The sequence below is a fragment of the Exiguobacterium sp. s5 genome (genome assembly GCF_018618075.1).
GTDB lineage: Bacteria > Bacillota > Bacilli > Exiguobacteriales > Exiguobacteriaceae > Exiguobacterium > Exiguobacterium mexicanum_A.
Window position 1 is genome coordinate 56,164 of sequence record NZ_JACSLK010000008.1, and the last position, 56,448, is coordinate 112,611.

61 protein-coding genes, 1 pseudogene and 1 riboswitch (2 of these 63 cut by a window edge) are annotated in these 56,448 nt (G+C 50.9%); of the genes and pseudogenes, 42 read left to right on the forward strand and 20 right to left on the reverse strand.

The genetic code is table 11. The features are described from left to right. The 5 genes and pseudogenes from KNP60_RS14370 to KNP60_RS14385 form a co-directional block, all read left to right on the forward strand. Positions 1 to 740, forward strand: partial view of a DMT family transporter gene (locus KNP60_RS14370; protein WP_034781490.1) — the 3' portion only. 199 nt of this gene lie to the left of the window's left edge; the window shows 740 of its 939 coding nt (coding positions 200-939); its start codon lies off the left edge, out of view; its stop codon occupies positions 738 to 740. 15 nt (positions 741 to 755) lie between these two features. After that, complete coding sequence (locus KNP60_RS14375) at positions 756 to 1,181, forward strand: DMT family transporter (RefSeq protein ID WP_034781493.1); 426 nt, start codon at positions 756 to 758, stop codon at positions 1,179 to 1,181. An 81-nt stretch (positions 1,182 to 1,262) separates the two neighbouring features. Then, positions 1,263 to 1,337, forward strand: a pseudogene (locus KNP60_RS15535) (Crp/Fnr family transcriptional regulator); the annotation flags it as partial. Positions 1,338 to 1,452: 115 nt separating this feature from the next. After that, positions 1,453 to 1,857: a Crp/Fnr family transcriptional regulator gene (locus KNP60_RS15540; RefSeq protein WP_235420263.1), complete on the forward strand. Its 405-nt coding sequence runs from the start codon at positions 1,453 to 1,455 to the stop codon at positions 1,855 to 1,857. Positions 1,858 to 1,869: 12 nt separating this feature from the next. Further along, positions 1,870 to 2,343 carry a DMT family transporter gene (locus KNP60_RS14385; protein ID WP_034781495.1) on the forward strand — a complete coding sequence of 158 codons (474 nt, stop codon included), beginning with the start codon at positions 1,870 to 1,872 and terminating at the stop codon, positions 2,341 to 2,343. On the opposite strand, the gene KNP60_RS14390 is transcribed toward KNP60_RS14385, so the two are convergent. Beyond that, positions 2,340 to 2,543, reverse strand: coding sequence for a hypothetical protein (locus KNP60_RS14390; protein ID WP_034781499.1), 204 nt, complete (start codon positions 2,541 to 2,543; stop codon positions 2,340 to 2,342). The two genes, KNP60_RS14385 and KNP60_RS14390, sit on opposite strands and share 4 nt — an antisense overlap. 79 nt (positions 2,544 to 2,622) lie before the next feature. Between KNP60_RS14390 and KNP60_RS14395 the strand changes: the two genes are divergently transcribed. From KNP60_RS14395 to KNP60_RS14415, 5 genes are read left to right on the forward strand one after another with little or no spacing between them, the layout of a single operon-like run. Beyond that, positions 2,623 to 3,114, forward strand: a complete 492-nt coding sequence (locus KNP60_RS14395; RefSeq protein ID WP_034781502.1) for a hypothetical protein — start codon at positions 2,623 to 2,625, stop codon at positions 3,112 to 3,114. After that, entirely contained in the window at positions 3,114 to 3,596 is a 483-nt protein-coding gene (locus KNP60_RS14400) for a hypothetical protein (protein ID WP_034781505.1), read from the forward strand. Before KNP60_RS14395 ends, KNP60_RS14400 begins: the two co-directional genes overlap by 1 nt. Beyond that, complete coding sequence (locus KNP60_RS14405; protein ID WP_034781508.1) at positions 3,593 to 4,411, forward strand: SMI1/KNR4 family protein; 819 nt, start codon at positions 3,593 to 3,595, stop codon at positions 4,409 to 4,411. Before KNP60_RS14400 ends, KNP60_RS14405 begins: the two co-directional genes overlap by 4 nt. Positions 4,412 to 4,469: 58 nt before the next feature. Continuing rightward, a complete protein-coding gene (locus tag KNP60_RS14410; protein WP_034781511.1) occupies positions 4,470 to 4,949 on the forward strand; it encodes a hypothetical protein in 480 nt (159 codons plus the stop codon). 15 nt (positions 4,950 to 4,964) lie between these two features. Further along, positions 4,965 to 5,450 (forward strand): hypothetical protein, encoded by a 486-nt coding sequence (locus KNP60_RS14415; RefSeq protein WP_034781514.1) that lies wholly within the window; start codon positions 4,965 to 4,967, stop codon positions 5,448 to 5,450. 245 nt (positions 5,451 to 5,695) lie between these two features. Here KNP60_RS14415 and KNP60_RS14420 read toward each other — a convergent pair whose 3' ends face one another. The 4 genes from KNP60_RS14420 to KNP60_RS14435 all read right to left on the reverse strand — a co-directional run bounded on the left by KNP60_RS14420 (position 5,696) and on the right by KNP60_RS14435 (position 9,491). Further along, positions 5,696 to 6,424 carry an ATP-binding cassette domain-containing protein gene (locus KNP60_RS14420; protein WP_034781516.1) on the reverse strand — a complete coding sequence of 243 codons (729 nt, stop codon included), beginning with the start codon at positions 6,422 to 6,424 and terminating at the stop codon, positions 5,696 to 5,698. A gap of 9 nt (positions 6,425 to 6,433) precedes the next feature. Then, a complete protein-coding gene (locus KNP60_RS14425) occupies positions 6,434 to 7,159 on the reverse strand; it encodes a hypothetical protein (protein WP_034781519.1) in 726 nt (241 codons plus the stop codon). A 109-nt stretch (positions 7,160 to 7,268) separates the two neighbouring features. Further along, positions 7,269 to 8,765, reverse strand: coding sequence for a phytoene desaturase family protein (locus KNP60_RS14430; protein WP_214797780.1), 1,497 nt, complete (start codon positions 8,763 to 8,765; stop codon positions 7,269 to 7,271). Between the two features lie 123 nt (positions 8,766 to 8,888). Then, entirely contained in the window at positions 8,889 to 9,491 is a 603-nt protein-coding gene (locus KNP60_RS14435; protein ID WP_052090288.1) for a TetR/AcrR family transcriptional regulator, read from the reverse strand. Positions 9,492 to 9,662: 171 nt separating this feature from the next. Between KNP60_RS14435 and KNP60_RS14440 the strand changes: the two genes are divergently transcribed. Together KNP60_RS14440 and KNP60_RS14445 are read left to right on the forward strand one after the other, a co-directional pair. Beyond that, entirely contained in the window at positions 9,663 to 10,391 is a 729-nt protein-coding gene (locus KNP60_RS14440; RefSeq protein WP_052090289.1) for an ABC transporter ATP-binding protein, read from the forward strand. Then, positions 10,384 to 11,397 carry an ABC transporter permease gene (locus KNP60_RS14445; protein WP_034781526.1) on the forward strand — a complete coding sequence of 338 codons (1,014 nt, stop codon included), beginning with the start codon at positions 10,384 to 10,386 and terminating at the stop codon, positions 11,395 to 11,397. Before KNP60_RS14440 ends, KNP60_RS14445 begins: the two co-directional genes overlap by 8 nt. A 50-nt stretch (positions 11,398 to 11,447) precedes the next feature. Here the strand turns inward: KNP60_RS14445 and KNP60_RS14450 are convergent, their stop codons facing one another. Next, positions 11,448 to 12,053 (reverse strand): SAM-dependent methyltransferase, encoded by a 606-nt coding sequence (locus KNP60_RS14450; RefSeq protein WP_034781529.1) that lies wholly within the window; start codon positions 12,051 to 12,053, stop codon positions 11,448 to 11,450. 288 nt (positions 12,054 to 12,341) lie between these two features. Here KNP60_RS14450 and KNP60_RS14455 point away from each other — a divergent pair, with 288 nt between their 5' ends. After that, the gene (locus tag KNP60_RS14455; protein ID WP_034781530.1) at positions 12,342 to 12,800 is read left to right on the forward strand and encodes a hypothetical protein; all 459 of its coding nucleotides are present in this window, start codon (positions 12,342 to 12,344) and stop codon (positions 12,798 to 12,800) included. A 48-nt stretch (positions 12,801 to 12,848) separates the two neighbouring features. On the opposite strand, the gene KNP60_RS14460 is transcribed toward KNP60_RS14455, so the two are convergent. Beyond that, positions 12,849 to 14,342 (reverse strand): MDR family MFS transporter, encoded by a 1,494-nt coding sequence (locus KNP60_RS14460; RefSeq protein ID WP_034781533.1) that lies wholly within the window; start codon positions 14,340 to 14,342, stop codon positions 12,849 to 12,851. A gap of 154 nt (positions 14,343 to 14,496) precedes the next feature. Between KNP60_RS14460 and KNP60_RS14465 the strand changes: the two genes are divergently transcribed. From KNP60_RS14465 to KNP60_RS14500, 8 genes are all read left to right on the forward strand, one after another. Continuing rightward, positions 14,497 to 15,369 (forward strand): TetR/AcrR family transcriptional regulator, encoded by an 873-nt coding sequence (locus KNP60_RS14465; protein WP_034781534.1) that lies wholly within the window; start codon positions 14,497 to 14,499, stop codon positions 15,367 to 15,369. Between the two features lie 146 nt (positions 15,370 to 15,515). Further along, the gene (locus KNP60_RS14470) at positions 15,516 to 16,529 is read left to right on the forward strand and encodes a LacI family DNA-binding transcriptional regulator (protein ID WP_034781538.1); all 1,014 of its coding nucleotides are present in this window, start codon (positions 15,516 to 15,518) and stop codon (positions 16,527 to 16,529) included. Between the two features lie 196 nt (positions 16,530 to 16,725). Beyond that, positions 16,726 to 18,039, forward strand: coding sequence for an ABC transporter substrate-binding protein (locus KNP60_RS14475; protein ID WP_034781540.1), 1,314 nt, complete (start codon positions 16,726 to 16,728; stop codon positions 18,037 to 18,039). A gap of 62 nt (positions 18,040 to 18,101) precedes the next feature. Next, entirely contained in the window at positions 18,102 to 19,001 is a 900-nt protein-coding gene (locus KNP60_RS14480; protein WP_034781543.1) for a carbohydrate ABC transporter permease, read from the forward strand. A 3-nt stretch (positions 19,002 to 19,004) separates the two neighbouring features. Further along, on the forward strand, positions 19,005 to 19,931 hold the full coding sequence (locus KNP60_RS14485) for a carbohydrate ABC transporter permease (protein ID WP_200881514.1): 927 nt from the start codon (positions 19,005 to 19,007) through the stop codon (positions 19,929 to 19,931). Between the two features lie 21 nt (positions 19,932 to 19,952). Continuing rightward, positions 19,953 to 21,305, forward strand: a complete 1,353-nt coding sequence (locus KNP60_RS14490; protein WP_034781545.1) for a GH1 family beta-glucosidase — start codon at positions 19,953 to 19,955, stop codon at positions 21,303 to 21,305. A 92-nt stretch (positions 21,306 to 21,397) separates the two neighbouring features. Continuing rightward, complete coding sequence (locus tag KNP60_RS14495; RefSeq protein WP_034781547.1) at positions 21,398 to 21,898, forward strand: hypothetical protein; 501 nt, start codon at positions 21,398 to 21,400, stop codon at positions 21,896 to 21,898. A 2-nt stretch (positions 21,899 to 21,900) separates the two neighbouring features. Further along, positions 21,901 to 22,356 carry a WapI family immunity protein gene (locus KNP60_RS14500; RefSeq protein ID WP_034781549.1) on the forward strand — a complete coding sequence of 152 codons (456 nt, stop codon included), beginning with the start codon at positions 21,901 to 21,903 and terminating at the stop codon, positions 22,354 to 22,356. A 48-nt stretch (positions 22,357 to 22,404) separates the two neighbouring features. Here KNP60_RS14500 and KNP60_RS14505 read toward each other — a convergent pair whose 3' ends face one another. The 6 genes from KNP60_RS14505 to KNP60_RS14530 all read right to left on the reverse strand — a co-directional run bounded on the left by KNP60_RS14505 (position 22,405) and on the right by KNP60_RS14530 (position 27,204). Continuing rightward, complete coding sequence (locus KNP60_RS14505) at positions 22,405 to 22,587, reverse strand: hypothetical protein (protein ID WP_034781551.1); 183 nt, start codon at positions 22,585 to 22,587, stop codon at positions 22,405 to 22,407. Between the two features lie 339 nt (positions 22,588 to 22,926). Next, complete coding sequence (locus KNP60_RS14510; protein ID WP_034781555.1) at positions 22,927 to 24,255, reverse strand: PTS sugar transporter subunit IIC; 1,329 nt, start codon at positions 24,253 to 24,255, stop codon at positions 22,927 to 22,929. Positions 24,256 to 24,266: 11 nt separating this feature from the next. Beyond that, the gene (locus KNP60_RS14515) at positions 24,267 to 25,673 is read right to left on the reverse strand and encodes a GH1 family beta-glucosidase (protein ID WP_034781558.1); all 1,407 of its coding nucleotides are present in this window, start codon (positions 25,671 to 25,673) and stop codon (positions 24,267 to 24,269) included. 15 nt (positions 25,674 to 25,688) lie between these two features. After that, positions 25,689 to 25,997 (reverse strand): PTS sugar transporter subunit IIB, encoded by a 309-nt coding sequence (locus KNP60_RS14520; protein WP_034781560.1) that lies wholly within the window; start codon positions 25,995 to 25,997, stop codon positions 25,689 to 25,691. Further along, entirely contained in the window at positions 25,994 to 26,341 is a 348-nt protein-coding gene (locus KNP60_RS14525; RefSeq protein ID WP_034781561.1) for a PTS lactose/cellobiose transporter subunit IIA, read from the reverse strand. The genes KNP60_RS14520 and KNP60_RS14525 overlap by 4 nt, the downstream gene beginning before the upstream one ends. A 152-nt stretch (positions 26,342 to 26,493) precedes the next feature. Then, on the reverse strand, positions 26,494 to 27,204 hold the full coding sequence (locus tag KNP60_RS14530; protein ID WP_214797781.1) for a GntR family transcriptional regulator: 711 nt from the start codon (positions 27,202 to 27,204) through the stop codon (positions 26,494 to 26,496). A 198-nt stretch (positions 27,205 to 27,402) separates the two neighbouring features. On the opposite strand from KNP60_RS14530, the gene KNP60_RS14535 reads away from it, so the two are divergent. From KNP60_RS14535 to KNP60_RS14560, 6 genes are all read left to right on the forward strand, one after another. Beyond that, entirely contained in the window at positions 27,403 to 27,843 is a 441-nt protein-coding gene (locus tag KNP60_RS14535) for a hypothetical protein (RefSeq protein ID WP_034781565.1), read from the forward strand. Between the two features lie 66 nt (positions 27,844 to 27,909). Beyond that, complete coding sequence (locus KNP60_RS14540) at positions 27,910 to 28,353, forward strand: hypothetical protein (RefSeq protein WP_034781567.1); 444 nt, start codon at positions 27,910 to 27,912, stop codon at positions 28,351 to 28,353. Beyond that, on the forward strand, positions 28,354 to 28,863 hold the full coding sequence (locus KNP60_RS14545; RefSeq protein ID WP_034781570.1) for a hypothetical protein: 510 nt from the start codon (positions 28,354 to 28,356) through the stop codon (positions 28,861 to 28,863). Beyond that, positions 28,856 to 29,326, forward strand: a complete 471-nt coding sequence (locus tag KNP60_RS14550; protein ID WP_034781572.1) for a hypothetical protein — start codon at positions 28,856 to 28,858, stop codon at positions 29,324 to 29,326. The genes KNP60_RS14545 and KNP60_RS14550 overlap by 8 nt, the downstream gene beginning before the upstream one ends. A gap of 35 nt (positions 29,327 to 29,361) precedes the next feature. Beyond that, the gene (locus KNP60_RS14555; RefSeq protein WP_034781574.1) at positions 29,362 to 29,907 is read left to right on the forward strand and encodes a P-loop nucleotide/nucleoside kinase family protein; all 546 of its coding nucleotides are present in this window, start codon (positions 29,362 to 29,364) and stop codon (positions 29,905 to 29,907) included. Next, a complete protein-coding gene (locus KNP60_RS14560) occupies positions 29,904 to 30,662 on the forward strand; it encodes an endonuclease/exonuclease/phosphatase family protein (protein WP_034781577.1) in 759 nt (252 codons plus the stop codon). The genes KNP60_RS14555 and KNP60_RS14560 overlap by 4 nt, the downstream gene beginning before the upstream one ends. Before the next feature lie 32 nt (positions 30,663 to 30,694). Here the strand turns inward: KNP60_RS14560 and KNP60_RS14565 are convergent, their stop codons facing one another. Next, positions 30,695 to 31,030, reverse strand: coding sequence for a hypothetical protein (locus KNP60_RS14565; RefSeq protein ID WP_034781578.1), 336 nt, complete (start codon positions 31,028 to 31,030; stop codon positions 30,695 to 30,697). Positions 31,031 to 31,441: 411 nt separating this feature from the next. Here KNP60_RS14565 and glmS point away from each other — a divergent pair, with 411 nt between their 5' ends. The 7 genes from glmS (at position 31,442) to KNP60_RS14600 (ending at position 39,511) form a co-directional block, all read left to right on the forward strand. Further along, positions 31,442 to 33,238, forward strand: coding sequence for a glutamine--fructose-6-phosphate transaminase (isomerizing) (gene glmS / locus KNP60_RS14570; protein ID WP_214797782.1), 1,797 nt, complete (start codon positions 31,442 to 31,444; stop codon positions 33,236 to 33,238). 144 nt (positions 33,239 to 33,382) lie between these two features. Beyond that, positions 33,383 to 33,874, forward strand: a complete 492-nt coding sequence (locus KNP60_RS14575) for a DUF2798 domain-containing protein (RefSeq protein ID WP_034781583.1) — start codon at positions 33,383 to 33,385, stop codon at positions 33,872 to 33,874. A 141-nt stretch (positions 33,875 to 34,015) separates the two neighbouring features. Further along, positions 34,016 to 34,285 carry a PTS sugar transporter subunit IIB gene (locus KNP60_RS14580; protein ID WP_034781585.1) on the forward strand — a complete coding sequence of 90 codons (270 nt, stop codon included), beginning with the start codon at positions 34,016 to 34,018 and terminating at the stop codon, positions 34,283 to 34,285. Beyond that, positions 34,269 to 36,302: a BglG family transcription antiterminator gene (locus tag KNP60_RS14585; protein WP_084592994.1), complete on the forward strand. Its 2,034-nt coding sequence runs from the start codon at positions 34,269 to 34,271 to the stop codon at positions 36,300 to 36,302. The genes KNP60_RS14580 and KNP60_RS14585 overlap by 17 nt, the downstream gene beginning before the upstream one ends. A 166-nt stretch (positions 36,303 to 36,468) precedes the next feature. Further along, a complete protein-coding gene (locus KNP60_RS14590; protein WP_034781590.1) occupies positions 36,469 to 37,890 on the forward strand; it encodes a PTS mannitol transporter subunit IIBC in 1,422 nt (473 codons plus the stop codon). A gap of 44 nt (positions 37,891 to 37,934) precedes the next feature. Continuing rightward, complete coding sequence (locus KNP60_RS14595; RefSeq protein ID WP_052090290.1) at positions 37,935 to 38,366, forward strand: PTS mannitol transporter subunit IIA; 432 nt, start codon at positions 37,935 to 37,937, stop codon at positions 38,364 to 38,366. Beyond that, the gene (locus tag KNP60_RS14600; protein ID WP_034781593.1) at positions 38,366 to 39,511 is read left to right on the forward strand and encodes a mannitol-1-phosphate 5-dehydrogenase; all 1,146 of its coding nucleotides are present in this window, start codon (positions 38,366 to 38,368) and stop codon (positions 39,509 to 39,511) included. Before KNP60_RS14595 ends, KNP60_RS14600 begins: the two co-directional genes overlap by 1 nt. Positions 39,512 to 39,587: 76 nt before the next feature. On the opposite strand, the gene KNP60_RS14605 is transcribed toward KNP60_RS14600, so the two are convergent. Further along, positions 39,588 to 41,945, reverse strand: a complete 2,358-nt coding sequence (locus KNP60_RS14605; RefSeq protein WP_052090291.1) for a bifunctional diguanylate cyclase/phosphodiesterase — start codon at positions 41,943 to 41,945, stop codon at positions 39,588 to 39,590. A gap of 163 nt (positions 41,946 to 42,108) precedes the next feature. Between KNP60_RS14605 and KNP60_RS14610 the strand changes: the two genes are divergently transcribed. Together KNP60_RS14610 and KNP60_RS14615 are read left to right on the forward strand one after the other, a co-directional pair. Then, complete coding sequence (locus KNP60_RS14610; protein ID WP_034781596.1) at positions 42,109 to 42,951, forward strand: CPBP family intramembrane glutamic endopeptidase; 843 nt, start codon at positions 42,109 to 42,111, stop codon at positions 42,949 to 42,951. 35 nt (positions 42,952 to 42,986) lie between these two features. Further along, entirely contained in the window at positions 42,987 to 43,511 is a 525-nt protein-coding gene (locus KNP60_RS14615; protein ID WP_034781599.1) for a GNAT family N-acetyltransferase, read from the forward strand. A gap of 26 nt (positions 43,512 to 43,537) precedes the next feature. Here KNP60_RS14615 and KNP60_RS14620 read toward each other — a convergent pair whose 3' ends face one another. The 3 genes from KNP60_RS14620 to KNP60_RS14630 form a co-directional block, all read right to left on the reverse strand. Beyond that, positions 43,538 to 44,866 carry an N-acetylmuramoyl-L-alanine amidase family protein gene (locus KNP60_RS14620; RefSeq protein ID WP_034781602.1) on the reverse strand — a complete coding sequence of 443 codons (1,329 nt, stop codon included), beginning with the start codon at positions 44,864 to 44,866 and terminating at the stop codon, positions 43,538 to 43,540. Between the two features lie 196 nt (positions 44,867 to 45,062). Beyond that, complete coding sequence (locus KNP60_RS14625) at positions 45,063 to 45,581, reverse strand: hypothetical protein (protein ID WP_034781604.1); 519 nt, start codon at positions 45,579 to 45,581, stop codon at positions 45,063 to 45,065. An 82-nt stretch (positions 45,582 to 45,663) separates the two neighbouring features. After that, a complete protein-coding gene (locus KNP60_RS14630; RefSeq protein ID WP_034781607.1) occupies positions 45,664 to 46,344 on the reverse strand; it encodes a hypothetical protein in 681 nt (226 codons plus the stop codon). A gap of 281 nt (positions 46,345 to 46,625) precedes the next feature. Between KNP60_RS14630 and KNP60_RS14635 the strand changes: the two genes are divergently transcribed. Further along, positions 46,626 to 47,909 (forward strand): tetratricopeptide repeat protein, encoded by a 1,284-nt coding sequence (locus tag KNP60_RS14635; RefSeq protein WP_034781610.1) that lies wholly within the window; start codon positions 46,626 to 46,628, stop codon positions 47,907 to 47,909. Positions 47,910 to 47,972: 63 nt separating this feature from the next. On the opposite strand, the gene KNP60_RS14640 is transcribed toward KNP60_RS14635, so the two are convergent. Together KNP60_RS14640 and KNP60_RS14645 are read right to left on the reverse strand one after the other, a co-directional pair. Further along, entirely contained in the window at positions 47,973 to 48,290 is a 318-nt protein-coding gene (locus tag KNP60_RS14640) for a hypothetical protein (protein WP_131490827.1), read from the reverse strand. A 202-nt stretch (positions 48,291 to 48,492) separates the two neighbouring features. Beyond that, complete coding sequence (locus KNP60_RS14645) at positions 48,493 to 50,331, reverse strand: ATP-binding protein (protein WP_235420266.1); 1,839 nt, start codon at positions 50,329 to 50,331, stop codon at positions 48,493 to 48,495. A 258-nt stretch (positions 50,332 to 50,589) separates the two neighbouring features. Between KNP60_RS14645 and KNP60_RS14650 the strand changes: the two genes are divergently transcribed. The 5 genes from KNP60_RS14650 to guaA form a co-directional block, all read left to right on the forward strand. Further along, positions 50,590 to 51,195 carry a flavin reductase family protein gene (locus tag KNP60_RS14650; protein WP_214793828.1) on the forward strand — a complete coding sequence of 202 codons (606 nt, stop codon included), beginning with the start codon at positions 50,590 to 50,592 and terminating at the stop codon, positions 51,193 to 51,195. A 172-nt stretch (positions 51,196 to 51,367) separates the two neighbouring features. After that, a complete protein-coding gene (locus tag KNP60_RS14655; RefSeq protein WP_214709525.1) occupies positions 51,368 to 52,321 on the forward strand; it encodes an AAA family ATPase in 954 nt (317 codons plus the stop codon). Next, complete coding sequence (locus KNP60_RS14660) at positions 52,318 to 53,385, forward strand: DUF58 domain-containing protein (RefSeq protein WP_214797783.1); 1,068 nt, start codon at positions 52,318 to 52,320, stop codon at positions 53,383 to 53,385. Before KNP60_RS14655 ends, KNP60_RS14660 begins: the two co-directional genes overlap by 4 nt. After that, positions 53,382 to 55,478 (forward strand): transglutaminase domain-containing protein, encoded by a 2,097-nt coding sequence (locus KNP60_RS14665; protein ID WP_214797784.1) that lies wholly within the window; start codon positions 53,382 to 53,384, stop codon positions 55,476 to 55,478. Before KNP60_RS14660 ends, KNP60_RS14665 begins: the two co-directional genes overlap by 4 nt. 39 nt (positions 55,479 to 55,517) lie before the next feature. Beyond that, positions 55,518 to 55,618, forward strand: a riboswitch (purine riboswitch). A gap of 111 nt (positions 55,619 to 55,729) precedes the next feature. Next, a protein-coding gene (guaA, locus tag KNP60_RS14670; protein WP_251131414.1) for a glutamine-hydrolyzing GMP synthase crosses the window boundary here: on the forward strand, positions 55,730 to 56,448 show its start. 805 nt of this gene lie beyond the right edge of the window; 719 of the gene's 1,524 nt are visible here — the first part of the coding sequence; the start codon lies at positions 55,730 to 55,732; its stop codon lies off the right edge, out of view.

Here is a 56,448-nt window from a genome sequence, read left to right on the forward strand (position 1 = left end):
AACCGCTTTGGATGTGGTCGGGCGGTTTGTTGGGGGTCATCTTTTTAACGGGGAACATCCTCTTGTTCCCGAGACTCGGCAGCGTTCAGACCGTCATCATGCCGATCTTTGGACAGATATTGATGGGGCTGTTGATTGACCACTTCGGCTGGTTCCATTCAGCCGTCAACGTCCTCACGCCGTGGCGCGTGTTCGGCGCCTTGCTCGTCTTGCTCGGTGTCGTCGGCACGGTCGCGCTAACGGACTGGATCAATCGTCGCCGCGGTAAACTCGTCGCCACATCGCAGACGGGAACCGGCAATTTGAACGTCTGGCGCCTCGTCGGAATCGGGACCGGGATGATGAGCGCGACACAGACGGCCATCAACGGTTATTTAGGAACGGTGCTCGAATCAGCTTTGAAAGGGGCGCTCGTCTCGTTCGTCGTCGGGACGGTCACGTTACTGCTCATCTTACTCGTCTTGCGGCCGAGCGTCGAATGGCGCGGGCTACGCGGTCAGCCGTGGTGGATTTGGCTCGGCGGGATCATCGGGGCACTGTTCATCGGCGGGAACGTCTTGATCGTACCGATGGTCGGGACCGGCATCGCCGTCGTCATCGTCATTGTCGGCTTGCTGTGTGGGAGTCTGCTCATCGACCGCTTCGGTTGGTTCGGGGCCGCGAAGAACCCGGTCACCGGGATTCAACTCGTCAGTTTACTCGTCATGGTCATCGGGATCATGCTGATTCGTTTGTCGTAAGGGAGGAAAGACATCATGCGCGGAGTACTGTTCGCCATCAGCGGCGGCTTCTTTTTAACGCTACAGAGTGTCGCCAACGCTCGCATCAGTTCGAGTATCGGGACGTGGCAAGCTGCGACGTTGACGCAATTGACGGGCTTCGTCGTTGCGCTCGTCATCATGCTTCTCGTCCGCGACCGGACGTACATCCATATGCGTCGCGTCGAGCCGCTCTATTTGTCAGGCGGCGCGTTCGCCGCGTTCATCTTGTTCAGCAATATGACGGCCGTGCATGAGCTCGGCGTCACCCTCACCATCTCGTTGTTCTTGATTGCCCAGCTTGCCCTCGCGCTCGTAATCGACTGGCGCGGCTGGTTCGGGATGTTGCGCCGTGACTTGAACCGGACGCAACTGCTCGGGGTCGTCATGATGATTGTCGGGATTCTCGTATTGAAAGGATGACGCCTGATGGAACAGATTGACCGTTACATGAAGCGGTATGGGTTGGATGGGGTGCTCCCTTCATCCGTCCGTCCTCATCTCATGCTCGTCCGTTACGCACCGGGGGAGGCGATTTGCATCCAAGGCGCTGAGGCCGAGCAGCTCCACTTTCTCGTCAGTGGAAAGATTCGGGTGGCCCACACGTCGGCGGCCGGGAAACGGCTCGTCTTGTCGTTCAAATATCCGCTTGACTTAATCCGGCGACATCGAATACGTCCGCCGCACGCCGTTCTTGAACACGGTCGAGGCGGTCACGCCGGTCGAGATGCTCGTCGTCCGCTTCGAGGATCTCGCGCGTCACGCCCAAGACGATGTCACGTGGCTGCATTATTTGCTCGAAGGGATCACGAAGAAGTTCGAGATGAAGTCGCAGTCGCTGAGTTTCAACTTGTTTTATCCGGTCGACGTGCGGCTCGCGAGCTATCTGTTGTCGATGACACCGGAAGAGACGACGCTCGGGTCGACCGTCGATGAGTTGACCGATATCGCCGATTTGATTGGGACGAGCTATCGCCACGTCAACCGGACGCTCAAACGGTTCGTCGAACAAGGATTGATTGAACGGGATCGTCGATCGATTGCCATCATTGATCGCGCCGGGCTGATTGCCGTTGCTGGGGAGAGTATTTATGAATGAGGAGGACACGTCATGGCACTTGGGATGATGCTCGCGGTCATGGGCGGCATGCTCGTCTGTGTGCAGAATACGTTTAACGCCAAAGTAAAAGAACGGGTCGGGGCGTGGGCGACGACGACGCTCGTGCTCGCCCTCGGCTTCCTGGCGTCACTGCTCGTCGGATTGATCAGTGAAGGAGCGGGTCTGTTCGCCGTCACGGGTATGGAGACGTGGTATTGGTTCAGCGGCATCATCGGGGTCGGTGTCGTCATGAGTGTGACGCAAGGCGTCCAACAGCTCGGGCCGAGCCATGCCATCTCGATCGTCATGGTGTCACAAATTCTATTCGCACTCCTCTGGGACACGCTCGGCTGGTTCGGGCTAGAAGCCATCCCGTTCACATGGAAGACGTTTGTCGGCATCGTGTTGATTGTCGGCGGGGTGCTGTTGTTCCAGTTGAGTGGGAAAAAAGAGATGGTTCACCAAAAAGCAAAGCAAGTCGTCTAAAACGATTTCCGACAAGTTGAACAAGTCTGCCCGTGTTCCTGCCGTTTGACGACGGTTTGGCAATGCGGGCATTTTGTCGTGATCGAGGCGCGTGGTTGGACGGGTGAACGGTCTCCAAACGATGATGGGTAGATGGTATAGGAGCGGGTCACAATGAAGCCGACGATGCCGAGCAGGATGGCTAAAATGAGAATATCCATCGAAATACCTCCTAATTATTGGTATGCTATTCGTATATACGGTGAACGGTCCGAATTGGTTTCAAGGAGGAATACATTTATGGTGACACGAGAAGAACGAATCGAGCAGTTATATATGCTTCCCAAAAAAGGTGCGTTTAACTTGTTATGGGCCGCCGCGGCAGGGCTAGGACTGGGGTGGTGGATCTATACCAATGCATCATTGCCAATGCTTGCGATGTTCGTCTTTTTGATGATGACGGCTGTCCCGCTCAGTCGCGTAGCGTGGCAGAAGACGCGTGTATCCGTGACGTTCAATGAAAATCGCTCCTACAAACGGTTAATCCGGGCGAAAGGCGTCATCGCGATTGCGATGTTATGGGTCATGCTCGGTTTGATGGGCGGGTATGTATCCGGATACTTCGCATTGCCGGTATTCAGTGGACTGTCGGCGACGTTGATTGCAGGCATGTTGGTGGTTGAGACATGGCTCGATACCCGCTTGCTTCGGATCGATCACGAGCATGTCTCGGATAGCTTGATTGGATTTACGAAACGGGAACGGATGAAACGGAAATGGGAGAAGGAATGATGGTCGAGCATAAAGATCGCTTGCTTCAATTGATGCGGTTTGAACAAGTCTCGATTCGTTTATTTGGTCTACTGGTCGCCATCATCATCTTGACCTCGTTTTATCTCCATAGTCGTTACACCTTAACGAACATGCAGGTGTTCGCAGCCTTTTTAGTCATTTACGCATCACTGATTTTATGGGGCTGGTTACGGATGAAGCTATTGCTCCGTTTTAGTTCGGATGAGCTGTATCGCCGATATGTTCGACTCAACTTTTTATTCATCTTCATGACGGTCATCGGGCTCGCGGTATTTATTTGGGGTACAGTCATTCAAAATTTTCAACACGTCACGTATTCATTGCTTGGTACGCTCATCGTTGTACCTTTCCTATATTTCGAATGGTGGGTGAATGAGCGACTCAAAAAGATTGACCCAGAGCATGTGACGAATCAAGACATTCGCCAATACAGACGATTGAAGAAAGCAGGGGAACAATGATCATTTGGAATGACATACCGGACGATCCGAATCGGTTGCCCGCATTAACGGACGACGTATTAACTGAAGTGGAAGGGCGCCTCGGGGTGAAACTGCCGGACGATTATCTCGAGGCGATTCGTATCCAGAACGGGGGATATGTCGAACAGCGCGACTTACCGATTACATGGAATGGGCAAGATGACATCGCCCTCGTCGATTCGATTGCTGGAGTTGGTTTAAATAAAGGGTTGATTGAATCCAAGGCGTTATTAAAAGAGTGGGGTGTCGAGGATGAACAATTGATTGCGTTCGCCGGTGACGGGCACTTTTTCCTCGCATTCGACTACCGTGAAGGCGCGACGCCGAAGATTGCCTATATCGATACGGATACGGAAGAGATTGATGTCTTGTTCGACTCATTCCGTCAATTCACGGAAGCGCTCACGACGGTGGATATGGGAGTATATGAAGAAATGACTCCAGAATCAGGTACTGAAATGAAACAAGGGGAGACGCTCCTGAAAGATGCGCGACGCCTACTCTATAGCGATCATCTAGAAGACAAAAGGATTGGTGCGGTTCTTTGGTTCAATAGCTTGGATTTACTTGAAGCGGACGAACTCGTTCGTGAGCTATTGACATGGATGGATGACGAGACGTTGCGAGAGACGGCAACAAGCGTCATTCAAGAAGTCATTATTCGACGGAAGCCTTTAGATCAACAACTGTTCGAAGCATTTTTTGAGACGCTCCACAGGCAAGACGACGCCTATAGTAAACAACGCTACGAAGAGACGATGTACATTCTCGATAACGATATTCGAGTCGAGTGAAACGATTTGCCGTTTCTTTTCGTAAAAGAAGGTAACGAGATTTGATTAGGGGGATTGGATGGTTGACCATAACATAAGACTTGAACGCATGATGGAGAACGATCGAAAGCGACAAAAACAAATGTTGTACCCGACGATAGGAATCATCGCACTGTTCATCATCTATTTTTGGGCGACGGACGTCCTCTTACTGTTGCCGATCATCTTGGTTGGACAGTTGCCCGTGCTGTATAAAGGGTGGCATCGGATGAAGTTGCTGCTCACCTTCAACGACGACGCTCGCTACCAACAGAAAGTACGGTCCGAGTTCGGCTTGGCCGTCGGGAACATCGTGTTTCTTTTATTGTTGATTGCTAGCTCGATGCTCGGGTGGATCACGCTACTCACGCTCGTCATCGTCGTTATCGTCGGTCTGATCACGTTCTTGGCGCTTGGGATTCGCATCGACCGTGAGTTGAAAACGATTGACCCGGAGCATGTGACCGCGACGGAGCTCGGCAAGGCGCAACTCGAGCGCGAAAAACGAAAGTCATCATGATGGGAGTACCTAACTATGGTTAATAAAAATGAACGGCTGAAACAAATGGTCGAGAACGACCGAAAGGTGAACCGGACGGCGCTCTTGCTCACGTTCGCAATTTTAGGGATCGCCTTTTACTTCATCTTTACGCAAGACATCACCCTCGCGACATTCGCCATCATCATCATGGCGACGCAATTGCCGAGCCTCTATCGGGCGTGGCACCGCATGAAGTTGCTGCTCACATTCAATGACGACGCGCGCTATCAAAAGTTCGTGCGACTCGAGTTCGGCATCGTGCTCGCGAACGTCATCTTGCTTGGGGTCTTCATCGCCATCGCTTGGGCGATTGAAGGGTCACTCGTCATCTTCGCCATTATGCTGCTCGCCTTGTTTATCCCATTCATCTTCTTATCGGTATGGGTGAACCGGAAAATCGAGTTGATTGACCCGGAGCACGTGACGAATCATGAGCTGCGGACGGCGCATCGCGATGAAGCGAAACGTCAGCTCAAATAAGGAGGAAGACGATGGATCTACGAGTGTTTGACATGCTCTGGTCGCTTGGTACCTTTGCTGTCATGTTAGGCGGAGTCATTCTTGTATTGAAGCTGATTATCGGAAAATCGAGTTCAGGCAACTAAAAGAAGCATCTGACGTCGTGTCAGATGCTTTTTCTTATGAAAACATGCCCACCAATATCCCGCAGATGACCATGCCGATCGTATAGAACTTGAAGCGGTGTCGTTCCCAAAATGAATCGGTCATCGTGTCACCGCCACATCATTCGTCGTTCCTTCGACCATCGCGACGAACGCCTCGTCCGGGTCGGTCGTCCCGGAGGCGCGCAACCAGTCTTGGAAGTCGCCTTCGTATAACACACGTCCCGCGTGGAGGAAGATGACATGTGCCTCAAATTGTGAGAGGTCATGTAGCTGATGCGTCGAGATGAGGCACGTCCGTCCCTCTTGGACGAGACGGTGCAACCGCCGCATGATGTGGATCCGCGATGCCGGGTCAACCCCGCTCGTCGGTTCATCGAACAGATAGAGGGAGCGCTTGACCGAGGCGAGCAACGTCACGAACAACCATTTCCGCTCCCCGACAGACATTTTCCCGAGTTTCATCTTCCATAAGTGTTCGAACAGTTCTTGCTCTCGAGCGGTCGAGAGTCCGTTCACATACGACTCGAGTTTTTTGAAATCGGGACGTTTGGATAACCGTCCGATAAAGTAGGCGAGGTCTTTTCCGGTCAACTCATGATGGTTATACATGAGTTGTGTCAAATACAACATGTCCGCCGTCGGGACGAGTTCGAGTGATTCTTTGTCGACTGAAAGTGTCCCGGTCATACAATCAAAGAGTGTCGTCTTCCCGGCACCGTTTTGTCCGATCAAGACATTCAGCTTATTCGGTTGCAGTGTGAACGAGACACCGTCGAGCACAGGACGCGTCGCTTTCGGATAGTGATAAGTAAGTTGGTGTACGTGCATAAGAACCTCCTAGCGTGTGATGAGTGAGACGAGACTGAAGCGTTTCAACGCAATCGCACCGATGATGAAGTAACCGAGTACGGAAAGGAATGTCGCCCATACTCCAAACGAGAGTTCGACTTGAGTAGTCAGGTGCAGCAATCCGAGCGCGAATTCATGGAGCGCGTAGAACGGGTTGAGGAAGCTGAACCATTGATCAGGTGAGTTGATTGCCAATAAAAAGAGCGGAAACATCAGAATGTTCGCGAACGTCCCGAGACTCGATACTTTCACTGGAAGTGCCGTGATGGCGACACTAGCAACCGCGAACGGGATACTCCCGATCAATACGAGTAGAGACGTTGCAATCAACTTGAACGAGAAGAACCCGTGTACGAGTGTGACGACCGTTGTGAATAAAAGCAGGCTGATGGAGGCGAATAATAGCTGTGCTAAGATGACGGCGATGACATACGTCAGTTTGTTCCCGGAAATCATCACGTACGTTTTCATCAGTCCATATTCGCGCATTCGAGCGAGTTCTATACCGACACCGTTCACATATGTAGCAAGAATAATATACACCCAGAAATAAGAGAGCCCTGGGTAGTATTCCGCTGTCGTCGCTTGGCGGATATCTGAAAACGACTGCGTCAAGGCGATAATGAGTGGGATCCCGAGCGTCCAGATGAATGGAATCTTATCGGTGACGACAACTTTGGCATACATAAAGAAATAACTTGTGATTTGATGCATCCTGTTCCTCCGCTTGGTTTGATTGTTGTATCGTAGCACAATATACGGAAAATGATTGGAAAAAGTTTCAAAAAATAATCCCTCACATAGAATGAGGGATTGAAGAAAATCATTTCACTTTGTCACGTTTCGCAATCTTATCACTCACTTGCTGGCCGCTCAGTGTCACCATCGGCATGCCGCCACCGGGATTGACCGTGCCGCCGACGAAGTAGAGGTTGTCGTACAGCTCGCTCTGCTTCTTGTGCTTGAAGCCGCCGTTCTGCTTCTTATCGGCGACGGTCCCATAAATCGCGCCCCGATCCGAGCCGTACGTCCGCTCGATATCATGCGGCGTCCAGACGTCGCGCGTCACTGTGTGTTCGCGCAACCCGTCCAAGCCCATCCGCTCGAGCTTATCGAGGACACGCTCTTCAAAGGCGGCGTAATCCTCTGGCGTGAACGGGTTGTCTTGGATGTACGGGATGTGCGGCAAAATTTTGATGTTCTCGTGCCCGTCCGGTGCCTGGGTCGGATCGGTCTTATTGACGTTCACCAAGTAAATCGTCGGGTCGTCCGGCAACTCGTGCTGCTCGAAAATCTTGTCCATCTGTTCATGCAAGTTCTCCGAGAAGAAGAAGTTGTGGTGGCCGAGGGCCGGGTACTCTTTGTTCACCCCGAGGTGGAGCACGAAGCCGGAGCTGGCCGGTTCATACTTTTCGACAAGCTTGTCGACGAATTGTTCATCCGCCTCGACCATCTTTTGATAGAACGGGATGACTTCCATGTTGGAGACGAAATAGTCAGCTGAACGAAGCCGTCCATCCTCGAGCTCGATGGCCGTCAGTTGACCGTTCAACGTATGGGCCCGGACGACGCCCTGCCCGGTATGGAGCTTCACACCAATCTCTTCAGCGAGTTTCGTCAATCCTTCCGCTAGTTTATGCGTCCCGCCTTCGACGTACCAGCAGCCTTGCGCGTGCTGCATGTAAATCATCATGTTGAGGACGGCCGGTGCGCTGTACGGGGATGAGCCGACATATTTCACATAATACGACAGCATCGTCCGCAAATGCGGGTTGCTGATTCGTTTGGCAATCCCGTCGTACATCGTCGACGTCAAATCGAAGCCGAACAACGTCGAGAAGAGTCCGGTCTGTGCCACTGCTTCGCGCGGAGACTCGAACCCTTCCTTCAAATAACTCTTCTCTGTCGTCTTATAGATGCGCTCGGCATATTTCAACAGTTCGCGATACTCACGCATGTCTTTCCGCGACAGCGACGGGTTGGCGCGCTTCATCACGGCCAAGTCGTGATACAAGTCGAGTACCGTGCCGTCCGGGAAGAACGAGCGCCACTCGAGGTCGAGCCGTTTTGTCGGTATATAGTCTTCCATCCGCTTACCGCTGCCTGCGAACAGTTTCTCAAAAATCTGCGGCATCGTTAAAATTGAGGGGCCGAGATCGAAGCCGAACCCGTCCTGTTCAAGCCGATTCACTTTCCCGCCGATGTGGTCGTTCTTTTCGTACAAGGAGACGTCATACCCTTTTTGAGCGAGCGAGATGGCCGCTGATATCCCTCCGAGACCTCCACCGATCACAATCACAGACTTGTTCACGTTTTGCATAGACGAGCCGCCCTTCTTTCGCCAGTTAATTTTTATGAACCAAAGACATTCTTCTCCGTATACATACCCATTTGAGAAGTATTTTATCCAAATATTAACGTACAGGAGGGAACGGTAAAAGTTTCAATGTGCACGGAGACCACCCGCGACGAGCGGCCCTTCGAACGTGATTGTATAGATGATGCGGGCAATGTCCTCGGCCGTGTCGGGCCGATCGCTATAGAGCCATTCGTAAATGACACCCATATGGGCCGATGAGATGTAAGACACTAAATAATCGGCCGGCACGAGCGCCTTCGTCTCGTCGAATAAGACCGTCGGGGAACGATGGAACAGCGCCGCATGCATGTACGACCGGAGCCGGGCCTGGAACTGCGGGTCCCCGTTCGGTCTGAGGAGCGGTTTCATCAAGATTTTATTGTCTTCGATGAAACGGATGAACGGGACGAGCAGTTGATAGGAAGATTCGCCGCGCTCTTCATCGAAGACGTGAGGGAGGTTTTTGACGAGTTTAAGTTCGGCCTCATGGAAAATCGCTTCAATCGACTTCTCCATCAAGTCGAACTTATCCACATAGTGACTGTAGAACGTCCCGCGATTGATGCCGGCCCGTTCGGTGATCGCTTTCACGGTGACCGCCTCGAATCCATGCTCGTCAATCAACTCGAGGAAGGCGCTTTTAATCAATTGTTTCGTTCGTGTGATGCGTAAATCTTCATGTCCCATCTGAATATTCTCCTTTATCCAACACTTGAGTGAAAACTGTCTGATAACCGACACGATGGCCGATATTGCCGATTGTTGGGCTGTCGACTGAGGTCTATACTGAACCTATAAACCAACACGGTGTCTATTAATTCAGTGTACTCGAACAAGGCATCGAAAAGGAGAATGAATATGGATATTCAACTGAACGACATCAGTAAATCGTTCGGTGACCAATTGGCCATCGACCATGTCGGCTTTACCATCAACTCAGGCGACATTTGTTGCTTGCTCGGCCCGTCCGGTTCGGGGAAGACGACGCTCATTCGGCTGATGATCGGTGCCTTGGCCGCGGACAAAGGTTCGATTCGCATCGGCGAAACAAAGATGCCGAACATGGGCATGCTCCACAATATCGGCTTCATGCCCCAGAACGACGGATTGTATGACGACTTGTCGGCCGAGGCGAACTTGGAGTTTTTTGGCTCAATCTATAAACTCGGTAAAACGAAGCTCCAACAACGCATCCCGGAAGTGCTCACGCTCGTCGATTTGACGGATGACCGCAAAAAGCTCGTCCGTAACTTCTCGGGCGGGATGAAAAAACGGCTCTCGCTTGCGATTGCCATCCTCCATCAACCCGACGTCTTATTTTTAGACGAGCCGACGGTCGGAATCGACCCGATCTTGCGCCGGCAGATTTGGGATCAGTTTCAAGCGATTCGGGCGAACGGGACGACGATCATCGTCTCGACGCACGTCATGGACGAGGTACTCGAGTGTGACCGGGCCGCGCTCATCTATAACGGCCGTTTGATCGCTTACGATACCGTCCCGCACCTGTTGGACCAGACGGAGAACGGTCGCGTCGAGGAATTGTTCCTCATCGCCGGTCGAGAAGGAGGGATGGATCATGCGTAACTTGGCGAAACGCGTCATTTTTCAGACGCTCAACGATAAACGGAGTGTCGCCTTGATTTTGATCGCACCGCTCCTCATTTTGACGCTCGTTTACTTCCTCCTCGGTGACTCGGATTACGTGCCGGTCGTCGTGCTTGATGAGAACGCACAAACGCAACTCGTCGAGGCGTTCGAAGCCGAGACGCTCGACGTCCGGTTGGACACGGTCGACGACCCGTTCGGATACTTGGAAGACAATAAGGACGTCGATGCGATCTTTGAAGCGACGCAGGAAGGGACGACAATCACGCTCCGAGAACCGTCGACGAAGTCGTCGAAGGCGGTGCGGGAGATTCAAACGGCGCTGTCGGTGTTGAATCCGGCGGCTGATATCGAGATGAACTATGTATACGGGGAAGAAGGCCAATCGACGTTCGACTCGTTCGGCTACGTGTTCTTGTCACTGTTCTCGTTCTTCTTCGTCTTCATCCTGTCCGCGATGGCGCTCGTCAAAGAACGGAGCGGCGGCACGCTCGAACGTCTGCTCATGACACCCATCAAACGTGGCCAGGTCATTCTAGGGTATACGCTCGGCTACGGCGTGTTCGCGGTCGTCCAGTCCGTCTTCATCGTCCTCTATACGATTTACGTGCTCGGGCTGACATCGCTCGGCAATATCGGCTGGGTGTTTCTCGTGATGATTCTAATGGCCGGGACGGCCGTCTTGTTCGGCGCGACGATTTCGGTGTTCGCCCGATCAGAACTCCAGGTCGTCCAGATGATCCCGTTCACGATCATCCCGCAAGTGTTTTTCTCAGGGTTAATCCCGCTCGACTTGATTCCATACGGCCTCGGCAACTTGAGCTATGTCATGCCAATCTTTTACGGGGCGACGGCGATTAAAGAAGTGATGGTGTACGGTAGTGGATTTGCCGGCATTTGGGGCTACGTGCTCGGTTTGATCGTTTATGCCGGTGTGCTCTACTTGTTGAATATGCGTGCGCTTGGAAAGTATCGGGGGCATTGATGTCACAACGACAAAACCGACTCGTGGTTAGCGAGTCGGTTTTCGTTTATTTATAGGGTGCTTGCTTTTTGACCGATGTATTGCAAGACCGCCGATTCGCCGTTATGGAGCGCGCCTTCATACCGTTCCACGGTCCCGTCGAAAAAGTGAATCGTCTTGAATGAGTTCATTAGTGTGGAGAAGTCAGCGGGCGTATAAAGCAGTTCTTTTTGTTTCGGACCGCCCGTCCCGTAATCAAGTTGCGCCTCACTGTAGACTTCCGTCACAAAATAACCATCTGGTTTTAAGGCCCGCTTGACGCCTTCCAAGACGGATTTTTTCACGTTGTCGGGGAAATGTCCGTAAATACAGACGATCGCGTCATAGGTGTCTATCGGCCAATCCGCAACGGCCAAATCGACGAGACGAGTATGAAGAGTGACCTCGCGACGTTCTGCTAACCGGTTTGCTTTGTCGAGACCGACTTGCGAATAGTCCCACATGTCCACATTGACTCCTTGTTCCGCGAGCCAAACCGCGTTTCGACCTTCCCCTTCGGCAATCGCGAGCACGCGCATCCCTCGTTTGAACAGATGTGCCTGTTGCTTCACAAAAGCATTCGGGGCTTCCCCATATACATACTCATCCGTATTGAACCGTTTGTCCCAAGTTGACATTCTCTGTTCCTCCTTAACGGACGTAGAGCTTATACGTCCTCAAGTTTGTTCTTTCAGTTTACATGAAAAAAGCATCCGGGCAGATGCCCCGAATGCTTGTTAACGTTTAAGTAGTAAAGCGACGCCCGTCACGAGAAGTGCGAGTCCGCTAAACAATCGTATTTGGTTGCAAGTCACTATCCTTCACCCCTACATTCAATATCTTCCTCTAATCAGAATAATCTAAATCCTTAAAAAAGGGAACAAAAACCAGTTTCCTTACGTAAGATAGAAGTGAGGTGATTACGAATGGAGAAACAAGCACGGATCCGGACGATTCAACTGTATCAAAAAAGATGGATGCCCTTGCACGTATCGGTCGTCATCGCGGTCGGTCTCTCATTTGCGCTATTGGTCATGAATGAGTTTCAAACAGGTTATGGAATCGCCTTCTTAGCGGCGCTCGTTGTGTTGATCTATCTGGAATGGCGCGAGAGCCGATTCATGCAACGGTTGACGGACGAACGGACCGTTCAGAAGTTCATTCGCCGCACGTATGTCGGTCGCAACGCCGTCTCGTTGTTCGGGGCGATTGGATTCTACTTCTTATTTAAGAACGACATGCAGTCAAACTTGCTCTTATGGCTCGTCATTTTCTTTGGTGCGATTGCTGCCCAGGCAGCCACGACGATACACTACGAGCGGAAGATTCGACAGATTGACCCGGAGCATCCGAGTCGGAATGATTTGAGTTTTACAAAAGGATAACCGAGAAAATAAGCCGCCCTGTTCGCACAGGACGGCTTGTTGTATTCATTAATTCGCTTTTTTGAGTTCTGATTTTTCTTCCTTGAAGTCGAGCTTGCGTACATCGACCCGTTTCACGAAGAAGGCGAGAACGAGCGCGAGTAGGTTCATTCCGAGTGCCACATAGAACGAATACTGGATGCCTGACAGAAGCGCTTGTTGTGTCAACGCGCCCATCGCACTCTCGGTGAGTGTCGCTGGGTCGACGCCGGTCATGAGCGACTCGGCTTCTGTTTTCGTCACCGAGTTCATGATTGTGACGAGGACTGCTGTCCCAATCGCACCGGATACTTGTTGGGCCGTGTTGTTGATGGCCGTTCCGTGCGGGTTGAGGCTTGTCGGCAACTGGTTGAGACCGTTAGTCATGATCGGCATCATGACCATTGACATCCCGAACATGCGAAGCGTGTACGTCGTCACGATGTACGTGTACGTCGAATCGAGTTGGACGTTGGCGAGCATGTACGTTGAGATCGCTGTAATCGTGAGACCCGTGATCGAGAGCAACTTCGGTCCGAATTTATCGAACAGTTTCCCTGTGATTGGGGACATGATCCCCATGATGATCGCACCCGGTAACAACATGAGCCCAGAGTCGAGCGGCGAGATGCCACGGACACTCTGTACGTAGGCCGGTGTCAAAATCATTCCGGAGAACATGGCGACGGCGTTGACAATCGCGATGATTGAAGCGAGCGCGAACATCGGGTATTTGTATGCTCGTAAGTCGAGGAGCGGCTTCTCCATGTTGAGCTGACGGATGACGAAGGCAATCAAAGCGACGAACCCGACAATCATCGTCGTCAAGACGATTGGGTTATCCCAGCCATCTGAACTCGCTGAGCTGACACCGTACAAGACGCCACCGAACCCGAGCGTCGATAAGACGAGTGACAAGTAATCGAGCGATTGCTCTTTATTTTGGACCATGACGTTCTCGGCTTTCCAGACGGCGAGACCGAGACCGATGATGGCGAGCGGGAGAATCATCTCGAACAAGACGCGCCAGTCGTAGTATTCGACGATGTAGCCCGAGAGTGTCGGACCGATCGCTGGTGCTGAAATCATGACGAGACCGAAAATGCCCATCGCCGTTCCGCGTTTTTCACGCGGGAAACTGACGAGCATGACGTTCATCAAGAGCGGTCCCATCGTCGACGCCCCGACCGCTTGAATCATCCGACCGGCGAGTAAGACACCGAAGTTCGGAGAGAAAGCGGCGATGGCCGTCCCGAGAGCGAAAATCGCCATCGACGTGATGAAGAGACCACGGTTCGAGAACCGGGTGATCAAGTAGGCCGATGCCGGGACGAGCACGCCTGTGACGAGCATAAATCCTGTCGCGAGCCATTGGACGGTCGAGTAGTCAGCAATCTCCAAATCGACCATGATCGATGGGAGCGCGACGTTAAGTAAAGAGTTGTTGAGGAAGGCGATGAACGCCCCGACAAAGAGGACCGCGAGCATGAGATACGGCGGTTTCTTTTGGAATTCTGGTTTCATACGAGTTGCTCCTTTATGTTCTGAATAGTTATATACTAGTAAGTGTTGATGTAGTGATTTTATACCCGCCGTACAAATAAATCAACCATTTTGTACTGTCGGTTCAAAATGGTATACTTAAGCCAGAAACCACACAGAACGGAGCAATCAATATATGAAGGATAAGAAACGAAAAGTTGCTGACGTCGCAATGGCTTTGTTCATTGAGAACGGAGTGCAGCAGACGTCGGTCCAAGAAATCATCGAACGGGCCAACATCTCAAAAGGCACGTTCTATAACTACTTCGCCTCGAAGACGGACTGTGTCGCCAACATTCTCGAGAACTTGCGCTATGACGCTGGACAACGCCGGATTGAGATGCAGATGGGACGTGACATGCGCGACAAGGACGTCTTTATCGAGCAGATTTCGATTCTCATTCAATTGAACGAGGAGCGGAACCTCCACGCCTTGTTCGAGTCGATTATGTCAGCGAATGAGCCTGAATTGAAAAAGCTCGTCCTACAACACCGCGTCTATGAGATCGAGTGGCTCGCCATGCGCCTGACGGAAATTATCGGGGAAGAGATTCGCCCGTATTCGGTCGAGTTAACAGTGCTCTTCAACGGGATGTTGCAACATATCCTGTTCACACTCCGCATCACGAACACAGCCTACTCGATTCAGCGATTGATTCGTAATTTGTACGCCTACGTCGAGTTGATGGCGGCGCGTATGGTCGACACCGGAGAACATATCTTGAACCCGGTCACTGTCGATCAAATGCGGGGGACGACGGATAAGAACCTCGTCACGAAAGATGAGTTGATTGGGATGGCAGCGCGCATCCATGAGCACGTGAAGATGACCGAGGAACAAGCCGATTTGTTCGAAGCAATCACGTACGAGCTCCATCAAGACCGGCTCCGGAAAATCGTCCTTGAACAGTTGCTGAAACCGTTCCAACGTTTGTTCAAAGGTGAGACGGGAGAGACGGAAGTTCAAAAGTTCACGAACCTCGTTTGGTTATACACGCGGACACACTAACGACAAAAAGTGATTTTATCCGTTAATATAGAAGAAACACGGTACGAAAATAAATCTCAAAATATTCCACGAAAAAGAATTGATTCCTACAAATTCATGCGCTACAATCAAATTACCGAAAGCGCTTTCGGGAAGAGGAGAATGACATGGGCACGATTTATGATTTAGCTAAAAAAACCGGCTTTTCGATTACGACGGTCTCCAAAGCGTTGAACAACTATAAGGACGTCAGCGAAAAGACGAGAGCCAAAATATTACAAGCAGCGGCTGAGATGGACTATCTGCCGAACGCACACGCCCAGTCGTTATCGACGAAAAAATCGTGGGCGATCGGGGTCATGTTCTCAGAAGCGAACGAAGTCGGAATGAAACATCCATTTTTTAACGGCATCATTGAAAGTTTCCGTCACGCGACCGAGGAACACGGCTACGATTTAATCTTCGCCTCTCGAAACCTCCGCAACCGTGACATGAGTTATCTCGAACATTTCAAACATCGAGCAGTCGACGGTATCGTCGTTATTTGTTCGGACCGGATGGACGAGCAAGTGCAAGAGCTCATGCAAAGCGATATCCCAATCGTCGTGGTCGATATGGACAGCGCCAACTGTAGCGTCGTCTATTCGGACAACACGGAAGGTGCCCGCATGGCTGTGAACCACTTGTACGAGTTAGGACATCGCCATATCGCGCATATCGCCGGAGATTCGTCGATTGACGCTGGTGCGGCCCGGGTGAAAGGGTATGAGCTTGCGATGCACGCACTCGACTTACCGATTCAACCAGGTTACTTGGTCAACGCCGGGTTCTTCTCGGTCGAAGAAGGCAAGCAGGCGATGGAGAAGTTATTACAACTGCCGGCACCGCCGACAGCAGTCTTCGTCGCAGGCGATCAAATGGCCATCGGGGCAATCGAAGCCGTCCATGAACACGGTCTCCGGGTCCCGGAAGACATCTCGATTATCGGCTATGACGACATCGAGATGATCAAATACATCACACCGAAGCTGACGACGATTCGTCAAGATACGGACGAAATCGGAGAAGCGGCGGCCGAGCTGCTCATCGAGCAGATGACAGCCAAAGAACGACGGACTGAACGTCGTGTCATCCCAGTTCGGTTGATTGAACGTGCGTCTTGCGCACCGGTCAAAAAGTAAACAAGTCACGATGATCTTTCGAAGTCGCTCTGTTCGCTTCAGCGGAATGGAGAGAAGAGAGCGATTTCGAAAATCATTCACCCTAAATCGAAACCGCTTTCGATATTTTATTTCAATATTTTCGAAAGCGCTTTCGACAAATTATTACCTCTTCTTGTAAACGCTTTCTAAAACACTTAAAAGGATGGGTTCACACATGCGTAAAAAATTAGTCAGCTTACTCTCAATCGGAGCATTATCAGTCGGCGTCTTGGGCGCTTGCTCAAACGATGAAGGAACTTCAGGTTCTGAGTCTGGTTCAAAAGATGACGTCCTCAAAGTTTGGTCGTTCACGGACGAATTGAAAGAGCCAATCAAAACATACGAAGAGAAGAACGGCGTCAAAGTTGAATTGACAATCGTTCCAATCGCCGACTATCCGACAAAACTCAAGCCAGCACTCGAAAGCGGCGTTGGGGCACCGGACGTCTTCACAGGCGAGATCGCGTTCCTCAAGCAATGGGTTGACGCAGGCTACTGGGAAAACCTTTCTGATGAGCCGTACAACGTCAATGAAATCTCAGACGACTACATCCCGTACGTCTTCGACCTCGGGAAAGACCAAGACGGCAACGTGCGCGCCCTCTCGTGGCAAACGACACCAGGTGGCGTCTACTACAAACGTAGCTTAGCGAAAGAAGTCCTCGGCACAGACGATCCGACTGAAATCGGCAACATGATGAGCTCGATGGATGGCGTCTTCGAAGTCGCTGAGAAGATGAAGCAAAAAGGTTACAAGATGTTCCCAGACGAAGGCGCGATCCGTTGGTTCTCACAAGGCGCGAACCCAGAAGCATGGGTAAACGACAAGAACGAACTCGTGTTGACAGAAGACAAGATCAACTACATGGACTACGCGAAAGAACTTCGTGAGAAACAATACACGGCACTCGCTCCAGAATGGTCACCATCTTGGTTCGAAGGCATGTCGAAGCCGATTAAAGTTAAAGAAGGCGGCAAAGAAACGGAAACGGAAGTGTTCTCTTACGTCCTTCCAACATGGGGTCTTCACAGCGTCTTGAAAGACAGCGCGAAAGACACAGCTGGTGACTGGGCAGTCACGAACGGTCCAAGCCCGTACTTCTGGGGCGGCACATGGCTCGGTGTTTACGAAGGATCGAAAAACAAAGAAGCTGCTTACGATTTCGTGAAGCTCATGACACAAGACGAAGAGTTCTTGACTGGCTGGGCTGAAGAGACAGGCGACGTCCTCGCTTACAAACCAGTTACCGACAAAATCAAAGACGACTTCAGCGATGAGTTCCTCGGCGGACAGAACAACTACGAGTTCTTCCTTGACCAAGCGGATGAAATCACACCAGGGATCGTCACGAAATATGACCAACAGCTCGACACGCTCTACGGCGCTTCAGTCCTTCAATATGTAGAAGGTAAGAAGTCGAAAGAAGAAGCGATCGAAGAGTTCAAGAAACAAGCGAAAAACGCTTACCCAGACATTACAGTTGACTGAGGCCAGCTAACCCGTGGGGGGACTTCCCCCCTTAAGGGTTGCTAGGGAAGGAGTAACACGACGTGAAAAAACTAGACCGCTATGGCTATGCCTTTATTGCCCCGTTTTGGGTCGTCTTTTTGACATTCAGTATTTATCCGGTCTTCTTGACCCTGTACTACAGTTTCACCAACTATACCGGCAGCCAAGGAGAAGAGGTCGTCGGCTTTGCGAACTACGCGCGCCTGTTGACTGACACATACTTCATCGAGGCGTTCGTCAATACGATCAAGATTTGGGGAGTAAACTTTGCCTTACAGATCGGTCTTGCACTGCTTTTGGCACTCCTGTTCTCAGATCTTCGTCTAAAACTGAAGGGCCTCGCGTTCTTCCGCTCGTTCTTCTATCTGCCTAACTTGATCACGATCAGTTCGGTCGCGCTCTTGTTCGGAATCTTGCTCGACTGGCAGCACGGTTCACTCAACATGATCCTCTTGAAACTTGGGATCATCTCTGACCCGATCAACTGGTTATCGCAACCGGTGACGGCACAACTGTCCGTCTCACTCATTTTGACATGGATGTGGTTCGGTCACTCGTTCATCATCGTCATGGCCGGCGTGTCGGGAATTTCAAAAGACTTTTTCGAAGCAGCCCATATCGATGGCGCGAACCGTTGGCAAATGTTCACGTATGTCACACTGCCACTACTCAAACCGATTCTCTTGTACATCATGATCACGTCACTCATCGGTGGACTCCAATTGTTCGATCTTCCGCTCCTCTTGACGGACGGAATTGGTGCACCGGATGGATCACTGAACACGATGGTCCTTTACTTGTACAACCAAGCATTCAAGTATAACAACTACGGCTATGCGTCAGCGGTCGCTTACGGCTTGTTCTTGATCACGCTCGTCTTCTCGGCGGTCGTCTTCAAAGGCATGTTCCGCAAAGAACGCGCTGCGCAGAAGGGAGCATAAGCAATGGAACAAAATGCAGAATCACGGCGTATGCTCGCCGACAGCGAAGTACAGCCGCCACGCGAGGAAACACCCCGCCAAGTGGATCCACCGAAGCAAAAGCAAAAGAAAAAATGGCTCAGCCGTGGTGTTATCTACACGGGTTTGATCGTCTTGACGATCGTCTGTTTCATCCCGTTCCTCATGATGCTCGTCAACGCGACACGGACGAACGGAGAAATCATGTCTGGTTTCTCCCTTCTCCCGGGGACGGCACTTGTCGAGAACTATGCGATTTTGAGTGACTACATCAACATCTGGAACGGCTTCAAGAACAGCTTGATCATCGCTGTGCTCGTCACATTGCTCTCTGGTTACTTCTCGGCGATGACGGCGTTCGGTTTCGCCTTCTACGATTTCAAAGGGAAAAATGCGATGTTCATCTTCATGCTTGTCATGATGATGGTACCGGGACAACTCGGACTCATCGGTTTCTACGAGATTTCGAAAACGCTCGGCATTCTCGACTCGTTCATCCCGCTCATCATCCCGTCGATCGCGAGTCCGTTCGTCGTCTTCTTCATCCGGCAGTACACCCAGGCCACGCTGCACGTCAGTATGATCGAAGCGGCCCGGATCGATGGCGCGAGCGAGCTTCGCATCTTCCATACGATTGCACTCCCGATGATGATGCCGGCCGTCGCCACGATGTCGATCTTCACGTTCATCGGCTCATGGAACAACTACTTGATGCCGCTCGTGCTCTTGTTCTCACCAGAGAAGTACACGTTGCCGGTCCTCATGGGCTTCTTGAAAGGTTCGCAAGTCGCCGAGAACCTCGGTGCCCTTTACCTCGGTATCGCCATCTCGGTCGTGCCGATCATGATCGCCTTCTTGTTCATGTCGAAATACATCGTCAGCAGTATCTCGGCTGGTGCGGTCAAAGAATAATAGAGAAAAGAGGAACACACTATGCAATTCAATAAAGACTTCGTCTTCGGGACCGCGACTTCGTCGTATCAGATTGAAGGCGCGCATAACGAAGACGGGCGCACCCCGTCGATTTGGGACATGTTCTGCGACATCGACGGACGCGTGTTCGAGAAGCATAACGGTGACGTCGCTTGCGATCACTACCACCGCTTCGAGGAAGACATCCAGCACATCAAACGGCTCGGTGTCGACACGTACCGCTTCTCAATCGCATGGCCGCGCATCTTCCCGGCGAAAGGTGAGTTCAACCCGGCTGGGATGGCGTTCTACAAGACGCTCGCGACACGCCTCCGTGAGGAAGGCATCAAGCCGGCCGTCACGCTCTACCACTGGGATCTCCCGATGTGGGCACATGAAGAAGGTGGCTGGGTGAACCGCGACTCGGTCGACTGGTTCCTCGACTACGCCAAAGTATGTTTCGATGAGCTCGACGGCATCGTCGACTCATGGATCACGCACAACGAGCCATGGTGTGCCGGCTTCCTCGGCTATCACGTCGGTGTCCACGCTCCAGGACATCGCGACATGAACGAAGCGGTTCGCGCCGTGCACCATATGCTCCTCTCGCACGGAAAAGCGGTCGAACTGTTGAAACAAGAGTTGAAGTCGACGACACCAATCGGCATCACGCTCAACTTGTCACCGGTTTACGCCAAGACGGACTCGGTGAACGACCGACTCGCACAAAACAACTCGGACGGTTACTCGAATCGCTGGTTCCTCGATCCAGTGTTCAAAGGTCAGTATCCGGTCGACATGATGAACTTGTTCGCGAAATATGTTCATACGTACGACTTCATCAAACCAGGTGACATGGAGACAATCTCGACAGAGTGCGACTTCTTCGGCATCAACTTCTACAGCCGCGGACTCGTTGAGTTCAGCGCGGCGAACGACTTCATGACGGTGGCTGCGTACTCCGATTACGACAAGACGGGCATGGGCTGGGATATCGCCCCGAACGAATTCAAAGACCTGATCCGTCGCTTACGTAACGAGTACACAGACCTTCCAATCATCATCACAGAGAACGGCGCGGCTTACGACGACGTGCTTGAGAACGGCGAAGTCCATGACGATAAACGCATCGATTACGTCAAAAAGCACCTCACAGCCGTATCCGACTTGAACGACGAAGGCATGAACATCGCCGGATATTATCTCTGGTCGCTCATGGACAACTTCGAATGGAGCTTCGGTTATGAGAAACGCTTCGGCATCCTCTACATCGACTTCGACACGCAAGAGCGCGTCTGGAAAGACAGCGCGAAATGGTACGCCGGCGTCATCGGCGACCATAAAGCCAAACACGCGGATAGCGTCGAGGCGTAAGATGGATCCATCCCTGCCGCTACAGGGGTGGATTTTTTGTGTGGAACCGATTCATGCGGGGAACGTATGAAGTAGGGAGAGGAGGACGGACGATGGCGTCACACCATAGAACGAATCAAGAGCGGGAACAGGGTAAGACGACCATGCTTATGATGATGTCGTTGCTGTGCTGGTTTATGTACGGGTTGTTCTATGGGTTGGTCTATTCAAATGTCCTCGTGATCTTTTTTGTGTTGTTCTCTTCCTTTTTAGGGGTGAGAGGACTGATGGAACGGAATAAACGGATTGAACGGGAACGGGAGATTCGTGATCTCGGTGTGGAGATTGATTCGGAAGAAGGGGAGATGTTGATGAAACGCGAGTATGCGACGTATGAAGTGACAGGTTATGACGACAAAGGAAAGATCAAGTTCATCCATTTGAAGGAAGGCGAGTTCGTCTTGCCGGTCGAAATCAAAGGGGACGACTTGACGAAAATCAAGAAGATGATGGAACTCAATCCAGGCGTGACGGTCATCGTCCACGCAGCGGTGGATCAGAAACGGATGCGCCTCTTGGAGATTGACGGCTATTCGCTCAGGAAGGACGGTTGACGATGGCGCTCACGAAGTTGGCGTCGCGCGACGAAACGATTGATGTGACGATCGAGAGCTATGCGTATGCCTATCCTGACGCCGATGACATCCATGATGCGGCGTGGCATCGGAATTGGGTCGGGCTCCATACGCCGGACCATCGCATCACGTTCGATGACATCATGCTCGACAGTTTGCTCGTCGCACACTACATACCGGTATTCGAGTCGTTCGTTGCCGGTGACATGCAAAAAGTCGAGTTCGAACCGACAGAACCGTATATCCGCTTGACGGTGACGAGGAGAGACGGCGATGGGGACGAAGTGGACGTGCGAGGCCATCTGGAGCACCCGCTCGGGGACGAGGTGGAAGAACTTGATATTAACTTTGAAACCTCTGTAGCGAACGTGGAACGCTTCCTAAAAGGCTTGCGGGACATCGCAGCTGAATTTCCGATCCGGGAGCGTGATTTGTAATAAGACGAAACAGATGAAAAAAACGCCGTGACAGTAAGTGTCATGGCGTTACGAATCGAGTTGTGATTTATTGGCCCGGTACTTGCCTAACGAGTAGGCGGCACATAGAAGAAAAATCATATGTAGCCCGATGCCGATCAACATCGCGTACGGGACGATGGATTTGAACCCAAGCCCGAAAGCGAGCGCTGCGCTCGATAAGATCATGAAGCTAGGGGTGTAATTTTTCATATCCAGTTACTCCTTATCTATTTGTTAGTAACTATCTTAGGTAGAAGAAGAGAAATCAAGAGTAGGGCCACCGATAGCCCGTAAGCTATAGACAAGATAGTTCTCGTGTCTTCTCTTGATAACTGAAATCCGACAATCATAGCCATCGCTAGAGCGAACGTAGGCAATATAGCGATAGCAGACGCAATCCATTGCAGGTTCTTTCTCGTCATAGAAATTCTTCCTCATTCCTAAGTCGTGTCGACTGAGCAGACAATGTTTGAGGACCATCCACATTATTACTTGTTTCCCTAAATATAACAGCCCTTCTCATCGCTGAGAAGGGCTGTCGTTTTTTGCTTAGGCTGACGCTTTGTCTGCGTCTTCTTGTGCTTTCAACTCTTCACCATACGACACGCGATCTTGCATGCGGACGAACGGGAGGTAGACGGCTACGGCCATGGCGATCGTGACGATCTGTAAGAGCGCTGCACGCCATCCGCCGATCAAGAAACCAGAGATGACCGGTGGTGTCGTCCAAGGCACTTGAAGCGCGTTGAACGGGTCGACCCAGCCCCAAAGGATTGAGAAGTACACCATGAACGAAGCAATCGCTGGAACGATGACGAATGGTACGAACATGATCGGGTTGAACACGATTGGCATCCCGAAGATGACTGGCTCGTTGATGTTGAAGAGACTTGGTGCGAGTGAGAGCTTACCGAGTTGCTTCAAGTGAGCCGAACGGGCGACGATGAGTGTCGCGATGATGAAACCGATTGTGATTCCTGATCCACCGAGCTTCGTGAAGACGTCGAGGAACTGGATTGTAACGATTTTCGCGTTCTCACCGGCAACGAGTGTTTCACCCGAATCAAGGATTGCTTGGTTTTGAAGCGCGTTCGCTGTAAGGAGTGGTCCCATGATACCCATGATGATCGCAGCTCCGTGAATTCCACACCACCACATGACTGACATGAGCACCATGATGATAACGGCTCCGGCAAGTGTGTCGGTCAAGTTTTGAAGTGGTGCTTGAAGCACGTCATAGACGACTTCAGTGAACGTACGATCTGCAACCGCTTGGAAAGTCGCGAATGTCGCAACCGCAAGTGTGATAATCGCAAGACCAGGGACAAGTGCTGAGAATGAGTTCGATACGCCCGGTGGAACACCGTCAGGCATTTTGATGCTGATGCCGCGTTTGATGAACTGCGAATAAATAAATCCAACGACCAATCCGACGACGATGGCAGCGAGGACACCTTGTCCGCCTGTCCATACTTTCGGGATGACTCCGCCGACTGTTTCTCCACCTTCAGAGAGGACAGACGCTTGCGTGATGATCAAGAACGAGATGATTCCGAGAATACCAGCTGGTACGCCTTCGATCTTTTCATTTTTCACGTACGAGTAAGCGATTCCGAATACACCGATCAAGGCGAGAATGTCAAACGTCGCACCGACGACTTGCGTGAGCGGGAGCGTCCAATCGGCTCCGAACAGACCTGACATGAATTCGGCCCAGCCTGGAATCGGGAGCGCGAGGATGAGCAAGAACAATGACCCGATGATCGTCATCGGCATCGTCAGGATGAACCCGTCCTTAATTGCAAGGACGGGCTTGGCGTTCGCGAAACGAACGAACCCTGGCGTGAATTTTTCAAATACGGTTTCTAAGCGGCTCATGGGGAACCTCCTTATAGGTTTTCAGCGCGAGTAGCGATAATGTCTTTGTACCAGTAGAACGATTTTTTCTTTTTACGAGCAAGTCCGTTGGCGTGGTCCACGTAGATGAAGCCATATTGCTTCTTATATCCGTTGAGCCAGCTGAGGAGATCGATGGCCGACCAAGCGTAGTAACCTGCGACGTTGACACCTTGTTCGACAGCGTGTTTCACGGCGCGGATATGACCTTCGATGTATTCGATGCGAGCGTCGTCGACGATTTCTCCGTCCACGATCGGGTCGACATCACCGAGACCGTTCTCTGTGATGTAGATTTTCACATCGCCGTAACGATCTTTGAGCATGTGCATGCCGTCAAGGAACGCTTCCGGTGAAATTTCCCAAGCCCATTTCGTGTAGACCTTGTCATCCATCATGACCGTCTTATAGACGCCATCGAATGAAGGGTTACCCGGACGGCCTGTCGAGTTCTCGCGGCCACCGGCCATGACGAGCGCCGAGTCATTTTTCATGACGCGTTGCGGGCTGTAGTAGTTGAGGCCGATGAAGTCGTTCATCGAAGCCGTGCGTTTCAAGAGGTCGAGCTCTTCGTCTGTCATTTCAGGGAGAAGGCCTTGCTCTTCGAGTCCTTTCACGACGTACGCTGGGTATTCACCTTTCAAAATCGGATCATAGAACCAGTGCGTCGAGTAGGCGTTCGCGTGCATTTCAGCGAATTTGTTCTCTTCAGCGTCATCGATGCTGAAAGCCGGGTTGAACACGTGTGTGATTCCGATTTCACCTTCGTAACCGTTTTGTTTGAACAACTCGACGGCACGAGCGTGAGCGACGAAGACATGGTGTGTCGTTTGGAAGTATCCTTTGACGTCGCCTTCGATGCCTGGCGGGTGTGCCCCAGTCAAGTAGCCGAGCGAGCAGAAGATGACCGCTTCGTTGAACGTGATCCAGTGACGGACACGGTCGCCGAACGATTGGAAGCAAGTATCGGCGAAACGGACGAATGCGTCAACCGTCTCTGGATTTTTCCAGCCGCCTTTTTCTTCAAGCGCTTGCGGGAGGTCCCAGTGGTAAAGTGTCACGAATGGGACGATGTTGTGCTTCAAGCACTCGTCAATCAAGTTGTTGTAGAACTCGAGTCCTTTTTCGTTCACTTCACCTGTGCCGTTCGGGAAGACACGCGGCCATGAGATTGAGAAGCGATATGATTCGAGTCCCATCTCTGCCATGAGCGCGATGTCTTCTTTATAACGGTGGTAATGGTCGACTGCGACGTCGCCGTTTGTATCTTCAAATGTTTTCCCAGGAATTTTCGAGAAGACGTCCCAGTTCGAGAGTCCTTTCCCGTCCTCGTTCCATGCGCCCTCGACTTGGTAAGAAGCCGATGCGGCGCCGAACAAGAAATTGTTTGGCATTTTCAAAGTGGTCACCTCAGTTTATTTATTCGCGAGTTTCAATGCGTGGTCTAATACTTTCGTTCCGTTCATCATGCCGTAGTCGACAGTGTTGATGACATCGATTGGAACGCCCTTCGGCTCACAGATTTGTTTGCCTTTCGAGAGCAAGTATTTGACTTGTGGTCCGAGAAGCGCGACGTCGAGGTTATCCACGTACGTTTCCATTTCTGATTCTGGGTAAGCAGCGATTTCAGCATCGATGCCTCGCTCAGCGGCAACCGCTTTCATTTTTTCTACTAACATACTTGTTGACATACCTGCTGCACAGAAGAGTCCGATTTTCATCATTTTTGATCCATTCCTTTCAATTGGTTGATTTCGTTTTGCATGTTCATCATATAGCCGAGCATCTCTTTTACGAGGATCGTGTTCATCAAGTGATCTTGTGCGTGCACCATGAGAACGCCGACCGTAGCCGTTTTCCCTTGTGCCTCGAGTGTGACGAATTTCGTCTGGATGGCGTGTGCTTCTTTCAATGTCGCGTCACCAGCTTTAACTGCTTCAGCCGCTTCATCTGCTTTGCCTTCTTGCATCAACAGCATCGCGTGATGGTAGCTCGCTTTGGCGTCGCCTGAGAGGGCGATTAAACCGAAGATATCTTCGGGAGTAATTTCGATTGTTTCAGAAACCATAGTATCTCTCCTTTTTGTATGGATAACCAAAATTCATAGGTACAAATTCTACAAGTTGATAGTAGCACGATACCGCTTACATGTAAACCCTTTCTTTTCGTCCGAAATGTGAACATAAAAAAACGCACACGAGAACAATCTCTCGAGCGCGTTTAGGACTTGATGTTAGAGACTTTGAGCATCTTCACATGGCGGAAATGATGTGTTGAGCGCGATACGTCGAAGATTTGACCGTTCGTCAAATAGACGGTGTTGTCGACGAGAAGGGCCGGGTCGTTCTCTTTCAGTCCGAGCAGTGCCGCGTCTTCCGCGTTCAAAAAGTCGGCGTAAATGACACGGTCGGCAAAACCGATGGCGAGCTTTTGGTCGTTGCGGAAGTAGTTGTAGATCGACTTCTCGGTGATGTTCCGGTCGAGATAGACGACGAGGTCTTTTCGGAAATACGAGTCCTCGACCGAGAACGGATGGTCATCGACGAGCCGGAGACGTTTGACGTAGTAGACGGGCGTCCCGACGTTGCACTTCATCCGTTCGGCGACTTCCTCGTTCGCTGTCGTCAATTCGAAATCAAGGACTTGCGTCTCGACTTTCCGTCCACTGAAGTCGCTCGTGAGACCTTGCAACTTCTCGAGGTTCACGTAATCGCTCATGTAATGGTCACGGACGAAGACGCCGCTCCCTTGGACCTGATAGACATACCCTTTGTTGACGAGAATCTCAATCGCTTTTCGAATCGTATTGCGGCTGACGCCGTATTTCGTAGCATATTCGTCCTCGGTGAGGAGCTTGTTCGTATGTTGATAGACATGATTCATAATGTCTGTCTCAATCTGTTCAGCGACTTGTTTATACTTTGGAGCCATCAGGGTCTGCACCTTTCACATGAAAATTTGTAGGTATGAATACGCTATCAGTATATCAGAAATTGAATCAGGGTGGCGGACAATCCTTCGGAAATTGTTGAAAAACGTCGAACGATTGTACAGAGAATCATTGAAATCTGCGAAACGAATTCAAAAGGGTTTCGTATAAAAATAGAGAAGAGTGAGGAGGAGAAGACAATGGCACAATCAGTTCGGATGGAACGGGAACGAGAATGTAAGCAACGACATACACGTATCGGTTACGCCCTATTGGCGGTGATCATTCTGGCGTTCGCTTTAATGTTTTTTGGACGGGCAACGTGGGTCACCGTCCCGCTCGGCCTTGTCGGCATTGCCCTGCTCATCTCGGACGGGGAAAAATATCGGATGAGACGGTCGTTTTTGTGCGAGTCAGCCGCACAAAAAATGCTCCGTTGGCAGTTGGTATACGACGTCGTAAATACGAGCGTACTCATCATCATGGTCGGTGGGCTATTGATTTTTAGTCAAGACAACATCTATTGGGCGTTCGCGGTCGTCATCTGGGGAATCATTACCGAAGTCGTGTCGCGTCGCTTACACCGGGCGCTAAAAGCCCATGATCCAATCTTACGAGCCCTTGAACTGGAGGAAGCATGATGAGGGAACGAGTTAAGTAGGAGCGGGTGTTGCTTTCTATAAATGAACACACTAGGAGGTGAGCGGATGGAACAACAATTACAACAAGAGATACGTTGGGTGCAACGGATGCAAAAGCTCGCGGTACCAATATGGGTCACTTACGTGATTGCACTGATTGCCGCGTTGATTGTGAACAAGGACTGGCTGATTCCGCTCATGTTTTTTGTAGCCGTCTTGACCATGTATATGAGTTATCGCCAATACCGCATCATGCGTCACATTTCGAACCGCGTTGACGTCCACCGTTTATTGAAATTAAAAATGGGCGTCGATTGGATCGGGTCCATCCTCTTGTTCACCTTTTTCGCGACGTTGTTAACGGTAGAGTCGGTGGGATTGTTACTCGGCGGCGTCTTCGCTATTTGGTCGATGACCGATTCGGCAAGGAGTCGGTTCATTCAGCAAAAAATCACCGCGTGCGATCCGACGATGCCGACTTATGATGAAGTAATCGAAAGGATGAGCTAAATGGAACTGTCACCACAATCAAAACAACAAATTGATACGATTCTTCGATTTGAAAAGTGGACCGGTTGGGGTTTTGGTATCCTGGCTGTTTCTGCAATCGTTGGGATGCTCGTTTACGCATCGTACTGGGAGATGCCCGATTCGTTCTTTCTATTGTTCTTAGTAGCGATTTTCGCTATGTTGATTAGCATTGAAACGACTCGATTCCTCATGTGGCTCCGGTTCGTGAAAAACGAAAAAGCACGGAAGCTGCTCACGCTGCGGTACACGGTTTATTCGATTGGGTTTAGCGCGATCGGATACTACGGGGTCGTCGTATTTTATGAGACGACACAGCCACAAACGTTCCAGGCATTTTTGTTGTCGCAAGCCTTTTTCTGGGGAGCAGCCTTTTTCGGGAGATGGCTCGACCGCATCATCCAAAAGCATGACGGTCATTATTTGACGGGAGAGGATTTGAAACTGATTCGGGAAGCGCGCGACATCGAGAAGGAACGAAAGCATGGATAAACGGAGCCAAATGCGAGAATTGACGGCGTTCGATCAGAGAAAGCATTCCACACACGTGTTCTTGTCAGCGGTGTTGGCCGCGCTTCTATTTTTCTCATTAGAGTATAATTGGCTCTCACCAATGACAGTCATATTTCTCAGCATCGCAGCGGGTCTTCCTGACTTTCGTAAGATGTGGCAACGTGAGAATATTAAAAAACAATTTTTGAAGTCGGATGCAGCAAAGCGCCTCATCCATCTTAACTCGATCTTCGGGCTCGTGACACTACCCTTCTTCCTAGTGTGGGTTTATGCATTGCTCACGGATTTGATTACACTCCAAACGTTCGCTTTGATTGGGCTAGGAGCATACGTGCTCGCTATTCTCGAGCATCGTTTGTACGAGCGTCACATGGCTCAGCTCGACGATCACTACGTCACGGAAGCCGAATTGAGAGAAGAGCAAAAGTGGGGGAGCGCTTAGGCGCTTCCTTTTACATGTTGAAGGGGGAACAATTGATGAAGCAGAAGGTATGGATTATCTCGGGCCCGGCTGGTGTCGGGAAGTCGACGACGGCGAGACGGTTCGCTCAAGACATGGAGAAGAGTGCATATGTGTCTGGTGACGACATCAGTCATATGACGGTGTCCGGTCGTGAAAGGCCATGGGAATCGGAGCGGGCGAACGACCTGGTATGGAAGAACATCGTATCTTTAACCGATAATTTTCTTGAAGCGGGATATGATGTCGTCGTGGACTGGGTCGCCTTTTGGCAAGACGTGAAGCGCTACACGGTTCACTGGATTGAACAAGGTATTGAAGTACGCTACGTCATCTTATGGGCGGAGCAAGACGTTCACGTCCAACGTGATCAACACCGGCCGAGCGATGCGCAGATGGGGGAGCGGGTTATCCTATTGCGGAACGAGTTTCTAAGCTCGGGTGCACCGGACCGTTACTATTTAGACAACACGGTCGGTGAGTTGAGCGAAACGATTCAACAGCTTCAAGAAAGCGAACAATTCGTGCTGACAGATTTGCAACAAAGTGGAGCCAGTACATGAGGATTGCGACGTTCAACCTCTGGAACAATCCGACATTATGGTCCGAACGGATCGAGTCCATCTGTGCCACAGTGAAGATGATTGACGCCGATGTGCTGGCGTTTCAAGAAGTCAAAACGCATGTGGAAGGGGAGCAAGGCATCAGTGTGGCCGAGCAGATCGCCAACGAAACGGGCTATCCGTTTTGCGTATTTCTCGCCTATCCGGACTCACCCGATGAAGGGCTCGCTATCTTAAGTCATATTCCGCTCGATACGAATGATGCGATTTGGCACCACGAGGTAGAAGAAGCGAACTACTGTGCGATGCGGGTGACGTTTCAAGCAGGAGGTCACGCGTTCGGATTGACGAACGTCCATTTGAATTGGAGGTCGCCGGTCATTCGGGAAGCACAAGTGCAGGCGGTCCGCGAGTGGATCGGTGAGGGAGAACGTTACGAGCTGCTATGTGGTGACTTCAATGACAATCCACAGTCGGAGATTTATCGTGATTTGACCGCAAATCGTTGGATCGATGTCGCCACATGTCATCGTGGTGGGGATGAGCCGACGCTGGATTATGTACACAACCCGTATTTGAAGCAGGATTCTTTGCAGAAACAACCAACACGCTACGATTGGATGTTATTGCGTCACGACGAAGGGAACGTCCCGCTCATCTCGAGCGTGGACGTGTTTGGGAAGACTCCTGTCACGAATGCTGGAGTGTTGCCGAGTGATCATTATGGGGTCCTACTCGACCTCGACACAATTTAAAAACGGGGGAGCGCTTGAGCGCTGCCCCGTTTTCATTTGAACGTTCGGATGATGAAGTAGAGGCAGATGAGGAACGGAATCAAGAAGAAACTCCCAATCCACTCGCCTTGTCCGAATAGAAGCCAAGCGAAGAGCTGAAACGATAAGACACCGCCGGCAGCAAGTCCGGCAAAGCGATACGCTTTCGGACGAAGCGACGGGTCGTCCCACCATTCTTTAAAGAACGGGAAGCTGAACAAGAGTGCGAGCGCCAAGAAAAAGGCGGCTGGAAACACGAGAAAATCGCCAAGTTCACTCTGTCCTTCAATTTGCAGCCATTTGGATGCGGTTGATAAGATGATGCCGATGACGAGAAAGACGATATTCATGGCCATTCCTCCACTTCATCTAATAGATACCTTTATCATGCCCGAACGAGGTCGATGGGACAAGCCTGTAAAAGAAGTGGCTTTTTAGTGAAAGTGGTGACTTTTGCATGAACAGTAAAAAAGTATTGAAGCGCGTTGTGACAAAATCGCTATTCGTTTACATCTAGAACCGCTAGCATGAAAGGGTATCTGGAGAAACGGCCAGCTATGAAGGAAAAGCGCCAGAACTCTATGGAGTTGACGAGGTGGGGGTAATCGATGTTTCGGCGGATGCCTCCTAGTCGCCTGTCACGACTAAAAGTGTTCTTTTAAAACGTTCGGGTGACCGGACGGACAATGAGGAACACGTTGACAGCACTCTAAAAAGCCCGTTTCCTTTTTCGAGAAATCGAATATAGAGGAGATTTTTGTATGTGTGGAATTGTAGGAATGATTGGTCAAGTCGGAACGAAAGAGATTTTATTAAAAGGGTTGGAGAAGCTCGAGTATCGAGGTTATGACTCAGCTGGAATCGCGCTCGTCGGTGATGATGTCCATGTGTTCAAAGAAGTCGGTCGCATCGCCGCACTTCGTGACATCGTACCGGTCGAAGCGGAAGGCGCCATCGGCATCGGTCACACACGTTGGGCGACACACGGGGTGCCGAGCGTGCCGAACGCCCACCCGCACCAGAGCACGACGGGCCGCTTCACGCTCGTCCACAACGGTGTCATCGAGAACGACGAACAGATCAAGGCGACACTCGACGTGCCGTTCCTCTCGGAGACGGACACGGAAGTTATCGTCCAGTTGATGGAGAAGAACTTCGTCGTGCTAAATGACGTCGAGGCGGCGTTCCGCAAGACGTTGTCTGAGCTCCACGGCTCGTATGCGATCGCGATGATCGACTCGGAAGATCAAGAACGCCTCTATATCGGCAAAAACAAGTCACCACTCCTCGTCGGACTCGGAGACGGCACGTTCAACGTCGTGGCGTCTGACGCGATGGCGATGCTCCAGGTGACGGACCAGTACCTCGAGCTCCACGACGGCGAGATCGTCATCTTGACGCGCGAATCGGCGACGATCAAGACACTCGACGGCGACGTCCTCGAGCGTGCGCCGTACACGGCCGAGATCGATGCGTCAGACATCGAGAAAGGCACGTACGCGCACTACATGTTGAAAGAGATGGACGAGCAACCGGCCGTCATCCGCAACATCATCCAGCACTACCAGAACGACGCCGGTGACATCGAGCTCACGGAAGGCGTGCGCTCGCTCGTCTCGGAAGCGGACCGCATCTATATCGTCGCCTGTGGCACGAGCTATAACGCTGGGCTCGTCGGAAAAGACATCCTTGAGCGAATTGCCGGCATCCCGACCGAGGTCCACGTCTCGTCAGAGTTTGGCTACAATATGCCGCTCTTAAGTTCACGTCCGCTCTTCGTCTTCTTGTCACAGTCTGGAGAGACGGCCGACAGCCGGGCCGTCCTCGTCGAAGTGAAGAAGCGCGGCTACAAGGCACTCACGATGACGAACGTGCCAGGATCGACGCTCTCGCGTGAAGCGAACGAGACGATGCTCCTCCACGCCGGCCCGGAGATTGCGGTCGCGTCGACGAAAGCGTACACGGCCCAAATCGCCGTGCTCGCGATTCTCGCCTACGACATCGCTCGCGCGAACGGGAAAGAGTTGCCGTTCGAGTTGATGCCGGAACTCGCGCGTGTCGCGACGATCATGGACTCGATCATGTCGCAAAAAGAACTGTTTGAAGATTTGTCGGACCGTTACTTGAAGACGACTCCGAACACGTTCTTCATCGGACGCGGACTCGATGCGTCGGTCTGTCTCGAAGGCGCGCTCAAAGTAAAAGAGATCTCGTATATCCAAGCGGAAGGGTATCCGGGTGGCGAACTCAAGCACGGTTCAATCGCCTTGATTGAAGATGGCACACCGGTCATCGCACTCATCTCGCAACCGAAGACGAACTTGAACATCCGCGGCAACGTCAAAGAAGTCGTCGCCCGTGGTGCGAACGCGTGTATCATCTCGATGCAAGGCGTCGAGCATGAGAACGATGAGTTCATCTTGCCGCACGTCGAACCGATTCTCGCCCCGCTCATCACGGTGTTACCGGTTCAACTAATGGCGTATTACGCCGCGCTCGCACGTGGCTGTGACGTCGATAAACCGCGTAACTTGGCGAAATCGGTGACGGTTGAATAATTTCAAAAAATAATGCTTACGAAGCAGGCCTCCAACTTGCTACACTATGACAATCAGTTTGTAGAGATATTGGTCATAGACCGAAAATATATGTCACAAGATACGTCTACCCTCTGAAATCATATGTTGTATGGAGGCTTACTTATGTACCAAGAAGACCGATTACCTCAAAGTCCAAAAGAAGGCGTCTTGTTCATGCTGATCATTTCGATTTTGTCCGTGAACACGATCGCGCCGATCATCGTCGGGATGGAACGCGGCTTTAGTGTCGCCCATTATATCGACACGCTCAAAATCATCCCGTTCGCCTGGATCGCGCTCATGATCTTGATTCGCTTCATCGTCAAACCGGCAGCCGGGATGCTATTCAAACGATTTGACGGAGAAATGGATGGCTTTAACGCCCGAATCTTATTGAACATCGTGTTGAACGTCTCGCTAATCTCATTGTTCATGACAATCATCGGACCGTGGATCGGGATGGGGGAAATCGATTTTGATACGTTGCAACACTTCTTCCCGACGTGGTTCCGCAATTTCGGTATCGCGTTCTGGGTCGAGTTGTTGTTCGCCCAACCGATTGCCCGTGCCGTCATGAAGTCGATTCATGCACGGAATCGCTTGAAGACCGCCTAACTTTAGACACAGCATCTTTCCGATTGAGGAAAGGTGCTTTTTACTGCTTGCCGATATCTTTGCCAACAAGCAAAATAGTAGGTGGAGTAAGCGATTGCATCGTATGGTTAGATAAAGATAAGCGATGAAAGAAGGTCTGACATGAACGTATATATTGCCTGTCCATGCGGGTTCGTCACGAGCGCGATGGCGGCGAAGCTGTTTGCTGAAGCGTGTTCGGGAAAAGTGTCGTGTGTGATTCAACACGGCACGTATCGGGACATCCCGGAAGACGTGGATTGGATTATTTATCAAGCCGGGACGGAGGCGGTCGATCATCCGACCGCGCACGTTCGCTCGGTCAGACACATGTTATCGCTCACGGAATATCGACAGCTTGTCGAGGAATGGGTGAATGGATATGAAACATGAGTGGAGCGCCCGAGAGCGCTCGATTTTACTACATCTATTGGCAACGGAGACATCAACACCGCTCGCGGAGATCGCGCAAGCGGTCAATTTGTCTGAGCGGACGATTCAACGGGAGCGTCAACTGCTCGAGGGCATCTTGCGCGAGTTCGAGTTAGAACTCGCTTGGCAGCGCGGGCACGGCCTCAGTCTCATCGGGCGTTCCGACGCGAAACAGCAACTACGGGAAGATTTGATTTTGTCGGCCGAGGCGATTCCGACGGCGGAGGACCGCATCTTCGAGCTCGCCTGGAGGCTCCTGTTTGAAAAAGATACGCTTAAGCTGCAGGCGGTCGCGAAACAGATGCACGTCTCACCGAGCACGCTCACACAAGACTTGGAGAAACTCGATCGTTGGTTCGACGAGTATCACCTCGAAGTCGAGCGGAAGAAAGGGGTCGGCGCGCGGGTGCTCGGCCTTGAAGCCGAGAAGCGGAAGCTGATGATCAATGCGCTTCTCGCCCATTGGGACACGCTCGCGTTCTATCGCTTCGTGCGCGGGGAGGATGACTACATCCCGACCTTTTTGAAGACCGTCCCGTGTGACGTCATGCTCGAGGCGCTCCGTGACGGTTATGACTATTTGAAGGAACATCCGTATGAGCGGATGGACGACCGGACCATCATGCGGGTGACGTTCGCCTATGGCGTGCAACAAGCCCGTCTGGACGCCGGCTTCTTCCTCGAGATGTATACGAAAGGCCGTTCGGACGATTATTTGAAAGTCGCATTTGATATGGAGACGGCCCTCGGGACGCCGTTCTCGATGGCGGAGCGGGTCTGGTTCGCTGAAGAAGCGAACCGGCTCCGGTCGTTGAAGGAACAGATGAAAGAAGATGAGGAAGAGCGTTGGGTCATGCAGATCCGTGTCCATAAGCTCATCCATCACGTTTCACTGATCCACGGATTCGCCTTCACGGACGATGCCGCGCTCGAGAAGGGGCTACTCGCCCATATCTTATCGAGTATGAACACCCAAGCCCTTCCGGATACGGACACGGTCCGTCCGCACATCGACCGTGACTATCCGCATTTACGTTCGGCGATTCAACAGGCGGCCGATATTGTCTTCGGGACGAATACGTTCACGGAAGAAGAGACGGTGTTTTGGGCGATGCATTTCGCCGCCGCGCTCGTTAAACCGGTTCGGCGCCGCGAATATCGAGCCCTCGTCGTCTGTTCGGCGGGTCTCGGATCTTCGAAGATGCTCGTCAACCGGGTCAAACAAGAGTTTCCAGAGATGCAGGACGTCGTCAACTCGTCGTTGTTCGGTCTTGAACAGCATCGACTCGACGACTATGACGTTATCTTGTCGACTGTGCCGTTGCCGCCGTTATCAGTGCCGACGCTCATCGTCAATCCGCTGTTGACGAACGAAGAAGTGCAACGCGTCCGCCACTTGCTGTTATCGCTCCCACAGTCGTTCCAAACGAAAGAGAAGAGCCACTCGACGATGCTCGACTTCAATGAACTCGGTGCCCTCGTCGAGACGTTCGAAGGGATGGACCGGCAGTTCGATCTCGTCACGCTCGATAATAGCGACCGATTGGAAGACATCTTGCTCGATATCGGGACGCATCTAGAAGAACGTGGACTCGTCCAAAGCGGCATCCAGTTATCGGCCCAACTGCTCCGGCGTCATGAAGTGGCCGGGCTCGGGATTCCGGGCACGAAACTGGCCTTGTTCCATGGGCGTCACGCCTCGATTGAACGAGCGAGTGTATTCGCTTTCGACTTGAATCAATCGATCCCGCTCCTCATGATGGACCAATCGACCGAACCGGTATCGCGTCTGCTCGTCCTGCTCGCACCCGAAGAGGCAGAGGACGTCGAACTCCAGTTCCTCAGTGCCGTCAGTGGATCGTTGATTGAGAGCGAACAACATATGAACTTATACAGTAACGGTTCAAAGAAAGAACTGCGTCTCTTGCTTCATGAATGTATGAAGAAAATGATTCAAGACACGCTGCACGAGAAATGACCCGCCATGGTCATTTTTTTATTTGGCAGAGAATGTTGCCAAAGTGTGAACTGGATTGAATTGAGAAAGCGCTTACGCTGAGACTACAATACGAGTGTAGAGCACAAACCGGTTAGCTACACTACAACAATCTACCTTTCACAATAATCGACTGGAGGTTTTATACATGGCGAATGCGCAAGCTGGCTCGGGCGGGGTTCGAGTCAAAGTACAACGGTTCGGGAGTTTCCTGAGCGGAATGGTCATGCCAAACATCGGCGCCTTCATCGCCTGGGGGATCATCACCGCCCTCTTCATTCCAACGGGCTGGTGGCCGAATGAAAAATTAGCAGAACTCGTCGGTCCGACGATCACGTATCTGTTACCGCTCTTGATCGGGTTCACCGGCGGTAAGTTGATTCATGACGTACGAGGCGGAGTCGTCGGGGTACTCGCCACGATGGGGGTCATCGTCGGGACGGACATTCCGATGTTCCTCGGTGCGATGATCATGGGTCCACTCGGTGGATATGTCATTAAACAATTTGACCGCCTCATCGAAGGCAAAGTCAAAGCTGGATTTGAAATGCTCGTCAACAACTTCTCGGTCGGTATCATCGGTGGTCTTCTCATGATCGGTGGCTTCGAAGTGTTCGGTCCAATCATGAGCGGCCTTGATAAAGTCATGGCAGCCGGTGTCGACTGGATCGTCGGCGCGAAACTGTTGCCGATCGCCAGTCTATTCATCGAACCAGCGAAAATCTTGTTCTTGAACAACGCCATCAACCACGGGATCTTGAGCCCGCTTGGTGTCGATCAAGTGGCGGACGCCGGGAAATCGGTCTTGTTCTTACTTGAGGCAAACCCGGGACCAGGTCTTGGTTTACTGCTCGCTTACATGGTGTTCGCTAAAGGTGCGGCCAAACGGACGGCACCAGGGGCAGCGATCATTCACTTCCTCGGTGGGATTCACGAGATTTACTTCCCATACGTCTTGATGAAACCAATCTTGATCCTTGCGATGATCGCAGGGGGCGCAACAGGGGTCTTCACATTCGTCTTATTCGATGTCGGTCTCGTCGCACCAGCGTCACCAGGTAGTATCTTTGCAATCCTCGCGATGGCGTCACGCGGTTCATACCTCGGACTTGTGACAGGGATTCTCTTGTCGGCAGCGGTCACGTTCGCCGTGGCCAGCGTCATCTTGAAATCAAGTGCGGCCGAAGAAGTGTCACTCGAAGAAGCGACACAAAACGTCAGCGCGATGAAAGGCAAACAGTCGTATGCGTCAGCTCTCGTTCACGACCGTCTCGATAAAGTCGATCACATCATCTTCGCTTGTGACGCCGGGATGGGTTCGAGCGCGATGGGTGCCTCGGTACTTCGCAATAAAGTGAACAAGGCGAATTTGCCAATCAAAGTCACGAACACGTCAATCAGTCAATTGCCGAAAGACGCTCAATTCATCATCACCCATGAGGATTTGACGGACCGGGCCGAGGCACAAGTGCCGGATGCGATTCACCGTTCGGTCACGAACTTCTTGAACGCCGACTACTACGATCAATTGATTGAAGAAATTAAAGCAGAACGCAGCAAAATCTCATAACACAACAGACAGAGACAAAGGCTTAAGGTATAGGAGGAACTAAAATGCCATTCATTCAGACAGAGATGATTCGACTCAACCAATCGTTCAACACGTCGGCCGAAGCGATCGACGCAGCCGGTGAAGTGTTAGAAGCAGCCGGATGCGTGTCTCCGGCTTACGTCCAAGCGATGCATGCACGTCAAGCGCTATCAAGCGTTTATATCGGGAACCAAGTCGCGATTCCGCACGGGACTGAGGAAGCGAAATCCGCCGTTCAAAAGACGGGGATTTCTATCCTTCAAGTGCCGGCCGGCGTCGATTTCGGTGGCCAGACGGCGAAACTTGTCATCGGGATTGCCGGTGTGGATGATGAACATTTGGAACTCCTGTCCCAAATCGCAGTCATCTGTTCAGATGAGGATAATGTCGAGCGTCTTGTACAGGCGAAGACGAAAGAAGAGATTTTGTCGTTATTCATGGAAGAGGTGGCGTAATGAAAGCCGTACATTTCGGAGCAGGGAATATCGGACGTGGGTTTATCGGATTGTTGCTTAATCAGAGCGGCTACGAGGTCGCGTTCGTCGATATCAATGATACCGTCATCCAGGCGTTAGAAGACAAACGGTTCTATGAAGTCGGATTTGCCGAAGAAGGCGTCGACAACGTCGTCGTCGATCGGGTCCGCGGCGTCAACAGTTTGACCGACCCGGAACGCGTCATCGCCCTCATCGCCGAGGCCGATCTCGTCACGACCGCGGTCGGACCGACGCTGCTACCGAGAGTCGCGCCCCTCATCAGCGAAGGGCTCCGTGAACGAGAGACATCGGCACCGGTTTATGTGATTGCTTGCGAGAACATGATCGGTGGTAGCGCGTCACTTCATCAAGCGATCGAAGCATCAGGTGGTATCGGGACGGCCAATGCCTCGTTCCCGAATGCGGCCGTCGACCGGATCGTTCCGCTGCAGCAACACGCAGACCCGCTATTCGTCGAGGTCGAGACATTCTACGAATGGGTCATCGAGACGAAAGGATTGGCCGAGCGGCCCCCGCTTCAAGGTGTGACGTGGGTCGACGAGATTGGGCCATACATCGAGCGGAAACTGTTCACAGTCAACACCGGCCACGCCATCGCATCGTACATCGGTTCCTTGTTCGGGAAAGCGACGATCGACGAGGCGCTGAAAGACCGCCGTGTCCGCCAAGTCGTGCAAGGTGCCTTGTATGAGACTGGTTGGCTCCTTCTCGAGAAGTACGGGTTCGAGGCGAAAGAACACAGTCAATACATTCAAAAGATTATCAAACGATTCGAGAATCCGAAGTTGAAAGATGAAGTCTCACGTGTCGCCCGCTCACCGATCCGCAAGCTAGGACCGAGTGACCGGCTCGTCAAACCGGCCCGTGAACTGATCGACAACGGCATCGAACCGAATGAACTGGCCTACGGAATCGCAGCTGCCTTGACCTATTACAACCCTGAGGATTCAGAATCTTCTGAACTCAATCTATCCATCGAAGAAGACGGCATCGTCTCGACGGTGGAAAAATATCTCCAATTGCATGAGGACGATACGCTGACGAAGCTGATCCTCGAGCAATACCACTTGATTCGCGAACAAGAAAAAGCGCAAGTCTCGTAAATCAAATCTCCTGTGCCCGAGCGGCATGGGAGATTTTTCGCATACAAAAAGACTGCAGCGCAGGGCTGCAGTCTCCTCAAGCTCGGGTTTTCCCGAACTCAATATAAGTGGTGACCGATTTGACGTGCTTCACGACGTCCTTCTCACGAAGGGGACGACTGAAGTAATAACCTTGAACGTAATCACACTGTTCGTTCAGCAACCATTCGAGTTGATCTGACGTCTCGACGCCTTCCATGAGCACTTTCATATTAAGGTTATGGCCGAGCTGGATCATCGAACGGACGATGGCTTCCTGGTTCCGGTCGGTGAACAAGTTGACGATGAACGACCGGTCAATTTTCAACACTTGGACCGGGAGCTCCCGCAATTGACGGAACGACGAGTAGCCGGTCCCGAAATCGTCGAGCGAGATCAAGATGCCGAACTGATGGAGCTGGGCAAGTTTCTCCCGTGTCGACGCCTCGTATGACAGCATCGACGACTCCGTCACTTCCAATTCGAGGAACATCGGGTCCATCCCGGTCTCATCCAAGATGGCTTGGAGTGACTCGACGAAATCTTCACGTGCGAATTGGAGCGGCGAGACGTTGACCGAAAGGGTGAATGGTTTCACACCAGACTTCTTCCAGCGCACCCAGGCTCGGCAAGACTCACGCATGACCCAACTGCCAATCGGATGGATGAGGCCCGTGTTTTCTGCGATTGGAATGAAGTCGGTCGGTGACACGTGACCGAGCTCGCGGTTGTTCCAACGAAGCAGCGCCTCAACGCCTTCGAGCCGGTTTTGCGTCAGCGACACTTTCGGCTGATACACGAGTGTGAACTCGTTCCGGTCGAGCGCATGCGTGAGCGCCTTCTCGATCTCGACGGTACGAAGGATTTGGTGCTTCGACTCGTCTTCGAACTCTTTAATTTGATTCTTTCCGGTCCGTTTCGATTCGTGGACGGCGAGGCGGGCGTATTGAACGAGCTCCTCGGCCGATGTCGTGTCTTTCGGATAATGGCTAACTCCGGCACTCATCGTCAGTTCGACGGTCGTGCCGTCGATATCGAACGGCTGAGAGATGGCTTTGATGCATTTCTCTGCCTTCTGTTTGGCAAGCGTACTCCGCTTGTCGAACAACAAGATGATGAACTCGGATGACCCGACGCGTGTCAATATGTCGTCCGGGTGAATCGTCACTTGCAGACGTTCGGCGATTTGCATCGTCAATTCGTCCGAACCGTGATGACCGAGCATATCGCTCAAGAACCGCCAACGATCGATGTCGATGTAGAGACAAGCGACCGGGTCCTCGATTTGAATATGTTCGGCGAGAATACGTTCGAGCTTGTGCCGGTTCGGCAAATCCGTGAGCGTGTCGTGATACGCCATATGTTCGACGAGACGCTGTGAGGCGATCGTTTCTGAGACGTCACGGAGGAACCAAAGCATCTGGTCCATCGTTTCGCCTTTGAGTGGATAACTCGTGACCTCAATCGTTCGATCACCGATGTCGACGCGCCGTGGTTCATAAAACGGTTGATTGATCGTGAGCGACGAATGATAGTCTTGGAAAAAAGCATCTTCCTCGATTTCGTCAAACAAGCGATAGAAGGCCGTGTTCGCATATTGGATCATTCCATCCTTTGTCGTCGTGACGACGGCATCCGTCGTCGAATCAAGAATCGTCGCTTGAATGAACTCTCGTTTGCGAAGGTGACGATCGAGCGTGAGCGACAGGAAGAAAATCGCGAACAAGAGAATTGTGATTGCCGTGACGAGCCAAGCGAGTAACGACGGTTCGATCGCATTGGCGAACGGAGAATCCGTCTCGACGAACGTGAACGACGCGGCTAGCATCCCGACGAAGTGCATGCCGAAGATGGCGATGCCCATCAGCAACGAGAAAAATACTTTCAATTCGAGATCGATCTTTTGCTTGGCGTACTTCGAGAAGAAACCAATCCAGAGGGCGACGAGAGAGGCCCCAATCGCAATCAGAATCGATAACGCCGCAAGCCATGGATTATACGAAGTCACTACACCTTGCAGGGCGGCCATGCCGACATAATGCATGCTCGCGATACTGCCGCCCATCACAACCCCGGCACCGATCAAAGCGGGGCGGGTCGTGCGACGCGAGACGATCAAGAAGCCGAAAATACAGCCGGCCATGGCGATGATGACGGAAAATAGGACGAGCGGGATCGAATACGTGACCGGTCGCAACGCCTCATGCGCGAGCATGGCGATAAAATGCATCGACCAGATCCCGAGACCGAGCGTCGCACCTCCAGCTAAGATCCACACGTTCTGGACGGAACGGTTCGCTGAATTGACACGCCGTGCCAGCTCGATGGCGGCGTATGCAGAAACGGCGGCGATAATATAAGAGAGAATCACAAGAAAAACATTATGACTCATCGAGTGTTCGACTACTGGTTCCATGTGTACCTCGCTAAAGAATGTATTTTTTATAGTAATTCTAATTATACCCCGCAAAACAAAAGCCCACCTATCATTTTGCTTCACTTGTTGAAAATATTTTTTGCGTGAAATAGGGAAGCCCGGCAGAAAGCGGGTAAACTACGTGTAGAAGGAGGGGGACGCGTTGATTCCGACAAAAAAAGAAATCATTCTGTTTCTCCTCATCGCGTTCGGGTTCTCATGGCTGACGTGGTGGGGGCTGTATATGTGGACCGAATTACCGATCCAGGTGATTGTCGTGATTGGGGCGTTCGGTCCAAGTCTGGCAGGGAGCTATATGGCGTTTCGAGAGAATGGCTGGTCAGGAGTGAAGACGCTTTGGAAGCGAGGGTTCGAGTGGAAGATGTCCGTTCGCTATTACGCGTTCGGGCTCTTGTTCCTGCCTGTGTTGTTTTTGATTGCCCATTGGTGGTCCGATGCCGATGGCGCGTCGTTACTGGAACGTCCATGGCTCGTTGTTCCCTATTTCCTCTACATGTTGTTCCTTGGAGGAACAATCCAAGAAGAGTACGGGTGGCGCGGATATTTGCTCGATGCGTTTCAACTGAAAGTCACGCCCGTCAAGGCGAGCCTGTTCGTCGGCGTCATCTGGGCGGGCTGGCATATTCCGCTCTTCTTCATGGAGGGGACGGGGCAGTCATTGATCCCGTTTTGGGCGTATGGCTCGGCAATTCTGGCGTTCACGTTTATCATTTCGTGGCTCTATAACGTCACGACGATGAACTTATGGTCCGTGTTCCTATTGCACACGATGTTCAACGTCTCGTTCACGCTCGTTCCGTTAATTGAACCGGGCGCGTTCCCGATTGGATTTCTTCACTTGACGCTGTTACTCCTTACGACCGCGATCATCCTCGTCTGGCAGACACACGGCCATCTCGGTTATGATCACCTCGAGCAACTCGAAGCGGTCGAAGGATCGCATCAAGCGAACGTTACACCCAATCGGGACGCGGGTAAAGACTAGCACGTACAATTCAGGACTAGAGGGAAGTGGAGACATTGAACTTTCGCCCGCTTGACCGCGAAGACGTCAAACCGCTCCAACGACTGTTCATGGAGAGTCTGAGTGACTTGATTCGGCGAGAACAGTTTGAGGATGCCGATCTATTGGATGAAGAAGTAGAGCGATTGAACACGACCGTTCAGGACAGTTTCGAGGACGAGTCCGTTCAAATTTTCGTTGTCGTAAAAGACGGCGTCATCGTGGGCACAGCGGCGATTTTACCTCCCAATGACATCATTACTGCCCATATCGACGTCAAACCGAACACGCCAGAAGTCGGTTGCATGTATGTGTCGCCTACGTCCCAACGTCAAGGGGTAGGTCACTTCTTGATTGAGAACATCAAACGACAATTGTCAGCGAACGGACAGACGGCGTTTTACTTGGATGCTGGCTTCCCGACGTCTCAAGCCTATTGGGAAAAGCGGCTCGGGCCGCCGACGTTGACGCTTGACCATTACTGGGGACCTGGCGCACCGCATAAGATTTGGCGTTGCACGACTACAGAAAAAGAGACCTGATTCGCATATGCGGTCAGGTCTCTTGCTTATTTATAAGTGCTCATGAATTGATGAATCCCAGAAGCGGTGGCGTCTGCCATCCGTTGCCGGTAAGTGGTGCTCGTCAAATGCGAGCGGTCGTTCGCGTTGCTGATGAACCCGTATTCGACGAGTGTCGAAGGGACGCTGTTTTTTCCGACGACGTAAACGTTTTGATACTTCACGCCACGGTTACGGATTGTCGGGATACGGGCACCGAGTTCACGGTTGATGGCCGCTCCTAGACTCTGGCTAGCCGAGATGTATGGGTTCGTCGTATAGCTTTCTCCGGTCGGCACGAGTACTTCATGACCGTGGTAAGACGTATTCGTCGAAGAGTTGTTGTGAATGCTGACAAAGGCGCTGCCTTTATACGACTTCGTCAATTCGACGCGTTGTGCGAGCGACAAGTAGACATCGTTCGTGCGTGTCATCCGTGCGTTATAGCCATATGTATTCGAGAGCGTACTCGCGAGACGTGCGGCAATGTCGAACGCAATCACTTTTTCGTAAGATGAGCCGTAGACAGCTCCAGGGTCGTTTCCACCGTGTCCGGCATCGATCACAATCGTACGTCCCGTACCCGTGGACGTCGTCGGTGTCGTCGTCGTGGCTGGTTTCAAATACTGGGAAGCGACGTAGCCCGTCTTCCCACCGTAACTGACCTTATACCAAGAGCCGTACTTGCTGACATACTTGACGGTCGAGCCGTTCGGGATGGTCATCAATACCTTGCTCCACGAGGCAGCCGTCAAACGCATGTTCAAGTTGACCGTTGTTTGGTAGGAGGTTGTCGATGTCGTCGTGGTCGGGGCTCCTGTGGCTGATAAGTACTGGGAAGCCACATAGCCCGTTTTCCCATTGTAGCTGACCTTATACCAAGAGCCGTAGCGGCTGACGTACTTGACAGTGGCGCCGTTCGGGATGGTCATCAAGACCGTGCTCCATGAGGCTGCCGTCAATCGCATGTTCAAATTGACTGTTGTTTTGTAGTACGAAGCTGAACTCGGCGTGATTGTCGACGCGCTCGATACTTTTACGTACTGCGAAGCGACGTAGCCGGTTTTTCCGCCGTAACTGACTTTGTACCAAGACCCGTACGTGCTGACATATTTGACGGACGCCCCGGATGGAATCGTTAGAAGAATCGGACTCCAAGTGGCGGCACTCAAACGAAGGTTCAAGTTAGCTGTCGTCGTGTAGGTCGAGGCAGCTTCGACACGGCTCGATTCGAAACCGGTCGGCGTCAAGTCGAATGGGGCGATGGCCATGCCACCAATGACAAGGGAAGAGCTAAGCAACAGTTTCAAGTTCCAAGATGGTTTCGTTCGGTTCAATCGAGATCCGCTCCTTTGTTCGTCGTTCATATGAAATAGCTGTGAAATGAAATCGTCATCATGTCTCCGTTATTATATAAGGAAACAAGAAAAAAATGGAGGTTAATATGTAAATTGTTTTACTTTTTTTCTAAAAGTTTATTTCCAGAGATTCGGAAATAAAAAAGAGACGCGCAAGGGCGTCTCTTTTGAAGGATTAGGCAAGAGGTGAAGAGTCTTTAGAAGCGACTTGGTTAGTTGGCAAGCTCCAAAGGCGTGGGAAATCCTCAGCTGCGACTTGGTTAGTCGGCAAGCTCCAGAGGCGTGGGAAATCCTCAGCTGCGACTTGGTTAGTCGGCAAGCTCCAAAGGCGTGGGAAATCCTCGGCTGCGACTTGGTTAGCCGGCAAGCTCCAGAGGCGTGGGAAATCCTCGGCTGCGACTTGGTTAGTCGGCAAGCTCCAAAGGCGTGGGAAATCCTCAGCTGCGACTTGGTTAGTCGGCAAGCTCCAGAGGCGTGGAAAATCCTCGGCTGCGACTTGGTTAGTCGGCAAGCTCCAGAGGCGTGGGAAATCCTCAGCTGCGACTTGGTTAGCCGGCAAGCTCCAGAGGCGTGGGAAATCTTCAGCGGCCAATTCTTCTGATGTGAACGGATTTTCTGAAATTAGCGGCTTTGAAATTCCGAAAAGAAGAAGTAAAGCTAATGAAACAATTAGCGCATTTTTGAATTTTTTCATAAATAGTACCTCTTTTCTAGGTTGTATGCTGTGTATTTTTCCGTATATAAACAATATATGACGTAAAGGTACTATTTGGCAATCATTCGAGATGTGGTTGATTCAATTTTAAGGCTGTTAAAACTTGACGAGATTGAAGGATAGCTGATTCAAATATAGAGCCTCGGTAATCTTTTGAATAAACAGGTTCGTGAATTTCAATCATGTTATCAACATCTGAATTGGTAATTGGTAAAACAGAGCATTTTGATTTTTGGCTTAGAATCGCACTACATAGAGGATGTTCTTCATGGTTATTATAATCCTCGTCAACTCCAGGCTTCCATGCAAATGAAACCTCTGGTAAAACATACAGTAAATCACCATCGTGCAGTTTTTCTACACACGTTTCAATCAGGGCTTTTTCACACTGATCTGCGTTTAAATATCCTATAGAAGATCTAAATGGATAAATACTTTTCATACTTCTTTTCAAAATAGTTAACGAGAGTTCGGGACCAATAACCCATATTTTTTTTGAAGAATAAGTTTCGCTTAATATGCGTGCGATTAAATTTGGTAAAGTTTGATAATAATCGATGTGGAATGCATTTATGATAATACCTTTAGAATCTTGTAAGAGAGTTGATAGATTATCAAGGCCTCTAAACTGTTTTTGATCTGAGGGGGTAAATAATGCATCGATTGTAGGTAAGTTTCTTGTTGTAAAATAGATGCGTGGCTTTACATAATCTCTAGCGAGGAGATTACTAAGTTTACTCATTTAGATGACCTCCTTTAGTTTATGCCCTATGTCTTGCTTTTTATCATGGATGGAATAAACTTTAAATGAGACAGTCTGTTAAAACTAACAAAATTCCCTTTTTGGGATTAGTTAAATTCTATCATGGATAAAAGGACTAGTGATTTTGTATCGTTTGGGAAAATAGACGCTTAAAACCTTTGAAAATCGACCATTTATAAGTCTGATTTTCCTAGATGAGATGAAATTTGATGAAAATCGGGTCTAAAGTATTATAAAAAGAGTCCAGGAGATGCTACTGCATGCAAAATAATTATGGGAATTTGATTAAAGTAGAGCGTCTGCGCCGTAATATGAAACAGTCAGTTTTAGCCCGTGGAATATGTTCTATCTCATATTTAAGTAAAATTGAAAATAATCAGACCATACCTAGTGAGGAAGTATTAGAACTAATTTTTAGGAAGTTAGACTTAGACATTCCTCTGTACGTAACAGTAACTGAAGCGGAAATTGAAAAGATTAGGCTAGAAATCACCAGATTAATGAAAGAAGCCATCTTATCTAGAAAGCCTAAAGAAACTGCGGACAACCTGAAGAGAATAGAGCGATATAAAAACGATCATAGGATTTACAAACACAAACCTCTATATATATTAATGTTATTAGTGTTAGCTCGATTTGATTTTATGCCTGGTGGAAAAGAAGGATATTTAACTGAATTAGAATGGCTACAAGATCAGTTCACTTCCGAAGATCGTATGCGGTTTAACGTTCTAAAGGCTTTAAAATCTTTTTCTTTAAACGATAAAGACACCGCCTTGTCTCTTATGCAACAAGTAAGAGACGAGTTGGATACAACATATTTAGAAGAATGGGAAATAGCAGATATCAATTACATCATTGGTGGAATGTATTATAAATACACTGATTATCTTCAAACAATCGAACACGTTACTACAGCTTTGACATACTTTAAAGATAATTTTTATGTGGAACGGGTTATCGAATGCCACTTAATTATTGGATTAGCATTCAAAAGAAGAAAAAGATTTAATGAATCATTGTCCCATTACCAAAAGGCAATAAAGGCTGCTGGAGCTACTGATTTAAAAGGGTATTATGGGATGCTATACAATAACACAGGAGAAATTTATTCTTTGCAAGGAAACCGAGAACTTGCATTAGAATATTTCCTGAAAGGATTAGAATATAAAGTAGAAACCAAAAGTAAGTTACTAAGTATTCTTTCTTTAATTGAGGAATACTCTATTCGGGATAATGCGAAAGAAGTACTTGATTGGGTAGAAAAGGGAGAAAATATCATTAAAGAAGCTGGTATACAGGAAAACCTAGACGAATTTATATACCACTTTGGAGTCTTCCGTGATAAATACACTCATGGAAACAGTAAAGAATTGATTGAAAGTTTGAAAAAGGCAGTTCACTATTTTGAGTCGTCTGATGATTATCATTACACAAACAAATACGCACTTTGGTTAGCGCGTGAGCTACGTGAAAATGGGAAGTATAAACTATCCACTGAATACTATGAAAAATCCATTGCGATTATGTCTCGATGGGATTAACGCCTCTCGAGGCGTTCTTTTTTTTGCACAAAAAAAGAGACGCCCGAATCGTCTCTTGTCGTTTTATGGAGTGGTGAAATAATGAATCGTCCAAATCGGTTCGTTCATCAACGCTTCATCTTCCACATGGCCCATTTGCACTTGTTGGAGCAAGTGAATGATGTGCTTTTGTAAATTGGCGTCGTGTGAGCCGCTCGTCAAAATCCCATCTTCACTCGCGATGATATAAAATCCACCCAATCGCAACGGAATATGATTTCTTACAATCGACACGGCAGTCTGAAGTTCAGCTTGCCCGCCCTGCAGTGGCACGTTTATATCAAAACGGCCCCATTGTTTAAAGTCGCCTACTTCTGAAAACGGTGGGTCGCGATGATCCAACTCCATGACCTCCAATCTTGTCTGTCTCTTCCTTACTAGTATAGCTCTTTTTTTAAATTTTACCTGCGAGAATAATGGGAAGGGTGTAGTGACGTCGCCTCAGGTTCTCGGTGTTACTCTTTTTCTAGATTATGCCAAAACATTCCTGCAAAAAAGAGAAGCAATAATATAAAAAACACGACCGGAATGAATCCGGCCGCGCTCATTGATGAATCGCCTCTTTTGACGTCGGGAGCTCACAAATAAAGGTGCTACCTTCACCGTAAATCGATTCGACATGTAAATGTCCGTCGTGCGCTTTGGCGATCTCTTTACAGATGGCGAGACCGAGGCCCGTTCCGCCGATTTTCCGGCGGTCCGAGTTGTCGACTCGGTAAAACTTCCCGAACAAGTTCGGCAAGGCGGAAGAAGGGATCCCCATCCCGTTATCCCGGACTTTCATGACGACTTGTCCTTCGAGTCGTTCCAACGAGACGAGCACGTTGCCGCCTTCAGGTGAATACTTGATGGCGTTACTGAGCAAGTTACCAAGCAACTGCCGCATTCCTTCTAAATCAGCTTCGATTTTGAAGTCTTGTCCGACGTCGGCATCGAGGTGTAAATGATGCGAGTCGGTCGTTTCTTGATAGAAGCTGATGCTGTCACGAGCAAGTTCGAGAAGGTCAACCGTTTCCCATTCAAACGTCTGTTTCCCGGCCTCCATCTTTTGCAGGTCGAGGAAGTCGTTTACCAAGTAGGAGAGACGCTTCGCTTCGTCATGGATGGTCTTCAAATACAATTCGCGACGGCTTTCTTTCAAGTCGCGCTCGAGCATCAATTCTGTAAACCCATAAATGGAAGATAACGGAGTTCGTAATTCGTGAGACACCGTCGAGACGAGCTCCGACTTCATTCGGTCGATCTCGGTCTCGGCCGTCACATCACGCAACACGAGCATCGTGCCGTGTATCTTCCCATCCCGGTAAATGCTCTCGGCGTATACTTGGAGGAAGCAATCACCTTGGTCAAGGGAAATCGAGAGGCCATCTTCCGGTGGTTCTTGGTCGAACACACGCTCGACGTAACTGATGAAGAGGTCTTGTTGGTCGACCCGTTCGGCGAACTGTTCGATATCGATCGACAAGGTCGTCAGTTCCTCATAACCCGCGTACTCGAATTGGAGCTCATCGAACATGCGGATAAAGGCGCGGTTGCCGACAATTGTGTCTTCCTCATAATTGAAGTAGAGGATGGCTTCGCGCACTGAGTTGATCAGTTGCGCCGTCTCTTTCCGGTCTTGTTGCATTTGGCGATACAGTCGGGTCCGCAATAGCGAGATAGCCAACTGATTCGCAAATGCGTTCAGTTCCGACGTTTCACTCGCGTCGAACGGCTCGTCATAACATGCCAAGTACAAGCAACCGATCATCGTCCCATCTGACGGGTCTTTCACGGGGATAACCGTCTCGTGGATGTAATACGGATAACCGTGAATCTGATCGGCCACTTTCTTCGATGTCGCTTCTAGCGATTTCGAGATCATGACGCGTTTTAACAAGAGCGACTGCACCTTTAAATCTTCTTGTTGTTCTGTCGTCATCCCTTTTGGTACGACGGATGTGATTTCATCGTCTTTGATTAGGAGGACCGCCCCGAACTCAGCCTCGGTCAACCAGACGATCTTTTCGATGACAGCAGAGTAGTCTAATAACGACTCCTTTGAAGCGAGTACTTCGATCAGTTCGTTACGATACTTCAATTTTGTCTCGTTTTGTTTAGACGCCTCGAGCACCGACTGCATCTCTTGTTGCTTCGCATGCATTTTCTCATTTTGTCCGACCATTCGTTTAATCAATGGACGGCCGATTAATAAAATAGCAGTGATAAACATGACTAACCCGGTCATCCAAATCCAACGTAACGTCAAAAGTTCGTTTGGCGAGACGTTATCATCCCGAACAAACCAAGCCGCGATTGCCGTTAAAAAGAGACTGACGATACAGACCCCATACAGGATGCCGAGTATTTGACGACTGTTCAATTGTTCAATCCACTTGCCCATAATACGCTCTACTTCCTTCCTTAACTAAAACCATCTCCAATTCAATCGTCATAACCGAAATATACAAAAAGAAAAATCAGATGAACACCGAACTGCTCAAGCGATGTGCCATCAGATGATTGTCTGTTTAATTGTCATATCTAGACGGATATACCCCGTATTTCATCATCCTACACATTCCGATGTGCTCACGTTTGACACGTCCGCTGTGAACGGGATAGTTTGAACCTATAGTCGAATCCAAAGGAGTGCTATCGTATGCTATCGATTGAACCTTCAGCTTTAACCGAACGTGACGCGTATAAATTTTTGATTGGAAGTGTCGTACCGCGCCCGATCGCATTTGTGACGACGCGAAACGGAGAGACGATTAATGCCGCTCCGTTCAGTTATTTCAATATCGTCGCTTCCGAACCACCACTTCTCTCGGTGTCGGTTCAACGGAAGGGCGGTGTCATGAAAGACACGGCTCGCAACGCTGTCGCGACCGAAGAGCTCGTCATCCATATCGTAGACGAAACGAATGTGACCCTCGTCAATGAGACGGCAGCCAATCTAGGACCCGAGGAAAGCGAACTCGAGCGGACGGCCTTCACCATCGTGCCTAGCGACGTCGTGGAGACACCGGGTGTGAAAGAAGCCAAAATCCGGATGGAGTGTAAACTTCACCATCACGTTCCAATCGAACACGATGGCGTCGTGACAGCGGACTTGTTGATCGCTCGCGTCGTCCGGTTTCACATCGAGCCAGCGCTTTATCATGCTGGACGCATCGATGCGGAACAACTGGCGCCGGTCAGTCGTCTCGCCGGCAACTTTTATGCGACCCTCGGGGACACTTTTGAAATCGAACGTCCAAAATAAACGTCATGGCGCCTGCTCAAATCAGAGACAAGGCGCCTTTTTTCGGGTAAAGAATGGAAAACCGATTGGCATGATGGTTTTCTTTCACACGAGCGCTTGAATATGTCACAATAAAGTCAGAACATTCAATTTTCGAACGCATCAGCGATTAGAGAAAAAAGGGGAGTCGGCTATGTCCTATCGTCCAGCCATTCAATCGATCATCAATGCCATTGAAACGGTGATCGTCGGGAAAGAAGATGTCATCGCAAAAAGTTTGACTGCGTTGCTTGCCGGAGGTCACGTATTGTTAGAGGACGTGCCCGGGGTCGGGAAGACGATGCTCGTTCGTACGTTCAGTCGTGCCATTGATTTGGATTTTAAACGCGTTCAGTTCACTCCGGACATGTTGCCGTCCGACTTGACGGGAATCTCAATGTACAATCAAAAGACAAAAGAGTTCGAGTACCGTCCGGGACCTTTGATGGGGAACATCGTCTTGGCTGATGAAATCAACCGGACCTCTCCGAAAACGCAGTCGGCGTTACTCGAGGCGATGGCGGAGCGCAGTGTGACCGTCGATGGGGAAGTCAAAATCTTACCTTCCCCGTTCTTCGTCATGGCGACACAAAACCCGATTGAACATGAAGGAACATACCCGCTCCCGGAAGCCCAGCTCGACCGATTCCTTCTTAAAATCGAGATGGGGTACCCGTCGTTCAATGAAGAAATCTCTTTGTTGACCCGTTTCGAAAAGGCAGAGCCGCTCGAGGCGCTCCAAAGTGTCATCACGAAACACGAAGTCGAACAGATGCAGCGTGACGTGCGTGACGTGCATGTCTCGAGTGCGGTCAAACAGTATATCGTCCGCTTGATCCATGAGTCGCGCAACGACCCGAACACGTACCTCGGGGGTAGTCCGCGTGCGACGCTCGCTCTGATGAAGGCAGCTCAGGCGTGGGCGTATATCCATAACCGTGATTTCGTCTTGCCAGATGACGTGAAGGCGCTCGCGGGTAGTGTGCTCGGTCACCGTATCTTGTTGACGGCAGAGGCGCGTTATAAAGGGAAAACGGCCGAACAGCTCGTCAAAGGTTGGCTCGACTCGCTACCGGTCCCGATGGATCGTGAGGTCAAAGAAGTATGAAAAATTGGATGAAGCTGTTCCTCGTGTGGGCGGCGGCATTCGGACTTTACGCGTTCGCCCGGATCGAAGGGAGTATCGTCGCCTCGACACTTTGGTGGTCATTTTTCGTTTTGGCAGCGTATTGGACAATCTTTATGATTTACCCGGTCACGGCAGCCGACGTCTCGCGGCGAATCACGACCAAACGACTCGTCTCGGGACAAACGATGGACGTAGAACTGCAAGTGGAGCGGAAATACCCGTTTCTTGTCGGGATCGTCACGTTAGAAGAGACACCACCGCCTCGTCTCGCAACATCGACGGACGTGATTGTTACTCCGGTCGACCGCTTTTTTCGGCGAACAGAGACGGTTCATTATGAGATTGAGCAGATTCGCCGAGGCATCCATGTGTTCGATCGGACGGTCCTTCACGTACGTGACGTGTTCGGGCTGTTCGATCGTAAACGGACGTTGCGGCTCGAGACGGTCGTCGAAGTGTCGCCGGCTGAACTTCCGTTCGATTTGCCGCGTGATGAGCAGGTCGGTGGGCGTGGCGAACAGTACCGGCGCACGCGGACATATACAGAAGTAGCGAACACGACGAGCGGTGTCCGGGAATACGCGGCCGGTGACCGCATCGGCCGGATTGACTGGAAGGCCTCGGCTCGTCGAGATAACTTGATGACGAAAACGTTCGATCAAGAGCAGGAGAAAAAACTCTCGCTCGTCTTCGTCCCGTCCACATCTGCCGGACACGAAGAAGCGTTCGAACGATCACTGTCGTTACTCGTCGGTGCGATTCGGCAACTTGAACGGAAAAACTTGCCGTTTGAACTGTATGTCATCGAAGAACAGGTCCGCCTTTTCCATTTGCCGGACCAAAGCGCCGAGGTCGGGCATTACTTGCTGACGGCGACGCCGGAACCGGAAGGGCGTCTCGTTGAACGATTGAAGCGTAACTTGCCGCAAGAGGTCGGAAACTTGATTTTAATCAGCCCGCTCGAGACGAAATGGGTACGCGAAATCATGAATGAGACCCAAGGCAGCTATCACTTGTACACGGCGAACGAGGTGACGACATGACGATGTGGGTGAAACGGATTGTCTATACGGCACTTGCCGCTTACTTGTTGTCGTTTTGGGTCGAGCCGATTGTCGGGAGCACGACGTTCGACGTCAATTGGCCGTTCCTGTTTTTACTCCTCGTCCCGATGTTTGCGAGCTTGTTGCCTTGGTATGGGTTCATCGCCGTGGTTGTCCTCAACTTCTTTACCATCCTGTACGTGTATCACGGCAGTATCTTAGATTGGTTTGGGCTCTGGCTAGAAGATTTGAGTGGCGTGCTGAGCGGGGCTTTACCAGAAGAAGCGATTTTCTTCTCGGCGATGGCGCTCATCGGTGTCCTGTTCGCCATCTTGGTCGGACGGACGTATCCAAGCTATGGTTTCGTCCTTGGGATGATTGTCTCGACGCTCGGGTTGATGGCGTACTTTGATACATGGACGCTTTATGACGGAGAAGGAAAAATACTACTTGCGATTTTAGCGTCACTCTTGTTACTCTTCGTCACCGATTTGGCGAAACGGCCGAGCAAGTCGCTCGTCCGCTATGTCAGTATCGCTCTCCTCGCTTCGGTCGTGTTGGCGCTCGCGAGCGTGTCGCCGACGATTGAAGGGGACTGGTCCGACCGGTTGACGACGAGTTTCCAAAACGCTGGGAACGATGAAGGGTCAGGCAGCGGTCGTGTCGGCTACGGGGTGAACGATGAGCAACTCGGTGGACCGTTCGAACAGGATGACGGGATCGTCTTCATCGCCCGTGGTGTACCGGCACGCTATTGGCGCATCGAATCAAAAGAGATTTACACCGGGAAAGGTTGGGTCGAGTCCCCGGTCCTCGACTCGGACTACAACCGCGGCCAGCTCGTCGACCCGGACGTCGATACGACGCCTGAACAGGCGTTGCTCCGATTCGACCGGCGTCAAACGTTCGTCCCGTATGGCGGGGAGTATCCACAAGCGACCGAGACGGACAATGGGACCGAATTCAGGGTCGGCAGTATCGAGGAGCCGTTCCCGAACGAGACGATTCACATCCGTCCGTCCGGAAAGATCGTCTTCGACAATGATGGCCAAACGACGCCGCAGACGATTCAACTTCGCTACAGCGTCCCTTCCTTCACTGAAGAGCAACTGGCATTGAACGAACCGGTGACGACCTTGACGGAAGAAGAACGGCAGGCGTACTTGCAACTGCCGGATTCGCTTCCGGATCGGGTCCGCGACTTGTCAGCCGATATCACGGGCGACAGTGAGACACCTTACGACCAAGCCCAAGCGGTCCAATCCTACTTCCAATCTGGAGATTTCCAATACAATACGGAAGACGTCGCCGTCCCGGAAGGGGATACCGATTACGTCGATCAATTTTTGTTTGATACGTTGATCGGGTACTGCGACAACTTCTCGACCTCGGCTGCCGTCCTTCTACGGGCGAGCGGGGTGCCGACGCGTTGGGTCAAAGGCTTCACGATGGGTGATGCGCGCGGGGTCATTCAAGGGGAAGAAGAATACACGGTCCGGAACCGTCACGCTCACTCATGGGTAGAATATTTCGTGGAAGGCGCAGGCTGGGTCCCGCTCGAGGCGACGATCAGTTTCTCGGACGCCAACTTACTTCAAATCGAGACGGAGGACGAAACGAATTCAGAAGACCCGGCAGCCAACGATCCACAAGCATCGCAAGACAATGAGCAGACGAGCCGTCCACAGGAAGATTTGGCACTCGATGATGTCACATCAGGTGAGGCGGCAACGGAGAATTGGAATATGCCGGTCTGGGGTTGGGTGTTGATTGTCTTCACGGTCGCTGTTCTCGTATGGAACCGGAAATCGATTGAACGCCTCGTCATGATGCTTTGGTGGACACGGCGTCCATTGAATGAAAATCGGCTCGTCGCCATGCATCGATATCTAGTTAAACGACTCCGCGGAGCAGGCTTCAAAGTCGACGGGCGCACGCCGTCCGAACTCGCTGCAGAGGTCGATGCCTATTATGAGTCGACCGAAATGACGAGATTGACCCGTCTGTTCGAGCAAAGTATCTATGCCGACCAAACACCGAATTCAAAATATAAAGAATATTGGAAAATCATGATTCGTCGAATTATGAGTTGAAGTAGGCGGATGCATACAGTAAGATAGACGCATTAGTTAGATAATTGAACAGCATTCCTTCGTATATACTCGTGAATTGGCGCGAGAGTCTCTACCGGACCACCGTAAATGGACCGACTATGAAGGAGCACGTTTCGTATACACAGAAAAGGGCGTGCTTCTTCTTCGGTTTAGTGAATCCGTGGGAGAAGCTCGCTCTTTTTTTGAGAAGAAGGCAGAAAGGTGGAGGTTTTGTGAAAATAGAACAAGAGATGATTTTGGTGCTCGACTTTGGAGGCCAGTACAACCAGTTGATCACACGTCGTGTGCGTGACCTTGGCGTATATAGTGAGCTTCATTCCCACAAGATGACCGCTGCTGAGATTCGTGAACTGGCTCCGGCCGGGATTATTTTCTCGGGTGGCCCGAACAGTGTGTACGCGGAAGGCGCATATCGCTGTGACCCAGAAATTTTCGAACTCGGGATTCCGATTTTCGGGATCTGTTACGGCATGCAGCTCATGACACATCACTTCGGTGGACGTGTCGAGCGGGCCGCACATCGTGAATACGGGAAAGCGACGCTCTTCTCGACACCGGAAGCTTCGGCCCTCTACAAGGATCTTCCAGTGGAACATACTGTTTGGATGAGTCACGGTGACCTCGTCATGGAAGCACCGCAAGGATTTATCGTTGATGGGACGAACCCTTCTTGTCCGGTCGCCTCAATCAAGAGTGATGACCTCAAGATGTATGGGGTGCAGTATCACCCGGAAGTCCGTCACTCGGAGTACGGAAACGACATCTTGAAAAACTTCATCTATGAAGTGTGTGGTGCCAAAGGCGAATGGTCGATGGAAAACTTCATCGACATCGAAGTCGAGAAGATTCGTGAAATCGTCGGTGACAAGCAAGTTCTTTGTGCCTTGTCAGGTGGTGTTGACTCATCGGTCGTGGCGGCGCTCGTTCACCGCGCGATCGGCGACCAGTT

Coding starts and splice junctions, on each gene's coding strand:
- KNP60_RS14485 (WP_200881514.1), top strand. CDS start 19,005: ATGGAACAAAATGCAGAATCACGGCGTATGCTCGCCGACAGCGAAGTA.
- KNP60_RS14595 (WP_052090290.1), top strand. CDS start 37,935: ATGCCATTCATTCAGACAGAGATGATTCGACTCAACCAATCGTTCAAC.
- KNP60_RS14605 (WP_052090291.1), bottom strand. CDS start 41,945: ATGGAACCAGTAGTCGAACACTCGATGAGTCATAATGTTTTTCTTGTG.
- KNP60_RS14635 (WP_034781610.1), top strand. CDS start 46,626: ATGCAAAATAATTATGGGAATTTGATTAAAGTAGAGCGTCTGCGCCGT.
- KNP60_RS14405 (WP_034781508.1), top strand. CDS start 3,593: ATGATCATTTGGAATGACATACCGGACGATCCGAATCGGTTGCCCGCA.
- KNP60_RS14545 (WP_034781570.1), top strand. CDS start 28,354: ATGGAACTGTCACCACAATCAAAACAACAAATTGATACGATTCTTCGA.
- KNP60_RS14565 (WP_034781578.1), bottom strand. CDS start 31,030: ATGAATATCGTCTTTCTCGTCATCGGCATCATCTTATCAACCGCATCC.
- KNP60_RS14470 (WP_034781538.1), top strand. CDS start 15,516: ATGGGCACGATTTATGATTTAGCTAAAAAAACCGGCTTTTCGATTACG.
- KNP60_RS14430 (WP_214797780.1), bottom strand. CDS start 8,765: ATGCAAAACGTGAACAAGTCTGTGATTGTGATCGGTGGAGGTCTCGGA.
- KNP60_RS14525 (WP_034781561.1), bottom strand. CDS start 26,341: ATGGTTTCTGAAACAATCGAAATTACTCCCGAAGATATCTTCGGTTTA.
- KNP60_RS14450 (WP_034781529.1), bottom strand. CDS start 12,053: ATGTCAACTTGGGACAAACGGTTCAATACGGATGAGTATGTATATGGG.
- KNP60_RS14580 (WP_034781585.1), top strand. CDS start 34,016: ATGAACGTATATATTGCCTGTCCATGCGGGTTCGTCACGAGCGCGATG.
- KNP60_RS14585 (WP_084592994.1), top strand. CDS start 34,269: ATGGATATGAAACATGAGTGGAGCGCCCGAGAGCGCTCGATTTTACTA.
- KNP60_RS14645 (WP_235420266.1), bottom strand. CDS start 50,331: ATGGGCAAGTGGATTGAACAATTGAACAGTCGTCAAATACTCGGCATC.
- KNP60_RS14400 (WP_034781505.1), top strand. CDS start 3,114: ATGGTCGAGCATAAAGATCGCTTGCTTCAATTGATGCGGTTTGAACAA.
- KNP60_RS14650 (WP_214793828.1), top strand. CDS start 50,590: ATGCTATCGATTGAACCTTCAGCTTTAACCGAACGTGACGCGTATAAA.
- KNP60_RS14530 (WP_214797781.1), bottom strand. CDS start 27,204: ATGGCTCCAAAGTATAAACAAGTCGCTGAACAGATTGAGACAGACATT.
- KNP60_RS14505 (WP_034781551.1), bottom strand. CDS start 22,587: ATGAAAAATTACACCCCTAGCTTCATGATCTTATCGAGCGCAGCGCTC.
- KNP60_RS14540 (WP_034781567.1), top strand. CDS start 27,910: ATGGAACAACAATTACAACAAGAGATACGTTGGGTGCAACGGATGCAA.
- KNP60_RS14415 (WP_034781514.1), top strand. CDS start 4,965: ATGGTTAATAAAAATGAACGGCTGAAACAAATGGTCGAGAACGACCGA.
- KNP60_RS14465 (WP_034781534.1), top strand. CDS start 14,497: ATGAAGGATAAGAAACGAAAAGTTGCTGACGTCGCAATGGCTTTGTTC.
- KNP60_RS14440 (WP_052090289.1), top strand. CDS start 9,663: ATGGATATTCAACTGAACGACATCAGTAAATCGTTCGGTGACCAATTG.
- KNP60_RS14410 (WP_034781511.1), top strand. CDS start 4,470: ATGGTTGACCATAACATAAGACTTGAACGCATGATGGAGAACGATCGA.
- KNP60_RS14460 (WP_034781533.1), bottom strand. CDS start 14,342: ATGAAACCAGAATTCCAAAAGAAACCGCCGTATCTCATGCTCGCGGTC.
- KNP60_RS14590 (WP_034781590.1), top strand. CDS start 36,469: ATGGCGAATGCGCAAGCTGGCTCGGGCGGGGTTCGAGTCAAAGTACAA.
- KNP60_RS14385 (WP_034781495.1), top strand. CDS start 1,870: ATGGCACTTGGGATGATGCTCGCGGTCATGGGCGGCATGCTCGTCTGT.
- KNP60_RS14665 (WP_214797784.1), top strand. CDS start 53,382: ATGACGATGTGGGTGAAACGGATTGTCTATACGGCACTTGCCGCTTAC.
- KNP60_RS14500 (WP_034781549.1), top strand. CDS start 21,901: ATGGCGCTCACGAAGTTGGCGTCGCGCGACGAAACGATTGATGTGACG.
- glmS (WP_214797782.1), top strand. CDS start 31,442: ATGTGTGGAATTGTAGGAATGATTGGTCAAGTCGGAACGAAAGAGATT.
- KNP60_RS14625 (WP_034781604.1), bottom strand. CDS start 45,581: ATGAAAAAATTCAAAAATGCGCTAATTGTTTCATTAGCTTTACTTCTT.
- KNP60_RS14445 (WP_034781526.1), top strand. CDS start 10,384: ATGCGTAACTTGGCGAAACGCGTCATTTTTCAGACGCTCAACGATAAA.
- KNP60_RS14660 (WP_214797783.1), top strand. CDS start 52,318: ATGAAAAATTGGATGAAGCTGTTCCTCGTGTGGGCGGCGGCATTCGGA.
- KNP60_RS14375 (WP_034781493.1), top strand. CDS start 756: ATGCGCGGAGTACTGTTCGCCATCAGCGGCGGCTTCTTTTTAACGCTA.
- KNP60_RS14560 (WP_034781577.1), top strand. CDS start 29,904: ATGAGGATTGCGACGTTCAACCTCTGGAACAATCCGACATTATGGTCC.
- KNP60_RS14555 (WP_034781574.1), top strand. CDS start 29,362: ATGAAGCAGAAGGTATGGATTATCTCGGGCCCGGCTGGTGTCGGGAAG.
- KNP60_RS14550 (WP_034781572.1), top strand. CDS start 28,856: ATGGATAAACGGAGCCAAATGCGAGAATTGACGGCGTTCGATCAGAGA.
- KNP60_RS14395 (WP_034781502.1), top strand. CDS start 2,623: ATGGTGACACGAGAAGAACGAATCGAGCAGTTATATATGCTTCCCAAA.
- KNP60_RS14520 (WP_034781560.1), bottom strand. CDS start 25,997: ATGATGAAAATCGGACTCTTCTGTGCAGCAGGTATGTCAACAAGTATG.
- KNP60_RS14655 (WP_214709525.1), top strand. CDS start 51,368: ATGTCCTATCGTCCAGCCATTCAATCGATCATCAATGCCATTGAAACG.
- KNP60_RS14420 (WP_034781516.1), bottom strand. CDS start 6,424: ATGCACGTACACCAACTTACTTATCACTATCCGAAAGCGACGCGTCCT.
- KNP60_RS14435 (WP_052090288.1), bottom strand. CDS start 9,491: ATGGGACATGAAGATTTACGCATCACACGAACGAAACAATTGATTAAA.
- KNP60_RS14490 (WP_034781545.1), top strand. CDS start 19,953: ATGCAATTCAATAAAGACTTCGTCTTCGGGACCGCGACTTCGTCGTAT.
- KNP60_RS14390 (WP_034781499.1), bottom strand. CDS start 2,543: ATGGATATTCTCATTTTAGCCATCCTGCTCGGCATCGTCGGCTTCATT.
- KNP60_RS14475 (WP_034781540.1), top strand. CDS start 16,726: ATGCGTAAAAAATTAGTCAGCTTACTCTCAATCGGAGCATTATCAGTC.
- KNP60_RS14495 (WP_034781547.1), top strand. CDS start 21,398: ATGGCGTCACACCATAGAACGAATCAAGAGCGGGAACAGGGTAAGACG.
- KNP60_RS14575 (WP_034781583.1), top strand. CDS start 33,383: ATGTACCAAGAAGACCGATTACCTCAAAGTCCAAAAGAAGGCGTCTTG.
- KNP60_RS14630 (WP_034781607.1), bottom strand. CDS start 46,344: ATGAGTAAACTTAGTAATCTCCTCGCTAGAGATTATGTAAAGCCACGC.
- KNP60_RS14535 (WP_034781565.1), top strand. CDS start 27,403: ATGGCACAATCAGTTCGGATGGAACGGGAACGAGAATGTAAGCAACGA.
- KNP60_RS14600 (WP_034781593.1), top strand. CDS start 38,366: ATGAAAGCCGTACATTTCGGAGCAGGGAATATCGGACGTGGGTTTATC.
- KNP60_RS14510 (WP_034781555.1), bottom strand. CDS start 24,255: ATGAGCCGCTTAGAAACCGTATTTGAAAAATTCACGCCAGGGTTCGTT.
- KNP60_RS14425 (WP_034781519.1), bottom strand. CDS start 7,159: ATGCATCAAATCACAAGTTATTTCTTTATGTATGCCAAAGTTGTCGTC.
- KNP60_RS14455 (WP_034781530.1), top strand. CDS start 12,342: ATGGAGAAACAAGCACGGATCCGGACGATTCAACTGTATCAAAAAAGA.